Origin of the sequence: Pseudomonas sp. Marseille-Q0931, assembly GCF_940789645.1 — a bacterium.
Lineage (GTDB): Bacteria > Pseudomonadota > Gammaproteobacteria > Pseudomonadales > Pseudomonadaceae > Aquipseudomonas.
In genome coordinates this window covers 57672-112320 of record NZ_CALNWT010000006.1, presented here as the reverse complement: position 1 = coordinate 112320, position 54649 = coordinate 57672, and the positions used below count along the sequence as shown (strand labels likewise).

Here is a 54649-nt window from a genome sequence, read left to right as displayed (position 1 = left end):
AGCGGCAACATCAGGAACTGGGTGCTGGCACCAATCGTGTGCCTGAACCCGGAGCGGGAAGCGGTACTGCAGCAAACATCAAAGGCAGCGTGACACGCTCACGCGACAACTACCTTGAAAATCGCCGGAAAGGAGCTCTAGAATTCCTGAAAGCTAGATACGCGGATGAATTTTCTCGCCAGGGAAAGAAAATTGCCGTTGTAACTTTTACTAACAACGCAGCTGACGAAATCGTAGATCGGATTGAGCAAAATCCAATATTTGCCGTTTCGACAATTCATAGTTTTTGTTGGGCTGCTATTGCTGGTTTCAATGAGGACATACGCAAGTGGTATTTGGAAACCATCCCCTCAGAACTTGAAAAGATCCGCGACGAGGAAAAACGCGGGCGCGCTGGTAAAGCTTCTGATGCTCGAAAAAGGACTATTATCCGTCTTACGGAAAAAATGGAATGGTTAGCGGAACCGCGCTCATTCATTTACGACCCAAACGGCATCAACTCCTCCCAAAATGCGCTGTCGCACGCGGATGTATTGAAGATTTTCTCTAACTTTTTGATTTCCAAGCCGATGATGGCTGAGGTCATAATAAACAAGTTTCCTTTTATATTCATAGATGAAAGTCAGGATACTAATAAAGATGTAGTGAACGCATTCTTTGAGCTGCAAGGTGCTAAATCAGATAACGTTGTTATCGGCTTATTTGGAGATACTATGCAGCGCATCTTTGGTGGAGGAGAGCCCTTGCTGGGCAAGACTAAGCCAAGCGGTTGGACCACTTTTGACAAAGAAATGAACCATCGCTCAGCGCGGCGTATTGTTGGTTTGGGTAACCAAATCCGGAGCGAAGATGATAAGCGCAAACAGTATGCTCGCGATGGAGCGGTAGAAGGGTATATACGGTATTTCTTACTGCCGCACGGTGTTTCTGACAAAGACAAAGTTGAAGCGAGAATTCGTGAAGCTATGGCAGAAATCGCCAGCGATGCTGACTGGACAGATACTCAATCCAGAGAAACCGCTATCTTGCTTTTAGAGCACAAAATGGCTGGGCGTAGGCTTGGTTTTGATGATCTTTGGGAAAATCTTTCAAAATCAAGAAAGATTAAAGATCGAATATCTGAAGGTAGCAATACAGAGCTAAATTTTCTTTCCGACATTGTTTTTCCTATGGCTGAGGCAAGCGTAAATAAAAATCGAGCCAAGTTGATGTCTATATTAAGGGAAATGAAATCGCCGCTTTTGGAAGCTAGCTTTCTTGACGCGAACAAGGATGATCCACTCGCAATTGCCCGAGCTGCGGAGCATGAGTTTAGAGAAGTGATATCAAATGACAAGGTAAGCTTTCGCGCAGTTCTCGAGGTGCTTGCTAAGAATAAGCTGTTAAGAATCCCAGTGAAATTGCAGTCATTTGTAGCTCTACCCGGAGAAAGTAAGTCAGAGCAAACGGAAACCGCACTGGAGGTTGAAGCAGAACCTCTAGAGCAGGACGATGGTGAGATAGCTGCTTGGGCTGCAGCTTTGGAAACTAATTTTTATCAAATTCGAAACTATAAGAACTATATCGATGGGGGCTCAATTTTTCGAACCCATCAAGGCGTGAAGGGCAATGAGTTCGAGCGTGTTATGGTTGTTATGGATGATGATGAAGCAGGCGGATTCTTATTTTCTTACGAGCAGTACTTTGGCGCGAAAGAGCTTTCTCGTGACAGCCAAACAAAACGGGAAGCAGGCGAAGAAACTGGTTTGGACCGTACCCGGCGATTGTTCTATGTCACATCCACGCGTGCTAAGAACAGCCTCGCCCATGTAATTTATACTTCTGATGTTGCTAAGGTAAGGAAGAATCTTATTGAAAAAAGATTTGCGCGAGAAGGTGAAGTAATTGAGCTTTGAGGGGGGTTAAAAGACAGGCTACGATTATTGCGAAAAATGCGGAATTATTTATCGTATGCTCAACGGGCATGGGATAAAGGTCCGCTTCTGGCCGGTTAGCGACGGCCTGCCCTGGCCATCGCCATGTACCACACGATTAAACTTCGGTCTGCTCCGCCATCTCCAAGGCGTCGTCTACCTCGATCCCGAGGTATCGAACAGTGCTCTCCAGCTTCGTATGGCCGAGCAGCAGTTGAACTGCCCTTAGGTTCTTCGTCCTGCGATAAATCAGTGATGCTTTCGTACGCCTCATTGTGTGAGTGCCATACATGGCTGGATCAAGGCCTATGGCATGCACCCATGCTTTGACGATACGGGCGTATTGCCGTGTGGAAAGGTGGTCGGAAGCATGTGACCGGCTCGGGAAAAGGCAGTCCTCGCTGCGGAGTTTTGCCTGGTGTATCCAGGTTTCAAGAGCCGTCCGTGTTTGCTCCGTGATTTCAAACTGAACCGGTCGATGGGTTTTCTGCTGCATCACGATGGCTCGCGATGACACGTGCTCGCCATGAGCAACGTCGCGCACACGGAGCTTGGTCAAGTCGCAGGCTCGCAGTTTGCTGTCGATGGCTAAATCGAAGAGCGCCAGATCTCGGGTTCTCTCGGCGATTTGCAGTCTCACTCGGATCGCCCAGATATCTCTCAGGCGGAGCGGTGCCTTCTGTCCGACTAATTTTCCTTTGTTCCAGGGCTGATGGCTGTAGGTAGCAATGGTGTTCATGGAAGTGTCCTCCGCGTACGGGAGGACAAGGATGGTTAGCTCGGGTAAGGGACGCTAACCGGCCAGTAGCGGACAGCAGCCTAATAAATATGCCCTAGAGTTTTTCATTCACGTTTTCGCATGCGGCTAATAAATACCGCTTCACTAGTAGTAAAGGTGTTCTTCGCTTTCAGCCAGTCGGTGACCGGATTCCCTTCTCTATCTTCATTGCTGGTTATTCTTTGTGCGACATAAACTCCGAATGGAATCCACGCAGCGAGAACCCCAAGACCACCTGTGGTTCCTGCTAGTGCGGCGGGAATTAATGCCCCGGCCAAGCCCAGAATATCCCGCTTCTTTGCTTTTTTTTGGATGTATTCAAATTGCTTAACTCTCTCGTTGATATCAGCGATGTATTGATTGGTTGCATTAGTCTCAAAATTGCAGTCTCTTAATATTTTGTTAAGTCTTGATATCTCTTTAGCTTGAAATGCATCGAGTACCTCGTGAATCGGCGCCGCATTATCCAGAACTAGTAAGTCGCTTATGATAGTGTCGAGTTTCGTAATAGGGTCTATGAAGTTTTTGTTTGGAACCCCGGTTATAAAGCTGGCGGCGGCAGTTGCCATTGCTTCGATATTCGCGCCACCAGCATCTGTAGGGCAGAAGTTAGCATTCAGCGCTGCTGACCACTCAACAGAAAGCGTGCTGTACATCAGCAATGGATTAAGATTCTGGCCAGTTGCGGCAGATACCATTTCTGCAAGCAGCCTTGCTGAGCCGTGTTGCAAGCCTGCAACCGCTCCCAACGTTGAATAGTCTGCTTCTAGGGAGGACCAACTAGCACCAAAATGGTCGCGGGCGATCCTTAAGAATTTGCGCTCAAGATTTTCAGCGTCACCAATCATTAGGTCCAATAGTTTTCTTCTGGACTCATTGTCAATTGGTGGATACATCAAGGGATTTCTTCTCCTCGATTCTTGGATGGTTGCTACCGCGAGCTGCCTATGCATTACGGCATTGCTGGAACTTAGCTCTAAGTGCTCTGCCAATCCTTTTGGGTCATATTTATGTAGATCATGCGGAAGCACCAGCGTTACTCGTCGTCTTTCGATTAAAGTTCTCAAATCGCTGCTGGTGATTTTGAGATGCTTTAAGAAAGGCTCAAAGTCTCCTAATGGTGGGGCAATGTATATGTCGCTATAGGTTGTTAGGTAGTTTCGAATATTGCCTGGCGTGCCTAGCGAGCAGTCTATGAAGCACGCAGTGCCAGAATCTCTACGGACATCAGTTGCAGTAGGGGCATCGGTAAAAAGTGAGATGCGGGAATCAAACCACCTCTGCTCACTTTCATCATGGATATCTAGCACTGCGGTTGGCCAAGCTGTTCGCTCGCGATATGTGGCGGATTGAGCGGCGGTGACCAAGGTGTGTGTGTCGGCAGTCTTAAATTCGGTATCGATGTTAATTCCGAGGTTGGCAACGGCTATGTTTACTTCCGTAATTTGGTCAGGGTCTAAAGGTTTGGTTGATGTGAAAATTAACTTGTCAGGGAAATCCTGAATGTTGAATGCTGGAAAGTTTTTCGGCAGTTGTCGCTTGATTTCCAGATGGAATTGAACAGCGTTCAGTGGGGCACCATGTAATTGCGACAGTTGCTCTACTGTGCGGGCGGGTAGTCGAGTTGCACCCGGCGGTGGTGTCTCTGTCAAGTCTACTTGATAGGCAATTACTCTACAGTGCTCATCAAACCATTTTTTTAGAGGCGTTCCGCCTGAAGTGATAGCAGTCGCGATATCGCTACAAGCTATATAGTATCTGCCATTTTTCTCCCATAGCCCTTGCAAGTTAAAGTCGGGCTGGGTGAGTAAAAGTCTTTCATACGAAACTTGGGCATACCCTTTTGCAAATCCGAATTTCGTCACGTGATTCTCACTTTCTAGAATTAGCAATTATTTTTATAGGGCAATGATCGGTATTGCCAAGTGCGTTAGAATTATAGATTGCCTTCTAAATATTAGCAGTTAATCTTCCGCATGCAGACTGTTTTGGTCAGCATTCAAGCACGTCAAAACTTCAGGCGCCCCTGTCTCTAGTGGAAAAGAGGATAGATTTATTTACCGGCCCACACGTCCGCTACTGGCCGGTTTCGGTCTAGATGAGGGGAAGCTTCGAATCGCCTCCGCCAATCAGCTACTGCCGTTTTGTTGTAATCAAAGGGGAGACATCTTCTTTCTATGCAGAGACTTTCCGGGCGGCGTGGTGGTCGTCCGCCACGCTCCGGGCGACTATCCGGCCGGCAAGCAGAGCGATGTGTTCACGGCCGAGTTCAGGGTAACGCGCGTGCCCCGGTGCTCCAGCATAAAGAGACGTGTTCGTTCCAGGTCGCGACCGATGATCAGGCTGAGACAGACCACTTGTGGAGCGCGATCATCGACAATGGGGGCAGGTGAGCGCGTATGGCTGGTGCAGGGGCGAGTGGGGCGTTTCGTGGTAGATCACCCCGCATATCCTGACGGCTGCCATACCCAGCCCTGATCGAACGGCAGCAACGCGTGCGTTCGTGGCATGATGGCATGACGAAGATCGACATTGCCGCGATCGAGGCTTCGCTGAAGGCTTGATCTCCACCGCCTGAAAACTGATGCTTGCCTGTAGCCATATGCGTTTCTGGGGCTGCTGCGGCCTCTCCGCGTGACTTGCAGAGCTCCGTGCCGTCATCCTCCTCTGTTGCGACTCGGTCAAGCTGAATGGATCGTTGGTCAGGAGCTTCTATAAAACGCAGGCATAATCTTGTTATGATATAGCTGGGATCAAACTCGGCAGATGAAACTGTCGTATAGATTTACTTAAGAGTTTGTGTCGTATATTAAAAGCGTAGCCTCAATGCAGTGCCTTGCTTCGGATTGTCTCTGCGCCCGATTTTGGTAGTGTCTAGCTATCTTAATCCTTCGCAAGTAGTGCGGGATGTTGCAAGGTAGGCCATGCTTATATGGCAATTTGATTTTGTAAATATTTTAATTGGAAGCTAGTATTTATGATGATGGGCGAACAAGCGTCTCGGATTAATAGTGCTGCGGAGCATCGTCGCAAAAAGCTGCGCGGCAATGTGGGCAAGGCTGTTGTAGATTACGCAATGATCGAAGATGGCGACAAGGTTATGGCCTGCGTAAGTGGTGGCAAAGATTCATTCGTAATGCTTGACGCTTTGCTGCACTTGCAAAGAGTTGCGAAAATAAAATTCAGTGTTGTGGCGGTGAATCTTGATCAGAAGCAACCTGGCTTTCCAGAGCATATATTGCCAGAGTTTTTTGAGGCTAAAGGTATTGATTATTATATAATTGACAAGGATACTTATTCCGTTGTCAGGAGTAAGATTCCAGAAGGTAAGACTACTTGTTCTCTTTGCTCTAGGCTCAGAAGGGGCACGCTTTATAGTTTTGCCGAGGAAATTGGGGCTACTAAATTGGCACTCGGTCATCATATGGATGACATGGTTGAAACTTTGTTTCTAAACATGTTCTTCCAGGCGCAAATGAAAGGGATGCCTCCTAAGCTTCTTAGCGATGACAAGAGAAATATAGTTATCCGGCCGCTCGCCTACTGTCGTGAGAAGGATATAGCAAAGGTCGCTGCCGATAGCGCATATCCAATCATTCCGTGCAATCTCTGCGGCTCGCAAGAGAATTTGCAGAGGAAAAAAATCAAGTCGATGATTGCGGAGTGGGATTCGGTAAATCCTGGCTGCGTAGAAAACATCTTTCACAGCTTACAAAACGTAAGTCCATCCCAGTTAGCTGATCGTAGTCTCTTCAATTTTATAGATCTATCCATTGATAGGTCGGATGCCCGACCGCCCTACGAATTCGAAGCAGCCGAGGTTTCATCATCCAGCGTTGAAGGCCGGATTGATGTCGTTCGGATTTTGTAAAGGTTCAAGGTGATTTTTCGGGGGGGAAGAGGGTGTTTAGAGGTCAGGAAGACGCAAAATTTACTTTTTCGCATTTTTCTGTAAAGCCAGATTTCTATTTAATTCATTTAAAATCAACAGGTTGCGATTATTCTGATGCTGTCCAGTTATGTGTTCTTAAGCTATAAGGCAAGGACAGCTACACCATGCTCGACGTCCTGCTTTACCTGCAGAAGGTGGCGCCGATCAAGTTCGAGATCGTCGCGGTGAACATGGACCAGAAACAGCCCGGCTTCCCCGAGCACGTCCTGCCGGCCTATCTGGAGTCCGTCGGCGTCGCGTACCACATCATCGAGAAGGACACCTACTCGGTGGTCAAGGAGAAGATTCCCGAGGGCAAGACCACCTGCTCGCTGTGCTCGCGCCTGCGCCGTGGCACCCTGTACACCTATGCCGACGAGATCGGCGCGACCAAGATGGCGCTGGGGCACCATCGCGACGACATCCTGGAAACCTTCTTCCTCAACATGTTCTACGGCGGCACGCTCAAGGCCATGCCGCCCAAACTGCTGTCCGACGACGGCCGCAACGTGGTGATTCGCCCGCTGGCCTACTGCGCCGAGGCCGATATCGAGGCCTACAGCCAGCTCAAGGAATTCCCCATCATTCCGTGCAACCTCTGCGGCTCGCAGGAGAATCTGCAGCGCCAGGTGGTCAAGGAGATGCTGCAGGAGTGGGAGCGCAAGAGCCCAGGCCGCGTCGAGATCATGTTCCGCGCCTTGCAGAACGTGCACCCCTCGCAACTGGCCGACCGTAACCTGTTCGACTTCAAGAGCCTGAAGATCGACGACAGCGCCACGCCGCGCTTTCTCGATGTGATGAGCCTGTAAATCATCGCGGCTAAAGCCCCTCCCACGGTCGCGTCGCATGTGGGAGGGGCTTTAGCCGCGACGCTTGCCAGGCGCTAAAGGCCTGGAGTATGGTTCGGCCATCGCTTTGGAGAATTTCATGTCCGCCAGCCTCAACCTCCTGTCCACGCTGCAAGCCGGTGTCTCGCGCGCCGCGTTGGCGCGTGCGCAGTCGGTCGCGGCTGCAGCGTATTATTTTTTTGGGTATTGGTTTAGCCACAGGCGCGCCTGATACCCCACAGGCGGCCTGAGACACCTGGGTCGCCACCAGAGACGTTTTCCAGAAAACCCCCGGTCGGCAACCCGACCGGGGGTTTTGTTTTTTCCGGCCGAAAATGGCCACAGATCGAGGACTCACAGATGAACCGTTATTACCGCAACTACCGCTACGACTGGCGATTTAGCAGCGTCACCACCGCCCTGACACCTTTGCAACGAACACTCAGTTAGCGCCGCCGCGGTATAGACCGCGCCGGCCAAGGAACCGCCAGATCATGAATGCATCCGTCTCCGCTCAACTCGCTTGCCCCGTCACCACCATCGCCCGCCGCAGCGCCCAGCCGCTGCCCAGCCCCGCCGTACTGCGCCAGCGCCTGCCGCTATCCGCCGTACTTGCCGAACGTATCGCCGCCGACCGCGAGGCCATCCGCGCCGTACTCAATGGCCGCGATTCGCGCCTGCTGGTGGTGGTCGGCCCCTGTTCCCTGCATGACCGCGCCTCGGCGCTCGAGTACGCCGAACGCCTGGCCGCACTGGCGCCGCAGGTCGATGACCAACTGCTGCTGGTGATGCGCGCCTACGTGGAAAAACCGCGCACTACCGTAGGTTGGAAGGGGCTGCTGTACGACCCGCACCTGGATGGCAGCGGTGACATGGCTGAAGGCCTGCGCCAGTCACGACAGTTGATGCTGGACATCCTCGAGCGCGGCCTGCCGCTGGCCAGCGAGCTGCTGCAGCCGATGGCTGCCGGTTACTTCGATGATTTGCTTGGCTGGGCGGCCATCGGTGCACGTACCAGCGAGTCGCAGGTGCACCGCGAGATGGTCAGTGGCCTGGATCTGCCGGTTGGCTTCAAGAATGGCACCGATGGCAGCGTCGGCATCGCCTGCGACGCCATGCGCTCGGCGGCGCACCCGCACCAGCACTTCGGTATCGACGACCTCGGCCATCCGGCGCTGCTGCATACCGCGGGCAACCCGGACACCCATCTGGTGCTGCGCGGTGGCCACGGCGCGCCGAATCATGATGCTGCCAGCGTCGCGGCTGCGCGCGATGCCCTGCAGCGCCATGACATCGCGGCGCGGATCATGGTCGATTGCAGCCACGCCAACAGCGGCAAGGACCCGTTGCGCCAGCCAGCGGTGCTGGACAGCGTGATCGACCAGCGCCTGGCCGGCGACGCCAGCCTGCGTGGGGTAATGCTGGAGAGTCATCTGTTCGATGGTTGCCAGGCGCTGTCCGGCGAGCTGCGCTACGGCGTATCGATCACCGATGGCTGCCTGGGCTGGAGCGGCACCGAAGCCGCATTGCGCCAAGCCGCCGCGCGTTTGCGCGGGTAGGGCGGTTGCAACCCGCCAGTCCGGGATTGGCGGGTTTCACTCGGCCTGGGTTTTTACAGGACTTGCGGTGCTCGGTGTTGTGCATGCAGGCTTCGTCATCCGTTTCATGAAGGATCCGATTCATGCGTGATTACAAGTGGCTGCAAGAGTTCTGCCTCAACCGTTTCGGCTCCGCGCGTGCGCTGGAGGCCATGCTGCCGCAGCCGCGCAGCGATGCCGAGCTGCGTGCGCTCGCCGACGACCGCTACCTGTCGCTGATCAGCCTGCGCATCTTCCGCGCCGGGCTCAAGCACAGCCTGGTGGATGCGAGGTGGCCGGCGTTCGAGGAAGTGTTCTTCGGCTTCGACCCGGAGAAGGTGGTGCTGATGGGCGCCGAGCGCCTGGAGAACCTGATGCAGGATGCGCGGCTGATCCGCCACCTGGGCAAGCTCAAGAGCGTGCCGCGCAACGCCCAGTTCATCCTCGATGTACGCCGCGAGAAAGGCAGTTTTGGCGCGTTGATCGCCGACTGGCCGGTGAGCGATATCGTCGGTCTGTGGAGGTACCTCGCCAAGCAGGGTAATCAGCTCGGTGGCCTGTCGGTGCCGCGTTTGCTGCGCATGGCAGGCAAGGACACCTTCGTGCCCACCGATGACATGGTCGCCGCGCTCAAGGCTCAGGGCGTGATCGACAAGGCGCCGACCAGCCAGAAGGACTTGGCTGCGGTACAGGCTGCCTTCAACCAGTGGCAGGCCGAGAGTGGTCGACCGCTGTGTCAGCTATCGGTGATGCTGGCGCACACCGTCAATCACTGATGTCCAGGCCAGGCAGTGCTCGGAGCAGTCTGCAGGCGCGAATGAGCGGTGCTCCGCGTTATCCCGATCGATAGAGACTGCTGATCGCGAATAAGTTCGCTCCTACGCAGTGGTTCAGGGCTCGGCATCCAGCCATTCCCTGGGCACGTCCCGCTTCATCGCCAACTGGCACTGCTGGCTGTCCGGGTCGAACACGATCACCGCCTCGCCCTTGTCCAGGGCGCGGCGCACGCGCTGTACGCGGGTCTCCAGCGGTGTTTCGTCGCCGTTGTCGGTGCCGTCGCGGGTGACGAAATCTTCGATCAGGGCGGTAAGGGTATCGGCTTGCAGCAGGTGAGCGGGGATCAGCACAGCGAATCGACTCCAGTTGTTGGCGCCCATGATAGAGCCAGAGGGCGCCGCGCTGCGAGTAGGTTCAGGCGCGGTTGCTGGGGCGTTGCAGAAAGCGCTCCAGCGTGCTGTAGAGCAGCCCGCTATCCAGCGGCTTACCGAGGAAGTCGTCCATGCCGGCATCCAGGCCGTGCTGACGGTGTTCCTCGAGGATGTGTGCAGTCAGGGCGATGACCGGCACCGCAGCGAGTTGCCGGCTGCGCTCCAGGCGACGGATCTGCCGGGTGGCTTCGAAGCCGTCCATGACCGGCATCTCGCAGTCCATCAGGATCAAGTGCACGGCAGCCGGGTCACGCTCGTATTCATCGACTGCAGCCTGACCGTTGGTGACCAGGCGCACGCCGTAGCCGCGTTTCTTCAGGAAGCCCTGAACCACCAGCTGGTTCACCGGGTTGTCTTCTGCCACCAGGATGCAGGGGGCGTTACTGCTGTCGCTGCGTATGTCTCTGACCAACTGATGTACCTGTGCTTTGGGTTCTTCATACAACCCGGTGAGGGCTTGACGCAGTGCGTTGATCGCCACCGGCTGGGCCAGGTGTTGCAGACGCAGACCCTGGCTCGCCGGCAGCTGCGGACAGGCCTCCGGTGGGCAGATCAGCATCACGCGCTGCTGTGCCTGCAGTTTTGGCCTGATCGAATCGAGCCAGTGATTGATGCCGCCCGGCCAGGGCGCCATCAGCACCAACAGCGGCGGCGCGGTGAAATCCTCCAGGTAGTCCTGCAGCCGTTCCGGCGTCTGACAACGCTCGGTGCGCATACCCCAGCGGCCGAGCAGGCGGCTCATGGCATCCAGGCCCAGGCCATCGAGCGAGGCGAGCAGGGCGGTACGGCCCGCCAGCAGGCGGTTGAGCTCGTCGGGGGCGTCCTGCTCACTCAGCAAGGGGATGTCGAAAGCAAAGCGGGTGCCCTGGCCGAGCGTGCTCTGCACCTCGATGCGCCCGCCCATCATCTCCACCAGTTCCTTGCTGATGGCCAGCCCCAGGCCGCTGCCGCCATAGCGGCGCGTGGTGCTGGAGTCGCCCTGGGCGAAGGACTCGAACAACTGCGCCAGGGCCTGCTCGCTGATGCCGATGCCACTGTCGCTGACGGCGAATACCAGATGCGGGTTGCCATGGCTGTCGCTGCGGCGGCTGACGCTGACTGCCACATGGCCTTCTGCGGTGAACTTCAGGGCGTTGCTGAGCAGGTTCATCAGAACTTGCTTGAGCCGCGTCGGGTCACCCTGGATGCGCCGCGGTACGCCATTCTCCAGGCTGACATAGAGGCGCAGGCGCTTGTCCAGCGCCTGGCCTGTGAACAGGCTGAGCGTCTCGGAAATCATATCTTCCAGGTCGAACTCGATCTGCTCCAGGCTGAGCTTGCCCGATTCGATGCGGGCGTAATCGAGGATGTCGTTGATCACCGCCATCAGCGAACTGCCGGAGCTGGAAATGGTGTCGACATAGAAGCGTTGGCTGCGATCCATCGGTGTTTCGCGCAGCAGCTGCAGCATGCCCAGCACGCCATTGAGCGGGGTGCGGATTTCGTGGCTCATCTTGGCCAGGAAGCGGCTCTTGGCCTGGCTTTCGAAGGCTGCCTGCTCGGCCGCACGGCGAGATTGGAAGCCTTCTTCCTTGAGCAGGTTGATGCGGTCGGCCAGGCCGATGGACAGGGTGATCAGCTCGATGGTTACGCCGATCTTCACCACCGTGGCGCCGAACACGCCGAGCACTTCCAGCCCCAGCGAGCCGGTGGTGGCCTGGATGAAGGCGAACAGCAGGATGGCCCAGGCCAGTGTGTAGTAGGAACCGTAGCGCACGCCGCGGCGCCAGACGTAGATGCCGGTCAGCAGGAGGATCAGCGAGACCAGGGAAACGGTGACGCTGGCCAGGATGTTCCACGCCGCGAAGCCAATCAGCGGCACCGACAGCAGGCAGCCGGCGCAGATCAGCATCAGCAGGCGCAGGCAGGTGTCCAGGCGGGGGAAGTACTGCCGGGCGTGAAGGAAATGGCGGCTGAACTGCACGGCCGTGAGGCAGTGCACGTACATCAGGATATAGATGCTCACCGACTGCAAGGCCACGTGCTCGGGCAGCAGCTTGAACAGCATGCCGTCGAAGCAGGCGGCGAGCAGGCCGACGTTGAGGTTGTACGCCAGATACCAGAGATAGGCCGATTCGCGCAGCGAAAGATAGAGGAACAGGTTGTAGCAGAACATGGCGAACAGCACGCCGTAGAACGCGCCGTTGAAGCCCATCAGATTTTCCTGCGCCGCGGCGCTGGCACCGTAGGTGGCGAAGAACAGTGGCACGAACACCGTGCTGGTGGTTTCCACGCGAACCAGCAGCGTGTTGACGCCAGGTTCGAGCTGCAGGGGGAACCAGAAGTTACGGACCTGCACCGGCCGCTGAGAGAAGGCGAAGGTGTCGCCGCTTTCCTGTTGTTGCTGTTTGCCGTCCGGGGTGACCAGGTGAACCTGCAGGTGATCGAGCAGCGGATAATTGACTTCCAGGTAGCCGCCCACGTCATGTTGCAAGGCATTGACCAGGCGAATCTTGAACCACCAGACCGAAGCATTCTTGCCGAGATTGGCATGTTCGCCGCTGACTTTACGAAAGTCGTCATCATCCAGGGCCAGCACCTGCTCGACTTCGAGTGTGCCATCCACGTCTTCGTAATAACCGCTGTAAGGGCCCAGAGACAGGCGCAGGTCGTCGCTATCCAGCGGCGCAGGCGTGAGGGCCCAGGCTGGGCAGGCAAGCCACAACAGCAGCAAAGCCAGGTAAAGGCGAGGCATCCGTGAACCTCTGAAGGTGTTTGCAAATCGCGCTGCTTGCCAACGCCTTCTCAATAGGCCATGCAGCATGGCCGGAGTCATTTTTAAACGTCACGTGACGACGTTTGTAAGGGTAGCTGACCGATAGGCTGGCGATAAAAAGGGGAGCTGATGCTCCCCTGTCGTCCTTTTATGTCACTTTGCCTTTATGCGCGTAAGGCTTCAAGCGTCGCGATCATGTTGTCCAACCAGGGTGTCCACGGGAGGAACACGGGTATCGCTTTCCATCTGCGCATCGTGCTCCAGCTGATGGCTGAAACGTTCCAGCGAACCTTGCGCCGGCTGCGCGTCGCTGGCAAATACCGGCGGGCTCATCATATACGCGGTGAGCAGGCGGCTGAGGGCCTTGAGGCTGTCGATATGGGTGCGCTCGTAGCCGTGGGTGGCGTCGCAGCCGAAGGCCAGCAGAGCGGTGCGAATGTCATGACCGGCGGCGACGGCCGACTGCGCATCGCTGTGGTAGTAACGGAACAGGTCGCGGCGCACCGGCACATCCTGTTCGGCGGCCAGGCGCAGCAGTTGGCGCGACAGGTGATAGTCGTAGGGGCCGCCGGAATCCTGCATGGCCACGCTGACCGCGTGCTCGCTGGATTGCTGGCCCGGCGCGACCGGAGCGATGTCGATGCCGACGAATTCGCTGACGTCCCAGGGCAGCGCGGCTGCGGCGCCGGAGCCGACTTCCTCGGTGATGGTGAACAGCGGATGGCAATCGATCATCGGTTGCAGGCCGTGGTCGCGAATCGCCTTGAGCGAAGTCAGCAGCGCGGCGACGCCGGCCTTGTCGTCCAGGTGGCGGGCGCTGATATGGCCGCTTTCGGAAAACTCCGGTAGCGGGTCGAAGGCGACGAAATCGCCCACCGAGATGCCCAGTGAGTCGCAATCGGCGCGGGTGGCGCAGTAGGCATCCAGACGCAGCTCGATGTGATCCCAGCTTATCGGCATGGTGTCGACGGCGGTGTTGAAGGCGTGCCCGGAGGCCATCAGCGGCAGTACGCTGCCGCGGATCACGCCGTTGTCGGTGAACAGGCTGACTCGACTGCCCTCGGCGAAGCGGCTCGACCAGCAGCCCACCGGGGCCAGGCCGAGACGGCCGTTGTCCTTGATCTCGCGGACGATGGCGCCAATGGTGTCGAGGTGCGCGGAGACCGCGCGGTCGAAGCGTTCGTACTCGCTCTGGCGCCCGCGCAGGGTGGCACGGATGGTGCCGCGGCGGGTTAGCTCGAAGGGGATCTCCAGCTCTTCGAGGTGTTCAGCGACGTAGCGCACGATGGTGTCGGTGAAACCGGTGGGGCTGGGAATGGCGAGCATCTCCAGCAGCACCTTCTGCAGGTAGTCCAGGTCGGGTTCGGGTAGTTGTTGCATGCAAGCTCCTCGCGTTCGGATTGCCCCTCTCCCGTGTGCGGGAGAGGGCCGGGGGGAGAGTGTTCAGCTCGTTGCCTGGCTGAGCGGGAACAGCAGGTCGACGAAGCGCTCGGCCGTCGGCTGCGGTTCGTGGTTGGCCAGGCCGGCCCGTTCGTTGGCCTCGATGAACACGTAGTCGGGCTGATCGGCTGCAGGCACCAGCAGGTCGAGGCCGACCACCGGGATTTCCAGGGCGCGGGCAGCCTTGATCGCCGCGTCGCGCAGTGCCGGATGAAGAATCGCGGTGACGTCTTCCAGGGTGCCGCCGGTATGCAGGTTGGCGGTCTTGCGCACCGCCAGGCGCTGGCCGGCTGGCAGCACGCTGTCGTAGTCGAGGCCGGCACCGTGCAGGGTACGCAGGGTTTCGGCGTCCTTGGGAATGCGGCTTTCGCCGCCGGTGGCGGCCTGGCGGCGGCGGCTCTGGGCATCGATCAGCTCGCCGATGCTGTGGCGGCTATCGCCGATGATTTCCGCCGGGCGTCGGATAGCGGCAGCCACCACTTCGTAGCCGATTACCAGGATGCGCAGATCGTGGCCCTGGTGATAGCTCTCCAGCAGCACGCGCTGGTCGAACACGCGGGCGCGCTCGATGGCTTCCTGCACTTCAGCCGGCGTGCGCAGGTCGACTGCCACGCCCTGGCCCTGTTCGCCGTCCACCGGTTTGACCACCACCGAGCCATGTTCGGCGAGGAAGGTGGCATTGTCCTCGGCGTTTGCGGCCAGGCGTTGCGCCGGAACGCTGAGGCCGGCACGCGACAGGGCGCGGTGGGTCAGGCGCTTGTCCTGGCACAGCGTCATGCTCACGGCGCTGGTGAGGTCGCACAGCGACTCCCGGCAACGGATGCGTCGGCCACCATGGCTGAGGGTGAACAGCCCGGCTTCGGCGTCGTCCACCTGCACCTCGATACCGCGACGCAGCGCTTCGTCGACGATGATGCGCGCGTAGGGGTTGAGTTCGGCTTGCGGGCCGGGGCCGAGAAACAGCGGCTGGTTGATGCCGTTCTTGCGCTTGAGGCTGAAGGTCTGCAGCTCGCGAAAGCCCAGCTTGGCGTAGAGCTTCTTGGCCTGCTTGTTGTCGTGCAGCACCGACAGGTCAAGGTAGCTCAGGCCACGGCTCATGCCGTGTTCGATCAGGTGGCGCACCAGCACTTCGCCGACGCCCGGGCGGCTGCACTGCGGATCGACCGCCAGGCACCAGAGGCTGCTGCCGTTTTCCGGGTCATGGAAGGCGCGCTGATGGTTGAGGCCCATGACGCTGCCGATTACCGCGCCGCTGTCTTCGTCCTCGGCCAGCCAGTAGGTCGGGCCGCCGTCGTTGTAAGGCGTGAGTTTGGCCGGATCGATCGGCAGCATGCCGCGGGTCTGGTACAGGCAGTTGATCGCCTGCCAGTCCGCTTCGTTCTGCGCACGGCGAATGCGAAAGCCGCGGAAGCTGCGGCGCGCCGGACGGTAGTCGGTGAACCACAGGCGCAGCGTGTCGGAAGGGTCGAGAAACAGTTGCTGCGGCGCGTGGGCCAGCACCTGGTGCGGTGCGGCGACATACAGGGCGATATCGCGCTCGCCGGGTTGCTCGGCGAGCAGCGCCTCGGCCAGCACGGTGGGGTCCGGGTAAGTGTGGCCGATCAGCAGACGACCCCAGCCGCAATGGATGGCCTGCGGCTGGCTTGGCTGGCTGGCGTGATCTTCGGCCAGGCGCGCTTGCAGACGTTCGTAGGAGGGCGTCTGGCCGCGCAGCAGGCGTTGGTTGAAGGCAGTGGAGCGCATGGAATAGTCCCTGTCCGTGTTCACTACGTCCGGTCTGAGCCGGATCGTCATTGAGTCGCGACAAATCCCGGCTTTACCGGGCTACGACCATTGATCCTGCAAGAGCGGCCTAAAGGCCGCTCCGTCTCAGTTACAGACCCTGCTCGCTCAGCCACAGGTTGAGCGCCGCCAACTGCCACAGCTTGGAGCCGCGCAGGGGGGTGAGCTGGCTCTCTGGGTTAGTCAACAACTGATCGAGCATGTTCGGGTTGAACAGGCCGCGATCCTGGCTGGGGTCGAGCAGCAGGTCGCGCACCCAGCCGAGGGTGGCGCCTTCCAGGTGCTTGAGACCCGGTACCGGGAAGTAACCCTTTGGCCGGTCGATCACCTCGCTAGGGATGACCTTGCGCGCCGCTTCCTTGAGCACGTACTTGCCGCCTTCAGGCAGCTTGAACTGCGCCGGGATGCGCGCCGACAGCTCGGCCACGCGGTAATCGAGGAACGGCGTGCGCGCCTCCAGGCCCCAGGCCATGGTCATGTTGTCCACGCGCTTGACCGGGTCGTCGACCAGCATCACTGTGCTGTCCAGGCGCAGCGCCTTGTCCACCGCGGCGTCGGCGCCCGGCATGGCGAAGTGCTCGCGCACGAACTCGCCGGCCATGTCGCCGGTCAGCCAGGCGGGCTGCACGCAGGCCGCGTACTCGTCGTGCTCGCGGTCGAAGAAGGCTGCGCGGTAGGCGGCGAAGGCATCCTTGGCGCCATCGACCTGCGGGTACCAGTGGTAGCCGGCGAACAGTTCGTCGGCGCCCTGGCCGCTCTGGACCACCTTGCAGTGCTTGGCCACTTCACGCGAGAGCAGGTAAAAGGCGATGCAGTCGTGGCTAACCATCGGCTCGCTCATGGCGCGGAAGGCCTGCGGCAGTTGATCGAGAATCTCGTGCTCGCCGATGCGCAACTGATGGTGACGAGTGGCGAAGCGCTGGGCGATCAGGTCCGAATACTGGAACTCGTCGCCACGCTCGCCGCCGGCATCCTGAAAACCGATGGAGAAGGTCAGCAGATTCTCCACCCCGGCTTCGCGCAGCAGGCCGACCAGCATGCTTGAGTCGACGCCACCGGAGAGCAGCACGCCGACGTCCACGGCGGCACGCTGACGAATGGCCACGGCTTCGCGCATGGTTTCCAGCGTCAGGTCGCGCCATTCTTCCAGGCCGTACGCCGCTTCATCGCCTTGCGGGCCGAACTGCAGTGTCCACCAGGTCTTCTGCTCGATCTTGTTGTCGGCATCGATACGCATCCAGGTGGCCGGCGGCAGCTTCTCCACGCCCGCGAGGATGGTGCGCGGTGCGGGCACCACGGCATGGAAATTCAGGTAATGGTTGAGCGCGATCGGATCGAGCGTTCTGGCGATGTCGCCACCCTGCAGCAGGGCCGGCAGCGACGAGGCGAAACGCAGGCGCTCACCAGTGCGCGACAGGTACAGCGGTTTGACGCCGAGACGGTCGCGGGCGATGAACAGGCTCTGCTTGTCGCGCTCCCAGACGGCGAAGGCGAACATGCCGTTGAGCTTGGGTAGCAAGGCTTCGCCCCAGGCGTGATAGCCCTTGAGCAGTACTTCGGTGTCTCCGCCGGAGAAGAAACGATAACCCAGCGCTTCCAGTTCGCTGCGCAGCTCGGGGTAGTTGTAGATAGCGCCGTTGAACACCATCGACAGGCCGAGATCGCTGTCGATCATCGGCTGGCCCGAGGCTTCGGCCAGATCCATGATCTTCAGGCGGCGGTGACCGAGGGCGATGGGGCCCTGACTATGAAAGCCGTGGGCGTCAGGGCCGCGAGGGGCGAGGTGGTGGGTGATGCGCTCGACTGCCGCCAGGTCCGCGGGGCGTCGATCAAAACGTAGTTCTCCAGCTATTCCGCACATAATTCCTTACCGGTGTTGCCGTTGGGGAGTGGCTCGTGGCCGAGCCTTTTACACCAAAACAAGAAAATGCTTTCATGTCAAAGTGTTGGTGGTTAAGGATTGGTGTTTATGAGTGTTAAAAAAGTTCCTGCTGAAATAGATCTGTCATCTGTCATGGCCTTTGAAATGCCACTGTTCCAAGCGCTGCGGCGCCTGCAGCAGGCAGGGGAAGTGCATGCCAAGCGTCTGGCCCGTTTTGGTGGGCTGACGCCCATGCAGTTGATGATCCTGCAGGTACTGGCCAGCGAGACGCGCATGACCGCCAGCGTGCTCAGCAGTAGAGTCAGCCTGACGGCCGCGACCCTTTCCGGTTTGCTCGATCGCCTCGAAGAGCACGGTTTATTGCAGCGCCAGCGCGACGACCAGGATCGTCGACGGCAATGGCTGCTGATCAGCGATGCTGGCCGCGAGCTGATCCAGCAGGCGCCGACGCTGATGCCGCCGGAGTTCAATCAGCGTTTCGCCGTGCTCACCGACTGGGAGCGCCACAGTCTGACGGCGGCGTTGTTGAGGGCCGCCGAGCTGTGCGGCGAAATGGACTGAGTCCGACGCGCTTTTTTCAGAAAAAATTCAAGCAGGGTGTTGACTTAGCTTCGCCACCTGCATAAAGTGCGCGCCTCGCTAAGGCACATGGGTGGTTAGCTCAGCCGGGAGAGCATCTGCCTTACAAGCAGAGGGTCGGCGGTTCGATCCCGTCACCACCCACCATAGCGAATTCGGACGTAAGTCCGGCCGACGCGCAGCGGTAGTTCAGTCGGTTAGAATACCGGCCTGTCACGCCGGGGGTCGCGGGTTCGAGTCCCGTCCGCTGCGCCATTATTTGCCAGATCGACATTTGTCGGTTCGAGATGGAAAGCCCGCCAAGGGCGCCATCGGATGCTACAGAGTTTCAAGAGTTCTTTGGACGCAAGTCCAACCGACACGCAGCGGTAGTTCAGTCGGTTAGAATACCGGCCTGTCACGCCGGGGGTCGCGGGTTCGAGTCCCGTCCGCTGCGCCATATACGAAACCCGTCGATCGCAAGATCGACGGGTTTTTTATTGCCTGTCATTCGGGCGATGGCCCTGCGGCTTTTCGTCATCTTGTTTTCACGCGGGCAACGTAGCTTGCTATCGGACAGATGACACGAGTCGGGAGAACGACAGATGGACGATTATCAGGAAGAGTTGCTCGAGCGCGATGCCTTCGATCAGGACGTGACGGACGTAGACGACGCCACCGAACTCTATGCGTCGCCACTGGCGCGGCGTTGTGCGCGGCGATAGTCGCCCGGTGTTTGCCCAAGCCAGCGTTTGAAGGCGCGTTGGAACGCCTCGGCCGAGGCGAAGCCGAGCAGGTAGGCGATCTCGCCGAAAGCCAGCTCGGTGTCACGGATATAGGCCGTGGCCAGATCACGACGCGTGTCGTTGAGGATGGCGCGAAATTGTGTGCTTTCCTCCGCCAGCTTGCGCCGCAGCGTCCAGCTCGGCAGATGCAGGCTGCGTGCGACTTCATCCAAATCCGGTTCGTGGCCGTGCAGCAATGGCCCCAGTAGCTGGATCACCCGTTCACGCAGGCTGCGTGTGCGGGTCAGCTGATCCAGTTCGCGTTCACATAACTCCACGAGATGCCGCCAGGTGCCTGGGCAGTGCTGCGGATTGCGCTGTGCCAGGATTTCGTTGCCCAGGCGCAGGCGGTTGGCGCCGGCGCTGAACTCCACCGGGCAGCCGAACAGCGCCTCGTAGCGCTCACCATAGTCCGGCGCTGGAAATTCGATCTCGACCTTTTCCGGGATGACCGGGCGACCGACCACCTGGCCCAGGTTGGTTTGCCAACCGGCCAGCACCGAATCCACCACGAAGCGGTTGTAGGCGTTGTACGGACTGATGGAATAGAACTGCAGCCAGGCGCCACGGGCGTCCTCGCGAAAGTCCGAGCGGCCGCGGTAGTTGGCGGCATACAGCGGTTCGAAGCGCGTCAGCGTGCGCGCCGCTTCACGCAGATCAGGTGCCTGTGCGGCGCAGACGCCGGCCAGGCCGACCTGGCTCATACGGCTATGGCGGCCCATGTCCAGGCCCAGTGCCGGGTTACCACACAGGGCGATGGCGCTATGGCCGAGACGCATGAAGCGCGGGATCGACAGGCGCGCGCGAGGCTCGCTCAGGCGTGCGGCATCCAGGCCGAACTGTGCCAGCAACGGCTCGGGGTCCTGGCCTTGGGCGCGCAGCGCATCGGCCAGCGCCAGGGTGAAACCGACGGAGAGGTCGCCGAGACGAACGCGTGAGGCCTTCATAACCACAGGTTGATCAGTTGGGCGCCGCGTTCTTGGCTACTCCGCTCGCTGCTGCCGTCACGCAAAGCCAGCGCCTGGGACTGGCCGCTGCGCTCCCAGAGTCTGCCACGCAGATGGACTTGCATCCCTGCGCGAATGCCGTGGGCTTGCAGTCGCTCGCCGAGCTTGGATTCGTCCGTCTGGCCGTTCAGGTCGCTGGGCATGGCCAGCATCTCGATGGCTTCGCCGTCCGCGGTCATCGCCTGCGGAAGCTGGCCGATATCGCCACCGAGTAACACGCCCAGACGTCCGGCGGGCGTATCCAGCACTTGCAGGGAATCTGCCTTACCGGTGCGGAGCGCGCCGGCATCGAAGGTGTGCCGTTGTGGCTGGCCCAGCGGGTTGCCGGCCCGGTCGAATACCAGGCTGACGTTGTAGAGCGGCCCGCGCCCGACTTCGAGGCGACCCAGTTCCACTCGGGGTTCGGGCAGGACGATGGAGCCGGCCACCAAGGTGATCTGGTAGTCGCGGGCCAGGTCGCCGAACAGTTGCTGGTAGTCGTGCGCCATCGATTTCGCCTTGGTCCGCAGCAGGGCGTCTTCGACGCGCGCGTCGCTTCCGGCATCCAGTAGCGCACCGAGGTAATCCAGCGGATTGGTCGCTGCCAGCCAGTGCATGGCCTCACGGCGTTCGGCGGCGCGATGGAGCTCTTGCTTCTCGCCGACGGCGAGCAGCCAGGTACCGATATGTTCGGGCAGCACGACGACGGTGCGCTGGTTGAGCAGGCCCTGGTCACGGGCGTGGTCCAGGTAGGCAGCCAGTTTCAGACGCAGGCGAGCGAGGCTCTGGTAGTCGGCGGCGAACAGTTCCGGCTGGATGCCCAGCAGGTTACCGCGCGGGCCGGGTTGGCCGATATCTAGCACGACCTGGCTGCGCAGGTCGGACAGGTAATGGCCGCTGGGGCGTTGTTCGATCCAGTGGGCATAGCTGCCGAGACCGGCCAGCAGCGCGAGCGAGAGCAATAGGGTGATCAGTAGGCGCATTTCGAGGTGTTCGGCTTCGTTGCGGTGCAGGTTAGGTCGGTCGAGCCACGCTGCCAAGCAGGATTGCTATTTTTGATCATTATCTTGTCAGTTTCGATCATTGAGCCTGGCTGGCAGCCTCTTTATCGTCTGGCTGCATAACCGACCGCGTGCCCATGAGACCGCGGCAATCCGTGAACTGCACCGCGATGTGGAGATATCCATGACTGCTCGTTACCCGCACCTGCTGGCCCCGCTCGACCTCGGGTTCACCACGCTGAAGAACCGCACGCTGATGGGCTCCATGCACACTGGCCTGGAAGAGAAGCCGGGCGGCTTCGAGCGCATGGCGGCCTACTTCGCCGAGCGTGCCCGTGGCGGCGTCGGCCTGATGGTCACCGGCGGCATCGGCCCGAACGAGGAGGGCGGCGTGTACGCCGGCGCGGCCAAGCTGAGCACGGTCGAGGAGGCGGAGAAGCACAAGATCGTCACCCAGGCCGTGCACGAGGCCGGCGGCAAGATCTGCATGCAGATCCTGCATGCCGGGCGCTATGCCTACAGCCCGAAATCCGTGGCGCCGAGCGCCATCCAGGCGCCGATCAACCCGTTCAAGCCGCATGAGCTGGACGAGGAGGGCATCGAGAAGCAGATCGCCGACTTCGTCAATTGCGCGGCGCTGGCCCAGCAGGCCGGCTACGACGGCGTCGAGGTGATGGGCTCGGAAGGCTACTTCATCAACCAGTTCCTGGTGGCTCACACCAACCACCGTACCGACCGCTGGGGCGGCAGCTACGAGAACCGTATGCGCCTGCCGGTGGCGATCGTCCGCCGCGTGCGCGAGGCGGTCGGTCCGAACTTCATCATCATCTATCGCCTGTCGATGCTCGACCTGGTCGAGGGCGGCAGCACCTGGGATGAGATCGTGCTGTTGGCCAAGGCCATCGAGCAGGCTGGCGCCACCCTGATCAACACCGGTATCGGCTGGCACGAGGCGCGTATCCCGACCATCGCCACCAAGGTGCCGCGCGCGGCCTTCACCAAGGTCACTGCCAAGCTCAGAGGCGAAGTCGGCATCCCGCTGATCACCACCAACCGCATCAACACCCCGGAAGTGGCCGAGCAGGTGCTGGCTGAAGGCGATGCCGACATGGTGTCCATGGCGCGCCCCTTCCTCGCCGACCCGGACTTCGTCAACAAGGCTGCCGAAGGCCGCGCGGACGAGATCAACACCTGCATCGGCTGCAACCAGGCCTGCCTTGATCATACCTTCGGCGGCAAACTGACCAGTTGCCTGGTCAACCCGCGCGCCTGCCATGAGACCGAGTTGAACTACATTCCCACTGCCGCAGTGAAGAAGATCGCCGTGGTCGGCGCCGGCCCGGCCGGCCTCGCTGCTTCCACCGTCGCGGCCGAGCGTGGCCACAGCGTGACCCTGTTCGATTCGGCCAGCGAAATCGGCGGCCAGTTCAATGTGGCCAAGCGTGTACCGGGCAAGGAAGAGTTCTTTGAAACCCTGCGCTACTTCAAGCGCAAGCTGGAGACCACTGGTGTCGATTTGCGCCTGAACACCCGCGTGTCGGTGGAGGACCTGGTCAAGGGCGGCTTCGACGAGATCATCCTGGCCACCGGTATCGCCCCGCGCACCCCGGAGATTCCGGGGATCGAGCATGCAAAGGTGATTGGATACCTGGACGCGATTCTCGAGCGCAAGCCGGTCGGCCAGAAGGTCGCGGTGATCGGCGCTGGCGGTATCGGCTTCGACGTCTCCGAGTTCATCACTCACCAGGGCAAGGCCACCAGCCTCGACCGTAACGAGTTCTGGAAGGAATGGGGTATCGATACCGCGCTCGAAGCACGTGGTGGCGTGGCAGGCATTCAGGCGCATCCGCACCCGGCGGCGCGTGAGGTGTTCCTGCTGCAGCGCAAGAAGACCAAGGTCGGCGATGGCCTGGGCAAGACCACCGGCTGGATTCACCGCACCGGCCTGAAGAACAAGAACGTGCAAATGCTCAACTCGGTCGAGTACCTCAAGGTCGATGACGCCGGCCTGCATATCCGCATCGCTGGTGGCGATGAGCAGGTGCTGCCGGTCGACACCGTGATCGTCTGCGCCGGCCAGGACCCGCTGCGTGAGCTGCAGGAAGGGTTGCAGAGCGCCGGTCAGAGCGTACATCTGGTCGGCGGGGCTGATGTCGCTGCCGAGCTCGATGCCAAGCGGGCGATCAACCAGGGTTCGCGCCTGGCGGTCGAACTCTGATCGACGCAGCGCCCCCTTAGTGCGGGTAATACTGTTCACTTAATAAACGGTCGAGCGCGATCAGTCCCCTCGCCCCTTTGGGGGAGAGGGCTAGGGAAAGGGGAAACTGGCAGTTTTGCGGTGTTTTCAGCCCTCTCCCCCGGCCCCTCTCCACTAGGCGTGCCCCGAATAAATGGGAGACGGGAGCCAAACGCGTGCAGCCCTAAGTGAAAGCATTACGCCCAGTGCGGGGCGCTGGCTATCTGGCCGACAACAACAAGGAGAAGCCGATGTCTCTCAATGCCCAGCTACAACCTGCCGTCGCAGCCGGCCTCGCACGCTGGCATCAGTTCATTGCCGCCAAGGACCTCAGCGCCTTGCCCGAACTGCTGCACCCACAGGCGGTGTTCCGCTCGCCCATGGCGCATACCCCTTATCCAGGTGCGCAGGCGGTGAATCTGATCCTCAATACGGTGCTCACGGTGTTCGAGGACTTTGCCTATCACCGTGAGCTGGCGACGGCCGACGGCCTCAATGTGGTGCTGGAATTTTCCGCTCGGGTAGGCGAGCGCGAGTTGAAAGGCATCGACATGATCCGTTTCGACGAGTCGGGACGGATCGTCGAATTCGAAGTCATGGTGCGTCCGATGAGCGGGCTGCAGGCGCTCGGCGCGGAAATGGCGCAGCGTCTGGCGCCGTTTCTCGCTGCCGCCAAGGGCTGAGATCACGCAGCCCGCCGCAGGGGCGGGCGCGTTCTCGCTATTTGAGTACGCCGACTTCGCGATAGTAGCGCTCCGCGCCGGGATGCAGCGGAATCGGCAGGCCATTGATCGCCCGCTCAAGCCTGATGGCCTTGGCGGCCGGGTGGGCGTCGGCCAGGCGGTCGAGGTTTTCGAACAGTAGCCGGGTCATCTGATAGGCCATGTCATCGGAAACGCTGGTCTGGCTCACCAGAACGTTGGTGATGGTCGCCGTCGTCACGTCGTTGGCCTGGCCCTGATAGGTGCCGGCGGGAATGATGCCTGACTGATAGGCGCCGCTGCCGATGCGCGACACCACCTGTTCCGGAATGGCGACGAAGGTGATCGGCACGCGCTCGGCCAATTCGTGAATCGCCGCCATGCCCAGGCCGGCCGACTGCAGGGTGGCATCCAGCTGGCCTTTTTCGATCAGCTCGACCGACTCGGCGTAGGGCTTGAACTGCACCTGCCCCATGTCCGCGTAGCTCAGGCCGGCGGCCTTGAAGATCGCCCGGGCGTTGAGCTCTGTGCCCGAACGTGGCGCCCCGACGGAAATACGCTTGCCGCGCAGATCTTCCAGGCTGGTAATGCCCGATGCCTGGCTGGCGACGATCTGGATGTAGTTCGGGTAGACCCCGGCGATGGCGCGTAGGCGGTCACGCGGCGCCCTGAAGCCGGCTTCCTCGTCGCCTTTCCACGCATCGGCTACCGAGTCGCCGAGGGCGAAGGCCAACTGGCCACGGGCGATCTGCAACAGGTTGAGGTTCTCCACCGAGGCTTTGGTGGCGCGCACACTGGTGGTCGAGCCTTCTATGTTCTCGCTGTACAGCTCGGACAGGCTCATGCCCAGCGGGTAATACACGCCGCTGGTGCCGCCGGTGAGGATGTTGATCGAGGCTGGATTGGCGTGAGCGTTGGGGCTGTTGGCCAGGATCGCGGCAGCGACGAACAGGCCAACACGCTTGGTTAAGCGCATGGGGAATCTCCGTTAGTTATTGTTGTTTTCTGAGCGAGGGGCGCGTCAGTGCCGTGGGGCGTGTGCCACGGCGGGAAGGGCAATCACCCAGCGGGGCGAGGAGCAAGGAGTGGCAGGGAAAGAATGGCGGAACATGGCTGACCTCTTGTTTTTTTATCAGTCCGGCCGCGCGTCAGGGGCGCGGGCTCGGAGGGTGCCGAGCAGATCACGTGCCAGGTTGTCGCAACGCGGTTGCAGAGCGGATGAGGCCACTGATGCACGTCTCGATAGGCGGATATTTGCTCGTTGGATAGGCTTGATTGGCAATAATCCGCTGGTCGGCCAGTGTGGTCTGGCCGCTTTCGGCTGTGCGCTCCTGTCACATTTTGGTGTCAGTGGCGGCTATCCCGCCTGGCTCGCAGAATGAGTGCCAACCCAGTCACATTGCTCCGGGTGGGTTTTCCCCTAGACTTGCCTGACCGATCAGGACGGTATATTCCCCGTGGGTTCAGAGGGTCTTCGATGAGCATGCAGAACAAGCCGCAGATGGTGGAAGCCGTGATGTTCTTCAGTGAACGCGGTATCTGCAAACAGATGATGTTCCCTGAATTCGAAGCCTTGCTCGACGGCGTGGTGAACATGCCCGAGTTCGCCGACGAAGAGATGCGCGCGGTGTTCGTGGCGATCAACCCACGTCTGCTGGTGCGGTCGGCGGTATTCTTCCTGCTGGATTTCGACGAGGACGGCCGCCCCGACAAGGGCTGGAACATTCCTCTGCAGCATCTGGCCGAGCGCGCCGGCCGTGGCCCGGATCTCGGTGCCGGGCCGATTCGCCTGGCTTGTCGCAGCCAGTGCCCGGTGTCCTGGCATCAGATGCACCTATGGGACCCCAGCCTGGCGCCGGGGCAGAACGATCTGGTGTTGCTGCGTGATGCGGTCAAGCGCAATCAGCTCGGGCTTCTGGTCGAGGACGACAGTACCCAGGCGGTGGTTGCCGAACGTCTGCAGGTGGCCTCCGAAGACAAGTGGTATGCCCCGGACCCGGCCAAGGAGGTGGCCGACCAATTGGCGCAGAAGATGGATCAGGAACACCGCGCCAAGACTGCGCAACTGATTCAGCAGCAGCGTCTGCGCATCACCAGCCTGACCCAGCAGCATGAGGAAGAGCTGGCCAAACTCAAGTTGGCCAGCGAGGAGCAGAGCAAGCAACTGCAGGCACAGCTGCATGGCCTGCACCAGGCGCTGCGCCAGCAGGAGGCGCTCAACGCCAATCTCAAGGCGCAACTGGCGGCTCAGGCCGAAAGCTACCAGAGCAGCCGCGAGGAAATGACGCAGCAGCTGCGTGCCCTGGAGCGCCACGGGCGTACCGAGGGCGATATTCTGCGCGCGCAGTTCGACGGCGAGGTGCGCGCCAAGGTCGCCGCGGCCGTGGCCGAATACAAGGAGCAGATCGCCGTGCGTGACGTCGAACTGGCCTATCGCAACGAGCTGGATGCGCAACTGCAGGCAGAGATCGAGCGCCTCAAGCGTGAGCGCGATGCCTTCGCCAGCCAGGGCGGTGATCAGGTGCTGGAGCGGCTGGCCAAGCTCGGCGTGGTGTTCGTGGTGTACCATCCCGGTGCTGGGCACCTGACCATTGCGCTGCAGGATGTTGCCCGTTATCAGGACAACCCCATGGCCTACGCCGCCGGCAAATGCTTCGTTTCCGAAGAACAGTACCGCCAATGGCTGGCGCATTATCAACAGCCCAGCTGCGATGCGACCTTGCCCAGTGGTGAGCGCTGCGCCATCCCCATCGACCGTATCGACACGCCCAGTCGTTTCACCTTGGGTGATTCGAACTGCTGTACGCGGCACAAGGCGAGCAGTCGTCTGCGTACCGTCAGCTGATTTTGCCGATACACATTCCCCACTGGCGCCCACAGGCGCCGTTGCACCCCGTGAAGCTGCCCTGGCTCGAGGCGGCCGGCGTCGAGCTGGCCTGCCTGCGCCTCGATCTGGTCGACCCGCTGGTGTCAGGCAACAAATGGTTCAAGCTCGCGCCTTATCTCGAACAGGCGGCGGGCGCAGGCGCGCAGGGGGTGATCAGCCTCGGTGGTGCACACTCCAATCACCTGCATGCGCTGGCCGCTGCGGGGCAGCGTTTTGGCTTCGCCACCGTCGGTTTGCTGCGTGGTGAAGCGCAGCGGACGCCGACCGTCGATGACCTGCAACGCATGGGTATGGAGCTGCACTGGCTGGGTTATGGCGGCTATCGCGCGCGCCATCAGCCGGATTTCTGGGCGCCCTGGCTGGAACGCTACAGCGGTTTTCAGACGATAGGCGAAGGTGGCCTGGGTTTGCCCGGTGCCCGAGGTTGCAGCACGCTGGTGGAGATGGCCGAAATACAGCTGAGCACAATCGGCTGGGACGATTTCGATGCCTGGTGGCTGGCCGCCGGGACCGGCACCACGCTAGCCGGAGTGGTGCTGGGAGAGAGGCGACGCACCGTGTTCGGTGCACTGGCCGTGCCGGGGGACCATGGCGTCGCTGCCCAGGTCGCCACGCTGCTGGAGGAGGCCGGTGAGGCGCAGCGGCGCTACCAGTTGGTCGATGCCTCGCGCGGCGGTTTTGCCCGGCTCGACGAGCCGCTGCGCCAGTTCATCCTGCACACCGAAGGTGCCAGTGATCTGCCGCTGGAGCCGGTGTATACCGGCAAGGCGCTGATGGCGCTGCGCGATTTCTGCGAGCGTGGTCAACTTGCGCGCGGCAGTCGGCTGATCTTCATTCATACTGGCGGCTTGCAGGGGCGTCGAGCGCTGATGGGCGCAGACGCCGACTACACTCAGGTCTGACCAGCGGAGCCTGGAAACCCACATGAGCGAACCCCTTACCCCCGAACAGCTACGCAGCCTGACGCCGCTCAATGTGCTCTCCGAGCAGCAATGGCGCGAGTTGCGTAGCCAGTTGGTGCCGCAACCCCTGCTGGCCGGGCAGTTGCTGTTTCGCCAGGGGGACCAGGCGCGCCTGACCTGCTATCTGCTGGCCGGCGAGCTGCAGTTGCAGGACGCCGAGGGGCGTACGCAGACGGTTCAGGCCGGCAGCGAGATCAGCTGTCATCCGTTGTCCCCGGGCTTGCCGCGCCTGCAGGAGGCGCGCGCCGTGACCGACCTCAGCGTGCTGATGATCGACAGCGCTACTCTGGATCGCCTGTTGACCTGGCGTCTGGCGCATCAGGACCTGCTGCTGGCGCTGCAACAAAGTGGCGCCGACATCGAATGGCTGGAGCGGCTGTTGGAAAACCCGCTGTTTGCCAAGGTGCCGCCGACCAACGTGCAGAACATGCTGGCTCGCCTGCAAAGAATCGAGCTTGCGGCCGGCAGCCAGGTTCTTGAAGAGGGTGCCAGCGGTGATTGCTGTTATTTCCTGGAAAGTGGTCGCGCCGAGGTGATTCGAAGTGCCGGCAGCGATCGTCAGGTGCTGGCTGAACTGGAAGTGGGCGCCTGTTTCGGCGAGGAAGCGCTGCTGGCCGACCGGCCACGCAATGCCACGGTGACCATGGTCGAGGCCGGCAGTGTGCTGCGTCTGGATCGCCAGGATTTCTTCGCCCTGCTCAAGGCGCCCGTGGTGGCCGAGGTATCGCTGGGTGAGGCGGCCAGGTTGCTGGCGCAGGGCGCGCAGTGGCTCGACGTGCGCCTGTTGGAAGAATACGAGAAGGCGCATGCGCCCCAGTCCCTGCACATGCCGTTGCAGCTGCTGCGCCTGAAGGCGCGTCTGCTGGATCGATCACGTACCTATCTGTGCTACTGCGACAGCGGCAAACGCAGCAGCAGTGCGGTGTTTCTCCTTTCGCAACTGGGTTACAGCGTTTACGCCTTGCGTGAAGGGCTGGATGGTCTGCCGGCGGTGCAACGCGATGCACTGCTCTGCGAAAGCGGTGCTGGGTATCTGGCGCGTTCCGGCGGGCGTACCGAGCGCAGTCGTTGAGCAGCGCTGGCTCTGGGGCAAGCGTAGCCCGGATGAAAGCCGGGGATTGCAGGCGCATGCGTCCCGGATCGCATCCGGGCTACGAGGGCGTCGGCCATTGATCGCTGACCAGAAAGATCCGCTCGACTTCTCGCCAGTCTCCCGCCCGATCCTCTTCCAGGCGTACCAATAATTGCGCCTGGGCCTCGTGCCGTAACAGGCTCAGCCATTGCTGGAACATTGCTACGGACCAGACCTCGTCAGTCTTCAGCAGCGCCGGGGCCAGCCAGGTCAGCCTTGGCAGCGGTTGCCAGCGGGCATCCGGCCTCGCCGCGGCGAAGGCGTCCCAGTCGCGCCGATGCAGCCAGCCGCCCCGACAATGTCCAGGCATCGCGCCGCGAGGCGCTGGGCAACTGCCGGGCCAGGGATAGAACAGATAGCCGCCAAGCCAGAAGGCCGGGCGGGCCTCGCTCACTTGCAGCTCGTTCAGCGGTCCCCTGGCTTCGCGCCGCGACGACAGGGGCAATTGGTGATGCGCCAGATGGCTCAGTTTCAGGTCGAGTCGATCATGGCTGCCAGGCCCGAGCCAATCGGCGGCATCACTGCTGGCGGTACCCAGATAGAACTTCACCGCCAGCTCCAGATGATGTTCGCCTTCCTCGTCGCGCAACAGCAGATCCAGCTCGCCGAGGGTGCGACCGCCGTGGCGGATCGGCACATTGGCGGCAATCACTTCGACGTCCGTTGCGGCATGCAGGGTGAACTGCCATAGGCGCTCGTAATAAAGGCCCAAACGCCGTAGCGGTTTTACCGCCAGCCAGGCGTGCAGGGCGCCGGCATCGCGGTCCTGTTGCACAAGCCAGTCTGCCAGGCGCTGCGGCTGCCGACTCCAGACACTGGCTTGCAGGGGATGACGCTGGACTTTCGTGGTCTCACCCAGCAGAGGCGGTGAGAGCAGTGCCCAGGCCAGGTCGCGTACCGCTGGGGTGCGCAGGCCGGGCAGCAGGTCATGCAGCGTGACGGAAACATTCATGGCCCGAGCATAGCGCAGTCGCAGGGCTGGTTTGCTGCGGTGCGGGCCTTTGGCCGATAATCACCCATCGTTTATCTGTCTGGCGGGAGTCCCATGGAGCAATTTCGCAATGTCGGCATCATCGGGCGCCTGGGGAGCACGCGGGTTCTGGATACCGTGCGCCGCCTCAAGCGCTTTCTGATTGACCGCCACCTGCATGTGATTCTCGAGGACACCATCGCCGATTTGCTGCCGGGGCATGGCCTGCAGACGTCTTCGCGCAAGATGCTCGGCGAGGTTTGCGACCTGGTGATCGTCGTCGGTGGCGACGGCAGCATGCTCGGTGCGGCGCGTGCCTTGGCGCGGCACAAGGTCCCGGTGCTGGGGATCAACCGCGGCAGCCTGGGCTTTCTCACCGACATCCGCCCCGACGAGCTGGAATTGAAGGTAGCCCAGGTGCTCGAAGGCCAGTACCTGACCGAGAACCGCTTCCTGCTCGAAGCCGAGGTGCGCCGCCAGGGCGAAGCCATCGGCCAGGGCGATGCGCTCAACGATGTCGTGCTGCATCCCGGCAAATCGACGCGGATGATCGAGTTCGAGCTGTATATCGATGGCCAGTTCGTCTGCAGCCAGAAGGCCGACGGCCTGATCGTCGCCACGCCTACCGGCTCGACCGCTTATGCGTTGTCCGCTGGCGGGCCGATCATGCATCCCAAGCTCGATGCCATCGTGGTGGTGCCGATGTACCCGCACACCCTGTCCAGCCGGCCCATCGTGGTCGACGGCAACAGCGAGCTGAAGGTGGTGGTGTCGCCGGACATGACCATCTATCCGCAGGTGTCCTGCGACGGCCAGAACCATTTCACCTGCGCGCCGGGCGACACCCTGCATGTGGCCAAGAAGGCGCAGAAGCTGCGCCTGATCCATCCGCTGGATCACAACTACTACGAGGTCTGCCGCACCAAGCTCGGTTGGGGCAGCCGCCTGGGAGGACAGGACTGAATGTCCCTCGACCCCCATCGTGGCTATGACCTGATCGGTGATATCCACGGTTGTGCGCGCACACTGGAACGCCTGCTCGAACGCCTGGGTTACAGCCGGCAGAGCGGCGTGTGGCGCCACCCAACGCGTATGGCGATCTTCCTCGGTGATCTGGTCGACCGCGGCCCTGGTATTCGCCAAGCCCTGCACCTTGTGCACGACATGGTGCGTGCCGGCCAGGCGCTGTGCATCATGGGCAATCACGAGTTCAACGCCCTGGGCTGGAGCACGCCGGCGCCACCGGGCAGTGGTCGCCAGTACGTGCGTGAACACAGCCCGCGCCACCAGCGCCTGATGCGCGAGACATTGGCTCAGTTCGAGGATCATCCGCAGGAATGGCGCGAATTTCTCCAGTGGTTCTACGAGATGCCGCTGTTCCTCGATGCCGGGCATTTTCGCGTCGTGCATGCCTGCTGGGACGCCGAGCTGATCGCGCCGCTCCAGGCACAGTTCCCCGATGGCTGTATCGACGAGCACTTCCTGCAGGCCTCGGCCGTGCCCGGCAGTTTCGCCAACATGGCGCTCGATCGTCTGCTGCGCGGCACCGATATGCGCCTGCCGCATGGCCTGACGCTGACCAGCGGTGATGGTTTCACCCGTTCCTATTTCCGCACCAAGTTCTGGGAGGAGGACCCACAGACCTACGGCGATATCGTCTTCCAGCCCGATGCCTTGCCGGAACTGGCGGCGCAAACACCCCTGACCGAACTGCAGAAGGATGCGCTGCTCAGGTATGGAGCGCACGAGCCGCTGCTGTTCGTCGGCCACTACTGGCGGCGTGGCAAGCCGGCACCGATTCGAGCGAACCTGGCCTGCCTGGACTACAGCGCGGTGGTCGGAGGTCGTCTGGTGGCTTACCGCCTGGATCAGGAAACGCGTCTGGATGCGGGTAAATTCGTCTGGGTCGATGTCGACCCGCAGGAGGCGCCGCGATGACGGCCGTGGTCGTACTGCGTTTGCCGCTGGACGCTGATTTGAGCGGTTTCGTCGCGTTGCTGCAGCGCCTGCGCGTGCCGCACCGGGTGGCGGAAGAGGGCGGACAGCAGGTGCTCTGGGTGCCGGGGCAGGAGCTCGCCGAACAGGTGCGCGAACTTTACGCACGTCACCCGCAGGGCGATGCGGCGGCGCAAATGCCGCCCAGCCCGCTACCGGCGCGCGAGGGTTTCCTTGCCCAGTTGCGGCGTAGCCCGGTGACGGCCCTGGTGCTGCTGAGCACCTTTATCGTGTTCGCCGTGACGCTGGCGGGCGAGAATTTTTCCACCATTCGCTGGCTGAGCTTCGTCGACTTTCGTATCGACGGCGAGCACATCTATCTCACCTATCTGGACGCCACGCTCGACAGCGGTCAGTGGTGGCGATTGATCTCACCGATGCTGATCCACTTCGGCTGGCTGCACCTGGCGATGAACAGCCTGTGGTACTGGGAGCTGGGCCGGCGCATCGAGTTTCGCCAGGGCGCGATCGGCCTGCTTGGCCTGACCCTGCTGTTCGGCCTGGCCTCGAATTTCGCTCAATACTGGTGGGCCGGGCCTTCGCTGTTCGGTGGCCTGTCCGGCGTGCTTTACGGCCTGCTCGGGCATTGCTGGATCTACCAGCGCCTGGCGCCGAATCCGGCGTATCGCCTGCCGCCCGGCGTGCTGGTGATGATGCTGGCCTGGCTGGCGATCTGCATGACCGGCATCTTCGAGCTGCTGCAATTCGGCGCCATTGCCAACGCCGCGCATGTTGGCGGCCTGCTCGCCGGCTGCGTGACCGGGCTGCTTGGCGGTATGCTGGCCAGACGCTGATATGAACGCCTGTTTCGCTGTAGGCGGGGTAGCCCGCCGCAGCAGTGTTTTTGCGGGTTTCACCCGCCCTACGATTGACCTGGAGACCCGTATGTCATCCTTTCTCGATGCGATTGAAAACATCACCCCGGAAATCTACGAGAGCCTCAAGCTGGCCGTGGAGATCGGCAAATGGCCCGATGGCCGCAAGCTGACCCAGGAGCAGAAGGAACTGAGCCTGCAGGCAATGATCGCCTGGGAAATGCAGAACCTGCCCGAGGAAGAGCGCACCGGCTATATGGGTGAGCAAGCGTGCAAGTCCAAGTCCGAGCCGGTCCCCAACCTGCTGTTCAGCTCATCGGAAACCCTTCACTGATGACTGAGCTTGGACGAGGCTCGCTGAGCAAGATGAAGGCGCACCTGGATGCGCCGGTGCAATACGCCTTCCGTCTTGGCGACGAAGAAGTACCGGTCAACCCGCTGGTGGGCAAGCACCTGCGCCTGGAGTATCTCGGCGCCATCCATTGCAGCCATTGCGGGCGCAGAACCAAGACCAGCTTCAGCCAGGGCTACTGCTACCCCTGCATGCAGAAGCTGGCGCAGTGCGACATCTGCATCATGAGCCCGGAGAAATGTCACTACGACGCCGGCACCTGCCGCGAGCCGAACTGGGGCGAGCAGTTCTGCATGACCGACCATATCGTCTACCTGGCCAACTCCAGTGGCGTGAAGGTGGGTATCACCCGCGCCACTCAGGTGCCGACGCGCTGGATCGACCAGGGCGCGACTCAAGCGCTGCCCATTCTGCGTGTGGCGACTCGGCAGCAGTCAGGCTTCGTCGAAGATCTATTGCGTAGCCAGGTGGCGGACAAGACCAACTGGCGCGCATTGCTCAAGGGCGATGCCGCCCCGGTCGACCTGCTGGCGATTCGTGAGCAGTTGTTCGATAGCTGCGGCGCGGGCATCAGCGAGCTGCAGCAGCGCTTCGGCCTGCAGGCCATTCAGCCGCTGTCCGCCGCCGAGGTGCTGGAAATTCGTTACCCCATCGAGGCCTACCCGGCCAAGATCACCAGCTTCAATCTGGACAAGCAGCCCCTGGCCGAGGGTACCCTGCTCGGTATCAAGGGCCAGTACCTGATGTTCGACACCGGCGTGATCAATATCCGCAAGTACACTGCCTACCAGTTGGCCATCCACGAGATCGCCGCCTGACCCCCGATTGCCACCGGCGCCCGAGGCGCCGCAGACGAGAGGCCAAGAGCCATGCGCACCGAACAATCCAAGACTATTTACCTGAAGGACTATCAGGTTCCCGATTACCTGATCGACGAGACCCACCTGACCTTCGAGCTGTTCGAGGATCACAGTCTGGTGCACGCGCAGCTCGTCATGCGCCGCAATCCCGAGGCGGGTGCCGGCCTGCCCAGGCTGGTGCTCGATGGCCAGCAGCTTGAGCTGTTGCATCTCAAGCTGGATGACCGCGAACTGGGCGCGGCCGATTACACCCTGACCGACAGCCACCTGACCCTGCAGCCGACCCAGGAGCGCTTCGTGGTCGACAGCAGCGTGCGCATCCACCCGGAGAGCAACACCGCGCTGGAAGGCCTGTACAAGTCCGGCAAGATGTTCTGCACCCAGTGCGAGGCCGAGGGGTTCCGCAAGATCACCTTCTACCTCGACCGCCCGGACGTGATGAGCACATTCACCACCACGGTCAGCGCCGAGCAGCATGCCTACCCGGTGCTCTTGTCCAACGGCAACCCGATTGCCAGTGGCAGCGAAGAGGGCGGCCGGCACTGGGCAACCTGGGAAGACCCGTTCAAGAAGCCGGCCTACCTGTTCGCCCTGGTCGCCGGTGACCTCTGGTGTGTGGAAGACAGCTTCACCACCATGAGCAAGCGTGAAGTGGCGCTGCGTATCTACGTCGAGCCGGAGAACATCGACAAGGTGCAGCACGCCATGGACAGCCTCAAGCGCTCGATGAAGTGGGACGAGGAGGTCTACGGCCGCGAGTACGACCTGGACATCTTCATGATCGTTGCGGTCAACGACTTCAACATGGGCGCCATGGAGAACAAGGGCCTCAACATCTTCAATTCCAGTTGCGTGCTGGCCAAGGCCGAGACGGCCACTGACGCCGCCCATCAGCGCGTCGAGGCGGTGGTGGCGCACGAGTACTTCCACAACTGGTCGGGCAACCGCGTGACCTGCCGCGACTGGTTCCAGTTGTCGCTCAAGGAAGGCTTCACCGTATTCCGCGACAGCGAGTTCTCCGCCGATACCCACTCGCGCACCGTCAAACGCATCGAAGACGTGGCCTACCTGCGTACCCACCAGTTCGCCGAGGACGCCGGCCCCATGGCCCACCCGGTGCGCCCGGATGCGTACATGGAAATCTCCAACTTCTACACCCTGACCATCTACGAGAAGGGTTCGGAAGTGCTGCGCATGATCCACACCCTGCTCGGCCCGGAACTGTTCCGCAAGGGCTCGGACCTGTACTTCGAGCGTCACGACGGCCAGGCCGTGACCTGCGACGATTTCGTCAAGGCCATGGAGGATGCCAGCGGTATCGACCTGACCCAGTTCAAGCGCTGGTACACCCAGGCCGGCACGCCGCGTCTGGAGGTCAGTGAGGCTTATGACGCCGCCGCGCAGACCTACAGCCTGACCTTCCGCCAGAGCTGCCCGGCTACGCCGGGGCAGAGCGAGAAGTTGCCGTTCGTGATTCCAGTTGCGCTTGGCCTGCTCGATGCCCAAGGCGTTGAGCTACCGCTGCGTCTGCAGGGCGAAAGCGCCGCGCAGGGCACCAGCCGCGTATTGTCGGTGACTGAAGCCGAGCAGACCTTCACCTTTGGGGGCATTGTCGAGAAGCCGCTGCCGTCGCTGCTGCGTGGCTTCAGCGCGCCGGTCAAGCTGAGCTTCCCCTACAGCCGTGATCAGCTGATGTTCCTCATGCAGCACGACAGCGATGGATTCAATCGTTGGGAAGCGGGGCAGCAGCTTTCTGTGCAGGTACTGCAGGAACTGATTGGCCAGCACCAGCGTGGCGAAGCCCTGGTGCTGGATCAGCGCCTGGTCACCGCGCTGCGTACCCTGCTTGAAGACGAGTCGCTGGATCAGGCCATGGTCGCCGAGATGCTCTCGCTGCCGGGCGAGGCCTACCTGACCGAGATCAGCGAGGTCGCAGATGTCGAGGCCATCCACGCCGCGCGCGAATTCGCCCGCAAGGAGCTGGCTTCCGCGCTGTTCGCCCCGCTGTGGGCGCGCTACCAAGCCAATCGTGAAGTCTCCAAGGCCACCCCTTACGTGGCCGAGGCCGCGCACTTCGCTCGCCGCAGCCTGCAGAACATCGCGTTGTCCTATCTGATGCTCAGCGAGAAGCCCGAGGTGCTGGCGGCCTGCGTCGACCAGTTCGACAGCGCCGACAACATGACCGAGCGCCTGGCGGCGCTGGCGGTGCTGGTCAACTCCCCGTTCGAGGTTGAGCGCAGCCAAGCGCTGGCGTCCTTCGCCGAGTTCTTCAAGGACAACGCGCTGGTCATGGATCAGTGGTTCAGCGTGCAGGCTGGTTGCCCGCTGCCGGGTGGTCTGGAGCGTGTGCATGCACTGATGCAGCACGAAGCCTTCACCCTGAAGAACCCGAACAAGGTGCGTGCCCTGATCGGTGCCTTCGCTAACCAGAACCTGATCAACTTTCACCGCGCGGACGGGGCGGGCTACCGCTTTCTTGCCGACCAGGTCATCACCCTAAATGCCCTTAACCCGCAGATCGCTTCGCGCCTGCTGGCGCCGCTGACCCGTTGGCGCAAATACGGTGCGGTGCGGCAGGCACTGATGAAGGCCGAACTGGAGCGCATCCTTGCCTCCGGTGAGCTGTCCAGCGATGTCTATGAAGTGGTGAGTAAAAGCCTGGCGTAAGACGGTTTTGGCTTTACAGGAAGTGTTACCGGCCTATGGCTGGTAACACTTTTTTGTTACCCAACGAAATATGCGGGCCGCTGGTTATGTGTTTGTACACTTAAATTCGAGTGTCGGTGCTTGACAATGAGACGTTATTTTTAGCCGCTAACCCATGCATAGCAGGGGGGGATTGGCATAAAGCGTCGGATCGTAGGACAAAGTGCGCCACTTTTTCTCGTCTTTTGGTCAGTGACTGATCAGTCACGAAAAGAAACCACCCAGCGGCTCTCCCACGGCTGTTTGCGCTGATACAACTGTTTGAATTGGCACCATGGTTGCAGTACTGAGCAGGACTTGACCGCGTGCAAGCTCTCGCTGGTCGTTGGAACATGTCGCTACAAAATAAAAACACAAGCCGTCGTCAGTACGGCAATTCGCGACCCGGCTACGGGATCGCCTAAAAGAATGATCTGTCCACGGAGTGAGTCTCGATGGAAATTAAGTCCCGCAAGCCCGTTCTACGTTTTGCCCCGGCCAAGGCCGGCTTTGCGTTCGCTGGCGTTCTGCCGTTGCTGGTCGCCGCCCAGGCTCATGCGGTGGAGTTCAGCTTCGCCGATAACGAAATCACCGGCTCCCTCGATACCACCATCTCCTACGGTCAACTGTGGCGCGTACAAGGCCAGGACAAGACCAACAACGATATCAACATCAACGACGGCAACCGTAATTTCGATACCGGCCTGGTTTCCGAAGTGTTCAAAATTACCTCGGATCTCGAGGCGTCTTACCGTAACTACGGCGTCTTTATCCGTGGTACTGCGTTCTATGACACCCAGATCATGGATAAGCGCAACGACTACTATGACGCCAACACGCCGGCTCAGCCCAGCCAAAGCTATCCGCGGGATAACAGCTTCACTCGCGAAACCCGCCACAAGGCAGGTCGCGATGCGCAGATTCTTGACGCCTACGTCTATGGCAACTGGGACGTGGCCAACATGCCTGTCTCTGGTCGTTTCGGTAAGCAGGTATTCAACTGGGGTGAAGGTTTGTACTACCGTGGTGGGGTGAACACCACCAACCCGGTCGATGCTGCCAAGTTCCGCCTTCCAGGCTCCGAAGTGAAAGAAGTATTGGTGCCGGTCGAGGCTTTGAGCTTCAACATCGGTTTGACCGATAACTTGTCGATGGAAGCGTTCTACCAGTTCAACTGGAAAGAGTCTGCTATCGATCCGGTCGGTACCTATTTCTCGGAGACCGACTTGTTCGCTGATGGCGGCCATACCGCTTATAACGAAAGTGGTGCGCTAGCTGGGGCCCTGACACCGAACCCGCTGCTCGGTGGTCTTTCGCTTTATCAAGCCTCCGTATTGAACCCTGCTTATGGGCTGAATGGGAGTTCATTTGCCACGTCTGACGCTTTCAAGGTCGCCTCTATCAAGAGCGACCTTAACGCCAAGAATGATGGGCAATTTGGCGTTGCATTCCGCTATATCGCCGAAGAGCTCAACTCGACAGAGTTTGGCTTCTACTTCGTGAATTACCACGCGAAAGAGCCATCCATCTATGCTCAGCTCGATGACTCTTACGCTGGGCTAACGCCTGTACAGTTTGGTGCGCTGGTCGGTAGCACTCCGGTACAAGGGGCGGCCGGCGGTGATGCTGCACTTGCGCAGCAAATTGCCGGTGGCTTGGTCTCGGTTGACGTAGCTAATCAGATCCAGGCAAGCCGTCAGTACGCTGAAGACATTCGAATGATGGGTCTGAGCTTCAACACCACCGTGGGCAATGCGTCGGTATTCGGCGAATTTTCCTATCGTCCCAACCTGCCAATCGGTATCGCGACTACCAACGACCTTCTTGGGCAGGTACTTGAGCAAGCACCGCAGATCGCTCTGGGACAGCAGGTTCAGGTCGGTGGCCAAACGGTAAGTTTGGGCAACCGTCGTTTGAGCAACTACGAGCGCGTAGAAGCGTTCAATACCTCCTTGGGCACCATCTATAACTTCGGCCCGAGGCTCGGATTCGACTCCTTGTTTGGTGTGGCGGAGCTCGGCTCCGAACACATTCGCGGCAGCAGCCTCAAGTACACGGACTTCCAGGGGAACGTGCGTTATTACTCTGGTCGTGCAAATGGATCCTACATCTCCGGCTACGATCGCGACGATCAGATCAACAAGAACGCCTATGGCTACACTCTGGTGCTCTCCGGCACCTGGAACGACGTTTACGCCGGCGTAAATCTGTCGCCCTTCGCCGTGTTCAAGCACGACTTCGAAGGCAACTCGCACCAGACCGGCAACTTCATCGAAGGTCGTAAGGCGTACACCGTCGGTATGCGCGCTAGCTACCTGAACAGCCTGGAAGCCGAGATTCAGTACACCGAGTTCTATGGCGCTGGCCAGAACAACGTTGCGCGTGATCGCGACAACATCGGTCTGAACGTCAAGTACTCCTTCTAATAACCAAAATCGGAAAGAACGCCGGGCGCTTGCGGGCGCCCGTCACGACTCTTCATGGAGAATTACCCATGCTGAACAAGCACAGGCTGATGGCCGTAGCCGTTGCGCTGGCATTTTCCGCCAGCTCCGCGCTGGCTGCCGTTTCCCCGCAGGAAGCCGCCAAGCTCGGCGATACCCTGACCCCCTTCGGCGCCGAAAAAGCCGGCAACGCTGCCGGCACCATTCCGGCCTGGACCGGCGGCATCACCCAGGCGCCGGCTGGCTACACCCGTTCGGGCCAGCACCACGTCAACCCGTTCCCGGAAGACAAGCCGCTGTTCACCATCACCGCGGCCAACCTGAGCCAGTACGAGGCCAACCTGACTCCGGGTCAGATCGCCATGTTCAAGGCCTATCCGGAAACCTATCAGATGCCGGTGTACCAGACCCGCCGCTCCGGCTCCGCGCCGCAGTGGGTCTATGACAACACCATCAAGAACGCCACCAGCGCCAAGCTGGCCGATGGCGGCAACGGTTTCACCAACGCCTATGGCGGTATTCCGTTCCCGATTCCGCAGAGCGGCGTCGAAGCTCTGTGGAACCACATCGCCCGCTACCGCGGCACCTACATCGTGCGTCGCGCCTCGGAAGTGGCGGTGCAGCGCAACGGCTCCTACTCGCTGGTCACCTCGCAGCAGGAAGCGCTGTTCAAGTACTACCTGCAGAACGGCTCCTTCGCCGACCTGAACAACATCATGTTCTATTACCTGTCGTTCACCACCAGCCCGGCTCGTCTGGCCGGTGGCGCGACCCTGGTTCACGAGACCCTGGATCAGGTCAAGGAGCCGCGTCAGGCCTGGGGCTACAACGCCGGCCAACGCCGCGTGCGTCGTGCGCCGAACCTGGCTTACGACACGCCGATCGCTGCTGCTGACGGCCTGCGTACCGCCGATGACACCGACATGTTCAACGGTGCTCCGGATCGCTACGACTGGAAGCTGGTGGGCAAGAAGGAAATCTACATCCCGTACAACAACTACCAGGTCACCAGCCCTGACGTTAAGTACAAGGATCTGCTGCAGGTCGGTCACCTCAACCCGGCACTGACCCGCAACGAGCTGCACCGCGTATGGGTGGTCGAAGGCACGCTGAAGTCCGGCGCCCGCCACATCTACTCCAAGCGCACTCTGTTCCTCGACGAGGACAGCTGGCAGGCCGCGGTAGTGGATCAGTACGACGGCCGTGGTGAGCTGTGGCGCGTTTCCATCGCCTATCTGAAGAACTACTACGACCTGCCGACCACCTGGTCCGCACTCGATGTGTTCCACGACCTGCAGGCGCGTCGTTACCACGTGCAGAATCTGGACAACGAAGAGAACAACACCATCGACTTCACCCAGGCGGTTCCAGACGACGGTTATTTCAAACCGGCTGCCCTGCGTCGCCGCGGCACTCGATAATAGTTGTGTAGCTTCAAGCGAAGGCCGCTACAGTAGTAGCGGCCTTTTCGTATCAATATGGCGAATAGGCTTCTATCACGCGGGTTCGGCCTTAACAAAACATAACGTCGCGCCAATTGTCAGGGCTTTCCGAAGCTCGCTAGGATGGGCGGGATCAGTAGTACCGCCTATAACAAGAAAGGGGGAAGGTATATGAGTGAGCCCGTCATGCGGCGCACCCAGTCCGGTCTGGCGCCCAATCCGGTGCGCAAGTCGGCGCTCCGTGTCCATTCGCCGCTGGCTAAAGCGCTCTCGCTGTGCAGTGTGCTTTCCGTTCTGGCTTTCGGCGCCGCGCCCTTGCAGGCCGAGACCACGGCTGCAACTGACGCCGGCTTCGCCATCGAGTCGCCCAAAGCCGTGCACAGTCTGCTGCTCGATGTCGCCAACACCGGCGAACGCCTGGTAGCCGTTGGTGACCGTGGCCACATTCTTTACTCCAACGACCAGGGGCAAAGCTGGCAGCAGGCCAAGGTGCCGACCCGGCAGATGCTGACCTCCCTGTTCTTCGTCGATGCCAAGCATGGCTGGGTGGTCGGCCACGATTCGCAGATTCTCGCCACGACCGATGGCGGGCTGACCTGGACCAGCCAGTTCGAAGACCTCGAGCGCGAAGCGCCGCTGCTGGATATCTGGTTCAAGGACCTGCAGACCGGTTATGCCGTAGGAGCCTACGGCGCGCTGCTGGAAACCACCGACGGTGGCCAGAACTGGGAAGACGTCAGCGACCGTCTCGACAACGAAGACGCCTATCACCTCAACGCCATCACCGCGGTGAAGGGCGCCGGGCTGTTCGTTGTCGGCGAGCTGGGTGGCATGTTCCGTTCGCGCGACTGGGGCGAAACCTGGGAGACCGTCGAAGACAAACCCTACGAGGGCTCGCTGTTCGGCGCGCTGGGCACCGACGAAGCCGGCACGCTGCTGGTTTACGGCCTGCGCGGCCACCTGTTCCGCTCCACCGATTTCGGTGACAGCTGGCAGCAGATCTCCCTCAACACACCGAACAATGGTCCGCTGGAATTCGGTCTCGCCGATGGCACGCTGCTCGGCGATGGTAGCGTCGCGGTGGTGGGGCATGGCGGTACGGTGCTGCGCAGCACGGATCACGGCCAGACGTTCAGCCTGATCAATCGTCCCGACCGCCTTTCGCTGGCCGGGGTAACTGCACTGGATAACGGCAACCTGATCCTGGTGGGGCAGGGCGGCGTTCACCTCGCCGCTTCGACCGGCGCCGATCTGGGCCAACAATAACAAGCCGGGAGCCTTTGCATGACCAAGCATCAACAACAGCCCGCGTCCTTCCTCGAGCGGCTGATTTTCAACAATCGCCCGGCGGTGATCCTGATCTGCCTGCTGATCAGCATCTTCCTGTTCTATCAGGCTGCGCAGGTACGCCCGCAGACCAGCTTCGAGAAGATGATCCCGCTGGGCCATCCGTACATCCAGAAGATGCTCGAACACCGTAACGACCTGGCCAACCTGGGCAACACGGTGCGTATCTCGGTGGAAGCCACCGATGGCGACATTTTCAGCAAGGATTACATGGAAACGCTGCGGCAGATCCATGACGAGGCCTTCTACATCCCCGGCGTCGACCGCTCCGGTCTGAAGTCGTTGTGGAGCCCCAGCGTGCGCTGGACCGAAGTGACCGAGGAAGGCTTCGCCGGTGGCGAGGTGATCCCGCAGACCTACGACGGTTCCACCGACAGCCTCGAGGATCTGCGTAGCAACATCCTCAAGTCCGGGCAGATCGGTCGTCTGGTGGCGAATAACTTCAAGTCCACCATCGTCGATATCCCGCTGCTGGAGTCCTATCCGGACCCGAACGACCAGAGCAAGCTGATCAAACTGGACTATCAGAAGTTCTCCCACGAGCTGGAAGAGAAGATTCGCGACAAGTACGAAGCGCAGAATCCCAATGTCCAGGTGCACATCATCGGCTTCGCCAAGAAGGTCGGTGACCTGATCGACGGCCTGGTGGGCGTGGCACTGTTCTTCGCCGTGGCCATCGGCATCACCTTCGTGCTGCTGCTGTGGTTCACCCATTGCTTCAAGAGCACCCTGGCAGTGGTCATCACCACGCTGATCGCGGTGATCTGGCAGCTGGGCCTGCTGCATACCCTGGGCTTCGGCCTCGACCCCTACTCGATGCTGGTGCCGTTCCTGGTATTTGCCATCGGTATTTCCCACGGTGTGCAGAAGATCAACGGCATCGCCATGGCGTCCGGCGAGGCGACTGACGCCTTGTCTGCTGCGCGCATGGCGTTCCGTCAGCTGTTCATTCCCGGGCTGGTGGCGCTGCTGTCCGATGCGGTCGGCTTCGTGACCCTGCTGCTGATCGATATCGGCGTGATTCGCGAACTGGCCATCGGCGCGTCGATGGGCGTTGCGGTGATCATCCTGACCAACCTGATCCTGCTGCCGGTGATGATTTCCTACATCGGTATCAGCCAGAAGGCGGTTAAGATCAGCCGCGAAGAGGCTGCCAAGGACCACCCGTTCTGGCGTGCCATTTCCAATTGCGCCCATCCGATGGTCGCGCCCATTTCCGTCGTGGTTGCCGTGGTGGCGCTGGCTTGCGGTGTCTGGTACGGGCAGAACCTGAAGATCGGCGACCTCGATCAGGGTGCGCCGGAACTGCACCCGGACTCGCGTTACAACCTGGATAACGACTTCGTCATCCGCAACTACTCGACCAGCTCCGACGTGCTGGTGGTGATGATCAAGACGCCCACCGAGGGCTGCTCCACCTACGAAGCGCTGTCCGCCATGGATGAGCTGATGTGGAAGATGGAGAACACCGCAGGCGTGCAGTCGGCCATCTCCATGGTCACCGTGTCCAAGCAGGTGATCAAGGGCATGAACGAGGGCAACCTGAAATGGGAAACCCTGTCGCGCAACCAGGACGTGCTGAACAACTCCATCGCCCGTGCTGAAGGCCTGTACAACGCAGACTGCTCGGTTGCGCCGGTGCTGATCTTCCTTGAGGACCACAAGGCCGAAACCCTGTCGCGCGCCGTGGCCGCTGCCGAAGAGTTCGCCGCGCAGCACAGCACCGACGAGCTGCAGGTGGTACTGGCAGCGGGTAACGCCGGTATCGAGGCTGCCACCAACGAGGTGATCGCGGCGTCCGAGACCACCATGCTGATCGCGGTCTACGCGGCGGTGAGCATCATGTGCCTGCTGACCTTCCGTTCGCTGGCGGCGACCCTCTGCGTGATCCTGCCGCTGGTGCTGACTTCGGTGCTGGGCAACGCGCTGATGGCCTTCATGGGCATCGGCGTGAAGGTCGCCACCCTGCCGGTGATCGCCCTGGGTGTGGGGATCGGTGTCGACTACGGCATCTACATCTACAGCCGTCTGGAGACCTACCTGCGTCAGGGCATGCCGCTGCAGGAAGCCTACTACGAGACCCTGAAGTCCACCGGTAAGGCGGTGCTGTTCACCGGCGTCTGCCTGGCCATCGGCGTGGCGACCTGGATCTTCTCGGCGATCAAGTTCCAGGCCGACATGGGCCTGATGCTGACCTTCATGTTCCTGTGGAACATGATCGGCGCAATCTGGCTGCTGCCGGCACTGGCCCGCTTCCTGATCAACCCAGAGAAGCTGCGCGCCAAGGAGTGATGCCTGTGGCGTAGAACGAAAACCGCGGCCCTCGGGCCGCGGTTTTTGTTTTAAGGCTTTGCAGTGACAAGACGGTCTCGCTCAAAGGCTGCATAGCCTGCCCGAGCCAACTGGTAGCCCGGATGAAACCCGGGCCTTCGCCGGCAATTATGCCGACAAGGCCAGGGTCAGGCTGCGTGAGTGAGTTCACGGCTATCGACCAGGCGAATGCTCGATTGCCGGCCAGGGCGCCTCCCTGAGGGGCACAGCACCGTGATCGATCGTTCCCACGCTCTGCGTGGAGGTGCAGCCCAGGACGCTTCGCGTCCGCTACGGTCTGTATGACATCCCGTGCTGCCAAGCACGACGCGCAGCGTGCCAAAAACAGGTGCCCACGCAGAGCGTGGTTACTATCTCCATAGATCCATGCGGCCTACTACGTACCTGTAGGAGCGGATTTATCCGCGATCCTTGCCAGCCCATACGAGTCACTCGCACCGGCAAGCGCTTGAAACAATCGACAAGACTGCACGCGCTTACCCGCTAGCGCGGGTACAGCGGCGGCAGTGCACTGTTGTCCTGCGGCGCAGCGCTTGGTTCCTGCGTGGCAGGCAGGTTGCGAATCGCTTTCCACAGCTCCTCGCCTTGCCACTTCTGGCCCGTTTCGCTGTACAGCGCGCCATTGAGGCCGTCCAGTGCGTCCGACAGCGGCACGTAGCGCGCCGCCATGTCGGCGAGCGTCTCCGGTTGCTGTCGCGCCCAGGCATCGAGGGCATGGCGGGTCGCCTGGGCGTCGCCAGCCTGACAGGCACGCTTGAGGTCGTCGAGCAGCGTGCGCGGGCTCGGGCCGGCCTGCGCTGCGCGCTGGATCGCCGGTTGCCGGCGCGCGTGCCACCACAGGCCGAAGCCGAGCAGGGTGGTCAGGCCCAGCAGGGCGCAGGCCAGTTGCCAGGGCCAGAGTTCCGGCCCCTCGATCACCTGCGTCGTCACCATCGGCGTGTTGGGTTGCTCGTCGTTCTGCAACTGCGGGTTCTCCGCAACCTGCAGGGTACGGGCAGAAAGTGTGGTGCGTTCCAGCGTGTCGGTCTGGGTGTTCCACCACAACACTTCCAGCGGTGGCAGGTCGAAACTGCCGGCACGGCTGGGCACCAGCGCTTCGCGTTCTTCGCGGGTGCCGATGATGCCGTTCTCGCTTTTCTGATCGTCTATCTGCGGCTGATCCGGATAACGCCGCAGGCCGTCGACCTGCGTCGCTGGCAGCGGCGGCAGCTGGGCGCTGGACAGGCCGTCGACCTTGAGGATCAGGCGGCGGGTCAGCGAGTCGCCGACCTGGCTCTGCTCTGGCTGCGGGTTCCAGGTTTCCGCCAGGCCCAGGGCCCGCGCCGGTAGCCAGGGCGCGTCGGCGGGATAGTCGGCGGGCTTGGGTTTGACCTGCAGGGGGATGTCCGGCGATTTGACCCGCGTGACCTTGCCGGAGCGCGGCCCGAAGGGCAGGAAGTCATTATTGCGCGAGCGGTCGACCAGCGTGGCGCTGAAGGTCTGCCCGGGGATCAGCAGTTGGCCACTGCGTTGTGGATAGATGGCGTACTGCAGTTCGATCACGCCGTGCAGCACGCCACCGATGCTCTTCTCGTAGGTGCGCGGCTCGCCCAGTTGTTCGGCGCGTGCGTCCTCGATGCGCAGAGGCGTCAGGTTGCTGTCGTCATACATCGAAACCGAGTGATAGATGCGCAGGGTCAGCACCGCCTGAGCCTGTACGTAGACGTTTGGCTGATCGAGGCTGGCATCGATGAACACCGGCGCCAGCTTGTCGCCATCGCCAGCGCTGACGGCCTCCTCGACATTCAGCGTGATGGGCAGGGTTTCGGCATCCTCCAGGCGAATCGCCGGGATGATCACCTCGCCGCTGTGGCGCGGTTGCAGGGTGAGGATCCAGCGGGTGCTGGCACGTGGCGTATCGCCAATGCTGCTCAGGCGGTTGACCTGGCGGCTGCCGAGTACCTCGAAATCCTTGTCCAGCGGGCTCAGGTCGGGGCGACCGAAGCGGGTCGGGTCGGTGGACTCCAGCGTCAGCACCACGGTCTCGCCTTCGCTCAGGCGGGCGCGATCGACGCTGGCGAAAAAGCCTTCGGCACAAGCCTGCCCGGCGAGCAGTAGAAGAAGCAGGGAGAGCAGATGCTTCATCGGTTGGAGTCCTGACGCTGTTGCTGTTCATACCAGAATTTGCGCCGCAGCAGCTCGGCCGGGTCGTCCGGGATTTGCCGCAGCCATTGTTCCAGCGCTTGTCGACGTTCGGCCGCGGTGCCCAGGTCGATTTCCGCCCGGGGTTGCGCAACGGGCTCGGCGGCGTCCAGGGTTTCATTGTCGTTGCCTGGCTGGGCGTCGTCTTCGCCGGCACCGTTAGCGCTGCCCGGCGTTTCGCTGCTTTCACTGTTCTCGCCGATGCTGCCCGCTTGGGCCGGCTGCGCGGTAGCGCCCTCGGCGGGCTGGCCGGCCGAAGATTCATTCGCCTGCAGCTGCTCGTCGGCAGGCTCCTGTTGCTCGTCCGCATCGCCATTGCCGCTCTGCTGCTGATTGTCGCGTTGGCGCAGGGCTTCTTCCACCAGTGCCTTATTGTACTGCGCGGCGGCCAGCTCCGGCTGGCGCTCCAGCGCCTGCTCGTAGGCATCCAGCGCTGCCTCCAGCTCGCCGGCCTTGGCCAGGGCGTTTCCGCGGTTGTAATGGTCGGCAGCGCTGTCGCCCTTGGCGAAACGCTCTGCAGCGGCTGAGTAATCTGCAGCCTCGTAGAGCGCCTTGCCTTGCCACTGTGGATCGACGAAGCGTTGCGCGGCCTCGGCCGGACGTTGAGCCTGCAGCAGGCGCTGGCCCTGTTGATCGGGACGCAGCCAGAGGTCGTCGGACTCGAAAGCCTGGCTGCTTTGCGGTGGCAGCATCAGCAACAGCGGCAGGCAGAACAGCCAGCCGCGGCGCCCGGCGCAGGCGGCCAGCAACAGCAGCGGCAGCAATAGCCAGTAGCCCTGGTCGATACGGCTGTCGAGCCGTGTCGGCTCCCCGGCGGCGCGCATGGCCTGCGGGCCGTCGAGTAGGCCCAGGCGGCGTAGGTCTTCGTCGTCCAGGCGGATCGGCGCATAGCGGCCACCATGAGCCTCGGCGGCTTCCCGCAGGCCACGTGCATCGAGGCGCGGGATCAGGATGGCGCCGCGCGAGTCCTTGAGAAAGCTGCCGTCCTCCTGCATCACCGGAGCGCCTTCACGGCTGCCCACGCCGAGCACCAGCAGCGGTACCGAGCGCTTTGCCAGCGTTTGCTGAATGCTGCTGCGTTCCTCGTCATCCAGGGCGCTGGTGATCAGCAGCAGGCGACCCTGACCCAGTTGTGCCTGGTCGAGCAGTTGCAGTGCGCGCACCACTGCAAGGTCGGCGCGACGGCCCGGCTCGGGCATCAGCGAGGGTTTCAGCGCCTCGAGCAGGTTGCGGCTGGTGGCCAGGTCATCGGACAACGGCACCAGGCTGTGCGCACTGCCGGCATAGACGATGATCGCCGTCTGCGCATCGCGGCGCGCCTCGAGCAGATCGAGCAGCTTGCGCCGGGTCTGTTCCAGGCGATTGGGGCGGCCGTCGGTGGCGAGCATTTGCGGGGTCAGTTCGAGCAGAATCACCAACGGATCGGCGGGCTTCTGGTTGCTTTGCTCGACGCGCTGCCAGCTGGGGCCGAGCAGCGCCAGCACCGCCAGCAGCCAGGCCAGGCCGAGTGCCAGCCAGGGCAATTTGCTGGAGCGACCACTGCCGCCCTTGAGCAGCGCCTGATGGAACGCCGCCGGCAACAACAGTTGCCAGCGCCCGCTCTGGCGCTCGCGATGCCACAGGCGCCAGAGCAACCAGGCCAGCACGGGTACGGCCAGCAGCCACAATGGGCGCAGCCATTCCGGCCAGAGCATGCTCATGTCCGTCTCCTTAGCCGCAGCAGCAAGTCAGGCCAGAGCACCTGGCCGACCAGCAGCAGCGAGCCCAGCAGCGCCAGCGTCAGTGGCCAGGCGTAAAGCGCCTGGGCAGGGCGGGCGAGGGTGGGTTGCTGGGCGACCGGCTCGAGGCGGTCGAGGGTCAGCTCGATCTGCTGCAGCTCGGCCTGATTGCGTGCGCGGAAATACTCGCCGCCGGTGGTGTCGCTGATCGCACGCAGGCTGGTCTCATCCAGGTCCAGCGCGCTGAAGCCGAAGCTGCCGTACGCGCCGCTTTGTTGTGGATCGGCGCCGATGCCGATGGTGTAGATGCGCACACCTTCATCGGCGGCGAGTTGCGCGGCGACCAGCGGATCGATTTCGCCGCCGTTGTTCGCGCCGTCGGTGATCAGCACCAGCACCCGGCTTTGCGCCGGACGTTGGCGCAGGCGCTTGACTGCCAGGCCGATGGCGTCGCCGATGGCGGTGTTCTTGCCGGCGATGCCGATCAGGGCCTCGTCCAGCCAGGTGCGCACCGTATGACGGTCGAAGGTCAGCGGTGCTTGCAGATAGGCCTGGCTGCCAAACAGGATCAGGCCGACGCGGTCCCCACGGCGACCTTCGATAAAGTCGCCGAGCAAGCGTTTGACCAGATCCAGGCGGCTGATCGGCTCGTCGTCCCACTGCATGTCGGCGTAATCCATGGAGCCGGAGACATCGACCGCGAGCAGCAAATCACGGCCGCTGGCTGGCAGCGGCAGCGGCTCGCCGACCCATTGCGGCCGCGCCGCGGCGCACAACAGCAGGCACCAGAGCAGCACCAGCGGCGCTTGCTGGCGCCAACTGGGCAAGGCCGCACGGGCGCGGCGACCGCTGAGTGCCTGCAGTTCGTCCAAAAAACCGACCCGCAGCGCCGCATCACCACTGTCGGCTGCGGGCAGCAGCAGACGCAGCAGCCAGGGCAGTGGCGCGAGCAGAAAGACCCAGGGCCAGGCGAACTCAAACATGCTTGCGAATCCAGGTGGCGACGGCCTGATCGAGTTCTACGATGGCTTTGTCGCTCAGCGTGCATTGCGGCCTGTAGCTGCCGTCGACGAGGATCATCCAGCGGGTGAGGCCGGCAGCCGGGCAGCGGTTGTCGAGAAACGCCAGCCAGGCGCGGCTGCTCAGGGTGTGGCTGGCGCTGTCCGGGTAGCGTTCGCGGCACAGGCGCTTGAGCAGGGCATTGAGCTGCTGCAGCCAGGGGCCGGCAGGTGCTCCGTCGTAGGGTTTGCGCAAGCTGGCCAGCTCGTCGAGTGCCGCCTGGCGCAGTGGCTCTAGCGCCTGCTGTGTCGTCATCTTGGGCGGACGACGTCGCCAGTTGCGCAGCGCGCGCCAGAGTCCCCAGACCAGCAGCGGCAGCAGCACGGCAAGCAACCACCAGCCCGGCGCAGGCGGCCACCAGGGCACTGGCGGCGGGTCGATCAGCGGTTGCAACTGGTCGATGGGGTTCATAGGGATCTTCTCGGATGCAGGCTGCTGAGCTGTTCCTGCAACTGCTCGACCAATTCGAACTGTGTGCTCAGCGGTAGCAGCGGCACGCCGAGCTTCTGCGACAAGCGCTGCCAGCGCGCCTCGCGAGCTTGGGACTGAGCCCGATAAGCCTGGCGCAGGTCGCCGTTATGACTGTCGAGTTCCAGCTGCGCGCCGTTTTGGGTGAAGCGCAGTAAACCTGCGGCTGGCAGAGCATGATCGAGCGGGTCGGACAACGGCAGCAGCAACAGATCGGTGTGGCGGGCGAGCAGCGTCAGCTGCTGTTCGGCGTTGTCGCTCAAGGCACGCTCATCGCACAGTACGATCACCAGGCTGCCCGGGCGCAGCACTTCGCGGGCGCGACGCAGGGCCAGGCCGAAGTTGTCGCGGCTCGTACTTGCCTGGCTCTCTGGCCCCAGCGCCTGGTTGGCGCGGGCCAGCAGGTTGAGCAGTTGCAGCAGGCTCTGCTTGCTGCGCCGCGGTTTGACCTCGTGATGCTCGTTGTCGGCGAATACCAGACCGCCGATGCGGTCGTTGTGGCCCAGTGCGGCCCAGCCGATCAGCGCCGCGGCGCGTGCGGCCAGCACCGACTTGAAGCACAGGCCGGAGCCGAAGAACAGGCGTTGGCTCTGCTCGCTGATGATGAAGATGGGGCGCTCGCGCTCCTCATGGAACAGCTTGGTGTGCGGCTCCTGGGTGCGCGCGGTGACGCGCCAGTCGATGGTGCGCACGTCGTCGCCCGGTTGGTAGACGCGCACTTGGTCGAAGTCCACGCCGCGCCCACGCAGCTTGGAGTGATGCAGGCCGGTCAGCGGGCTGCGCCGCGCCGGAGTGGAGAACAGCGGCACTTCATGCACCTTGTGGCGCATGTCGATGAGCTCGCCGAGGACGATATGGATGCCGGGTGTCGGGGTTGAGCTGGACATGCTTCAGTCCGTAGCCCGGATGCAAACCGGGGAAGACACGCGAGCGGTCCCGGATTGCATCCGGGCTACGCAAGACAAGCGCGGAGCGCGCGGCTGCATCAAGCCACCGCCACCACGTCGAGGATGCGCTGGATCACGCGATCCTGGTCGACGCCCGAGGCTTCGGCTTCGAAGGACAGGATGACGCGGTGGCGCAGCACGTCGAACAGCACCGCCTGGATGTCCTCGGGGCTGACGAAGTCGCGTCCGGCCAGCCAGGCATGGGCGCGTGCGCAGCGGTCGAGGGCGATGGAACCGCGCGGGCTGGCGCCATAGGCGATCCAGTCGGCCAGCTCGGCGTCGAACTTGGCCGGGGTGCGGCTGGCCATCACCAGTTGCACCAGGTACTCCTCCACCGCATCGGCCATGTACAGGCCGAGAATTTCCTTACGTGCGGCGAACACCGCCTGCTGGCTGACCCGGTGCTCGGGTTTGGCCTCGCCATTGAGCGCATCGCCACGGGCCTGGGCGAGAATCTTGCGCTCCACGGCCGCATCGGGAAAACCGATCTTCACGTGCATCAGGAAGCGGTCGAGCTGGGCCTCGGGCAGCGGGTAGGTGCCTTCCTGCTCGATGGGGTTCTGCGTGGCCATGACCAGAAACAGCGGCGACAGGTCGTAGGTCGAGCGGCCGACCGAAACCTGGCGCTCGGCCATGGCTTCGAGCAGCGCCGACTGCACCTTGGCCGGGGCACGGTTGATCTCGTCGGCCAGCACCAGGTTGTGGAAGATCGGACCCTGCTGGAACACGAAGCTCCCGGTTTCCGGACGGTAGATCTCGGTGCCGGTGATGTCCGCAGGCAGCAGGTCCGGGGTGAACTGGATGCGATGGAACTCGCCTTCGATGCCTTCGGCCAGCTCCTTGATCGCCTTGGTCTTGGCCAGGCCGGGGGCGCCTTCGACCAGCAGGTGGCCGTCGGCGAGCAGGGCGATCAGCAGGCGCTCGATGAGCTTGTCCTGGCCGAGAATCTGGGTAGAGAGAAATTGGCGTAACGCGACCAGCGCTTCACGGTGTTCCATCGTCGGGCTCTTCTGGCGGATGAGCGGGCTTTCGAAGCCGCGCGTGCAGACCGCCGACTTTAATGCATTTGCCGCTTCAGCCGCTATCTGCCGCGCGGGTCATGAACGCTCTGGCAACAGAAATGCGAGGCAGGTCGCCAGCGCTGAAATGCCCCGCCGTCGTCCATGGCGGGGCAGGCCCGACCTTATTGCCACTGCGCCAGTAACCGGCGCTGGGCAAGCTGTGCATTGTCCTGCGTGGTGGGCGTCAGGTGCAGCGTCTGGCCCGGTAGGCATTGAGCCAGCCGCGCCACGGCCTGCGGCGTCAGTGCGCCCAGGCGCGGGTAGCCGCCAATGGTCTGGCGGTCGTTGAGCAGGATGATGGGCTGGCCATCCGGCGGCACCTGCACTGCGCCCAAAGGGATGCCCTCGGAAATCATCGAGCCACGCTGGCACTGCAGCTGCGGACCGTTGAGACGGATACCCATGCGGTCGGCTCGCTGGTCGATCAGCCACTCGCTGTTGAAGGCATCGAACAGGCTCTGCCCGCGAAAATCGCCGATCTGTGCGCCCAGCACCAGCTGCAGGCGGGGCGTGGTCTGGTACTCGGGAATGAACTCGGCGGGCATCTGCCGCGTTGCATCGGCATTGCCACCCCAGCCCAGAGCATCGCCGACAGCAATGGCGCGGCCATCGCCGTGCAGACCCCCCAGGCCTTCACGCAGCATGCTCGCGCAACTGCCAAGCACCACTGGCGCCTGGAATCCACCCGGCGCAGCCAGGTAGGCACGCGCGCCCTGGCGCGGCTGGGCGAAGCTCAGGCGCTGGCCCTTGCGCACCTCGAAGCTGCGCCAGGGAGATAGCGGCTGATCGTCCAGCCGTGCGCCAAGGTCGGCGCCGGTCAGCGCCAGGGTCGCGTCACGGCTGCATTCGAACTCGGCATTGCCCAGGGTGATCTCCACCACAGCGGCAGTCAGCGGGTTACCCAGCAGCCAGTTGGCCCAGCGATGGGCGATCCAGTCCAGGGCGCCGCACTGGGTCACACCAAGATGACGCACACCGAAGCGGCCACCATCCTGCAGTTGAATGAAAGGGCTGCTGCGCAATACGCGCAGGCCGGCATCGATAGCACTCATTGGCTGGCCTCCAGCGGGCTATCGTCGCCGCCGAGGCGGATGAATTCGGCGCGGTCGATGGGCACGAAGCGCACCCGGTCACCCGGTTGCAGCAGGCTGTAGCCTTCGATATCGCTGCCGAACAGGCGGCAGGGCGTGCGGCCGATCAGGTTCCAGCCGCCGGGCGATACCACCGGGTACGCGGCCGTCTGCCGTTCGGCGATGCCGACGCTGCCGGCGGCGATGCGCTTGCGCGGCGTGCTCAGGCGTGGCGCGGCGAGGATGTCCTCGACCAGGCCCATGAAGGCGAAGCCGGGGGCGAAGCCCAGGGCGAATACCTGATAGGCATGGCCGCTGTGTCGGGCGATCACTTCGGCTTCGCTCAGCCCGCTGCGGCGCGCCAGCAGTTGCAGCTCCGGGCCGACGCTGCGGTCGTACCAGGTGGGCAACTGGTGCTCGCGACCGCCGTGCAGATCGGCAGGCTGCAAGTCATATAGCGCCCCGGCGATCTTCGCTCGCGCCTGCTCGCTGTCTAGCTGGCACAGGTCGTACTGCAGCAGCAGCGTGGTGTAGGAGGGCACCAGGTCGATCAGCGCGTTGCCGAACGCCTCCTGCAGGCGTGCACGCGCGGCCAGCATCCACGGCATGTTGGCTTCATCGATATGGTCGAACAGGCGCAGGATCAGGCTGTCGATGCCGGCGACCTCCAGCCGTGCGTTGGGCGACCTCATGCCTGTGCCAGGCCGTCGAAGGCCTGCCGGATACGTTGCACGGCGGCGACCGAGCTGGCGTTGTCGCCATGCACGCACAAGGTCTGCGCGTTCAGGTGCAGTGCGCTGCCGTCGCTGGCCTGCAGAGCCTCGCCACGTGCCAGGGTGACCGCCTGGCTGACGATCACTTCGCTGTCGTGATGCACGGCCCCCGGCAGGCTGCGGCTGACCAGAAAACCTGCGGCATCGTAAGCGCGGTCGGCGAAGGCTTCGAACCACAGGGTCAGGCCGAATTCGTCGCCCAGCGCCTGCGCCGCGCTGTTATCGCGGGTGCACATCAGCATCAGCGGCAGCTGGCGGTTGTATTTCGCGACTGCACTCATCACCGCGCGCAGGGTGGCGGGCTTGCGCATCATGTCCTGGTACAGCGCGCCGTGTGGCTTGACGTAGCTGACAACGGTGCCCTGGCTGCGGCAGAGGCCTTCCAGCGCGCCGATCTGGTAGAGCATCAGGTCTTCGACTTCCTGCGGTGTGCAGTCCATCGAACGGCGGCCGAAACCGACCAGGTCCTGATAGGCCGTGTGCGCACCGATGCGTACGTCGTGAGCCACGGCCAGGGCCACGGTCTTGCGCATCACGCTGGGGTCGGAGGCGTGGAAGCCGCAGGCGATGTTGGCGCAGTCGATATAGGGCATGACCTCGGCGTCCAGGCCCATGGTCCAGGCGCCGAAGCTTTCACCGATGTCGCAATTCAAAAGCAGGCTGTTCAAGTGAGCATCCTAATCATGAGGTGCATGGATAGGGTCCGACAGCTTTGAGCTGTTCTGGCAGTGGCTTCATTTTTCCGACGCCGCCTGGGGGCGTCCAACTAATAAAAACATCCGCCGGAGAT

Annotated in this window: 40 protein-coding genes, 3 tRNA genes and 2 pseudogenes; 25 read left to right on the top strand and 20 right to left on the bottom strand. The window is 61.8% G+C overall.

Annotated elements, in window-relative coordinates; all coding sequences use genetic code 11:
- On the top strand, window positions 1–1895 hold a 1895-nt coding region (locus P3C50_RS12595; RefSeq protein WP_343252199.1), incomplete at its 5' end, for a UvrD-helicase domain-containing protein.
- Between the two features lie 136 nt (window positions 1896–2031).
- Here the strand turns inward: P3C50_RS12595 and P3C50_RS12590 are convergent.
- Both P3C50_RS12590 and P3C50_RS12585 read right to left on the bottom strand, forming a co-directional pair.
- Window positions 2032–2652 carry a tyrosine-type recombinase/integrase gene (locus P3C50_RS12590; RefSeq protein WP_275546267.1) on the bottom strand — a complete coding sequence of 207 codons (621 nt, stop codon included), beginning with the start codon at window positions 2650–2652 and terminating at the stop codon, window positions 2032–2034.
- 104 nt (window positions 2653–2756) lie between these two features.
- Window positions 2757–4556 (bottom strand): hypothetical protein, encoded by a 1800-nt coding sequence (locus P3C50_RS12585; RefSeq protein WP_275546266.1) that lies wholly within the window; start codon window positions 4554–4556, stop codon window positions 2757–2759.
- A gap of 301 nt (window positions 4557–4857) precedes the next feature.
- Between P3C50_RS12585 and P3C50_RS12580 the strand changes: the two are divergent.
- From P3C50_RS12580 to P3C50_RS12560, 5 genes and pseudogenes are all read left to right on the top strand, one after another.
- Window positions 4858–5255: pseudogene (locus P3C50_RS12580) on the top strand (VOC family protein).
- A gap of 413 nt (window positions 5256–5668) precedes the next feature.
- A complete protein-coding gene (gene ttcA, locus P3C50_RS12575; RefSeq protein ID WP_275546265.1) occupies window positions 5669–6562 on the top strand; it encodes a tRNA 2-thiocytidine(32) synthetase TtcA in 894 nt (297 codons plus the stop codon).
- Window positions 6563–6729: 167 nt separating this feature from the next.
- Window positions 6730–7431 (top strand): annotated as a pseudogene (gene ttcA, locus P3C50_RS12570) (tRNA 2-thiocytidine(32) synthetase TtcA); the annotation flags it as partial.
- Window positions 7432–7943: 512 nt separating this feature from the next.
- Window positions 7944–9008, top strand: a complete 1065-nt coding sequence (locus tag P3C50_RS12565) for a 3-deoxy-7-phosphoheptulonate synthase (RefSeq protein ID WP_275546264.1) — start codon at window positions 7944–7946, stop codon at window positions 9006–9008.
- A 122-nt stretch (window positions 9009–9130) separates the two neighbouring features.
- A complete protein-coding gene (locus P3C50_RS12560; protein ID WP_275546263.1) occupies window positions 9131–9802 on the top strand; it encodes a DNA-3-methyladenine glycosylase I in 672 nt (223 codons plus the stop codon).
- Between the two features lie 114 nt (window positions 9803–9916).
- On the opposite strand, the gene P3C50_RS12555 is transcribed toward P3C50_RS12560, so the two are convergent.
- From P3C50_RS12555 to P3C50_RS12535, 5 genes are all read right to left on the bottom strand, one after another.
- Window positions 9917–10153, bottom strand: a complete 237-nt coding sequence (locus P3C50_RS12555; RefSeq protein ID WP_197857970.1) for a YheU family protein — start codon at window positions 10151–10153, stop codon at window positions 9917–9919.
- A gap of 64 nt (window positions 10154–10217) precedes the next feature.
- Window positions 10218–12968 (bottom strand): hybrid sensor histidine kinase/response regulator, encoded by a 2751-nt coding sequence (locus P3C50_RS12550; protein WP_275546262.1) that lies wholly within the window; start codon window positions 12966–12968, stop codon window positions 10218–10220.
- Between the two features lie 201 nt (window positions 12969–13169).
- Complete coding sequence (locus tag P3C50_RS12545) at window positions 13170–14369, bottom strand: osmoprotectant NAGGN system M42 family peptidase (protein ID WP_197857918.1); 1200 nt, start codon at window positions 14367–14369, stop codon at window positions 13170–13172.
- 63 nt (window positions 14370–14432) lie between these two features.
- Window positions 14433–16172 carry an N-acetylglutaminylglutamine synthetase gene (gene ngg, locus P3C50_RS12540; protein WP_275546261.1) on the bottom strand — a complete coding sequence of 580 codons (1740 nt, stop codon included), beginning with the start codon at window positions 16170–16172 and terminating at the stop codon, window positions 14433–14435.
- Between the two features lie 130 nt (window positions 16173–16302).
- Window positions 16303–18072, bottom strand: coding sequence for an N-acetylglutaminylglutamine amidotransferase (locus P3C50_RS12535; protein ID WP_275546260.1), 1770 nt, complete (start codon window positions 18070–18072; stop codon window positions 16303–16305).
- Between the two features lie 108 nt (window positions 18073–18180).
- Here P3C50_RS12535 and P3C50_RS12530 point away from each other — a divergent pair, with 108 nt between their 5' ends.
- The 4 genes from P3C50_RS12530 (at window position 18181) to P3C50_RS12515 (ending at window position 19111) form a co-directional block, all read left to right on the top strand.
- A complete protein-coding gene (locus P3C50_RS12530) occupies window positions 18181–18654 on the top strand; it encodes a MarR family winged helix-turn-helix transcriptional regulator (protein WP_197857921.1) in 474 nt (157 codons plus the stop codon).
- 89 nt (window positions 18655–18743) lie between these two features.
- Window positions 18744–18819 (top strand) — tRNA-Val (locus P3C50_RS12525).
- A gap of 31 nt (window positions 18820–18850) precedes the next feature.
- Window positions 18851–18927: transfer RNA gene (locus P3C50_RS12520), tRNA-Asp, on the top strand.
- A 107-nt stretch (window positions 18928–19034) separates the two neighbouring features.
- Window positions 19035–19111, top strand: a tRNA-Asp gene (locus P3C50_RS12515).
- A gap of 225 nt (window positions 19112–19336) precedes the next feature.
- Here P3C50_RS12515 and P3C50_RS12510 read toward each other — a convergent pair.
- Window positions 19337–20383, bottom strand: coding sequence for an AraC family transcriptional regulator (locus P3C50_RS12510; protein WP_275546259.1), 1047 nt, complete (start codon window positions 20381–20383; stop codon window positions 19337–19339).
- Window positions 20380–21405 (bottom strand): carbon-nitrogen hydrolase family protein, encoded by a 1026-nt coding sequence (locus tag P3C50_RS12505; RefSeq protein ID WP_275546269.1) that lies wholly within the window; start codon window positions 21403–21405, stop codon window positions 20380–20382. Before P3C50_RS12505 ends, P3C50_RS12510 begins: the two co-directional genes overlap by 4 nt.
- Window positions 21406–21607: 202 nt before the next feature.
- Between P3C50_RS12505 and P3C50_RS12500 the strand changes: the two genes are divergently transcribed.
- The gene (locus tag P3C50_RS12500; RefSeq protein WP_275546258.1) at window positions 21608–23641 is read left to right on the top strand and encodes an NADPH-dependent 2,4-dienoyl-CoA reductase; all 2034 of its coding nucleotides are present in this window, start codon (window positions 21608–21610) and stop codon (window positions 23639–23641) included.
- A gap of 269 nt (window positions 23642–23910) precedes the next feature.
- A complete protein-coding gene (locus tag P3C50_RS12495) occupies window positions 23911–24342 on the top strand; it encodes a nuclear transport factor 2 family protein (protein ID WP_275546257.1) in 432 nt (143 codons plus the stop codon).
- A 37-nt stretch (window positions 24343–24379) separates the two neighbouring features.
- Here P3C50_RS12495 and P3C50_RS12490 read toward each other — a convergent pair whose 3' ends face one another.
- The gene (locus P3C50_RS12490) at window positions 24380–25336 is read right to left on the bottom strand and encodes a TAXI family TRAP transporter solute-binding subunit (protein ID WP_275546256.1); all 957 of its coding nucleotides are present in this window, start codon (window positions 25334–25336) and stop codon (window positions 24380–24382) included.
- A 501-nt stretch (window positions 25337–25837) separates the two neighbouring features.
- Here P3C50_RS12490 and P3C50_RS12485 point away from each other — a divergent pair.
- From P3C50_RS12485 to P3C50_RS12475, 3 genes are read left to right on the top strand one after another with little or no spacing between them, the layout of a single operon-like run.
- The gene (locus P3C50_RS12485) at window positions 25838–27205 is read left to right on the top strand and encodes a chromosome partitioning protein ParA (RefSeq protein WP_275546255.1); all 1368 of its coding nucleotides are present in this window, start codon (window positions 25838–25840) and stop codon (window positions 27203–27205) included.
- A 50-nt stretch (window positions 27206–27255) separates the two neighbouring features.
- A complete protein-coding gene (locus P3C50_RS12480; protein ID WP_275546254.1) occupies window positions 27256–28149 on the top strand; it encodes a 1-aminocyclopropane-1-carboxylate deaminase/D-cysteine desulfhydrase in 894 nt (297 codons plus the stop codon).
- Window positions 28150–28171: 22 nt separating this feature from the next.
- The gene (locus P3C50_RS12475; RefSeq protein ID WP_275546253.1) at window positions 28172–29281 is read left to right on the top strand and encodes a cyclic nucleotide-binding domain-containing protein; all 1110 of its coding nucleotides are present in this window, start codon (window positions 28172–28174) and stop codon (window positions 29279–29281) included.
- A gap of 79 nt (window positions 29282–29360) precedes the next feature.
- On the opposite strand, the gene P3C50_RS12470 is transcribed toward P3C50_RS12475, so the two are convergent.
- Window positions 29361–30293, bottom strand: coding sequence for a DUF1853 family protein (locus tag P3C50_RS12470; RefSeq protein WP_275546252.1), 933 nt, complete (start codon window positions 30291–30293; stop codon window positions 29361–29363).
- Window positions 30294–30386: 93 nt separating this feature from the next.
- Between P3C50_RS12470 and P3C50_RS12465 the strand changes: the two genes are divergently transcribed.
- The 10 genes from P3C50_RS12465 to P3C50_RS12420 all read left to right on the top strand — a co-directional run bounded on the left by P3C50_RS12465 (window position 30387) and on the right by P3C50_RS12420 (window position 44543).
- Window positions 30387–31274, top strand: a complete 888-nt coding sequence (locus P3C50_RS12465; RefSeq protein WP_275546251.1) for an NAD(+) kinase — start codon at window positions 30387–30389, stop codon at window positions 31272–31274.
- Window positions 31275–32249, top strand: a complete 975-nt coding sequence (locus P3C50_RS12460; RefSeq protein ID WP_275546250.1) for a metallophosphoesterase — start codon at window positions 31275–31277, stop codon at window positions 32247–32249. It abuts the gene before it with no gap.
- Window positions 32246–33100, top strand: coding sequence for a rhomboid family intramembrane serine protease (locus tag P3C50_RS12455; RefSeq protein ID WP_275546249.1), 855 nt, complete (start codon window positions 32246–32248; stop codon window positions 33098–33100). The genes P3C50_RS12460 and P3C50_RS12455 overlap by 4 nt, the downstream gene beginning before the upstream one ends.
- Before the next feature lie 91 nt (window positions 33101–33191).
- Entirely contained in the window at window positions 33192–33455 is a 264-nt protein-coding gene (locus P3C50_RS12450; protein ID WP_275546248.1) for a YeaC family protein, read from the top strand.
- Window positions 33455–34291, top strand: a complete 837-nt coding sequence (locus P3C50_RS12445) for a DUF2797 domain-containing protein (protein WP_275546247.1) — start codon at window positions 33455–33457, stop codon at window positions 34289–34291. Before P3C50_RS12450 ends, P3C50_RS12445 begins: the two co-directional genes overlap by 1 nt.
- 51 nt (window positions 34292–34342) lie before the next feature.
- Window positions 34343–37000, top strand: a complete 2658-nt coding sequence (pepN, locus tag P3C50_RS12440) for an aminopeptidase N (protein ID WP_275546246.1) — start codon at window positions 34343–34345, stop codon at window positions 36998–37000.
- Window positions 37001–37473: 473 nt separating this feature from the next.
- The gene (locus tag P3C50_RS12435; protein WP_275546245.1) at window positions 37474–39444 is read left to right on the top strand and encodes a DUF1302 domain-containing protein; all 1971 of its coding nucleotides are present in this window, start codon (window positions 37474–37476) and stop codon (window positions 39442–39444) included.
- A gap of 68 nt (window positions 39445–39512) precedes the next feature.
- Window positions 39513–40883, top strand: a complete 1371-nt coding sequence (locus tag P3C50_RS12430; protein ID WP_275546244.1) for a DUF1329 domain-containing protein — start codon at window positions 39513–39515, stop codon at window positions 40881–40883.
- Between the two features lie 207 nt (window positions 40884–41090).
- Complete coding sequence (locus P3C50_RS12425) at window positions 41091–42170, top strand: WD40/YVTN/BNR-like repeat-containing protein (RefSeq protein WP_275546268.1); 1080 nt, start codon at window positions 41091–41093, stop codon at window positions 42168–42170.
- 18 nt (window positions 42171–42188) lie between these two features.
- On the top strand, window positions 42189–44543 hold the full coding sequence (locus P3C50_RS12420) for an efflux RND transporter permease subunit (protein ID WP_275546243.1): 2355 nt from the start codon (window positions 42189–42191) through the stop codon (window positions 44541–44543).
- A gap of 522 nt (window positions 44544–45065) precedes the next feature.
- Here P3C50_RS12420 and P3C50_RS12415 read toward each other — a convergent pair.
- From P3C50_RS12415 to P3C50_RS12375, 9 genes are all read right to left on the bottom strand, one after another.
- A complete protein-coding gene (locus P3C50_RS12415; RefSeq protein ID WP_275546242.1) occupies window positions 45066–46706 on the bottom strand; it encodes a BatD family protein in 1641 nt (546 codons plus the stop codon).
- Complete coding sequence (locus P3C50_RS12410) at window positions 46703–48463, bottom strand: VWA domain-containing protein (RefSeq protein ID WP_275546241.1); 1761 nt, start codon at window positions 48461–48463, stop codon at window positions 46703–46705. Before P3C50_RS12410 ends, P3C50_RS12415 begins: the two co-directional genes overlap by 4 nt.
- Complete coding sequence (locus P3C50_RS12405) at window positions 48460–49464, bottom strand: vWA domain-containing protein (RefSeq protein ID WP_275546240.1); 1005 nt, start codon at window positions 49462–49464, stop codon at window positions 48460–48462. The genes P3C50_RS12410 and P3C50_RS12405 overlap by 4 nt, the downstream gene beginning before the upstream one ends.
- Window positions 49457–49951 (bottom strand): DUF4381 domain-containing protein, encoded by a 495-nt coding sequence (locus tag P3C50_RS12400; RefSeq protein ID WP_275546239.1) that lies wholly within the window; start codon window positions 49949–49951, stop codon window positions 49457–49459. The genes P3C50_RS12405 and P3C50_RS12400 overlap by 8 nt, the downstream gene beginning before the upstream one ends.
- Window positions 49948–50895, bottom strand: a complete 948-nt coding sequence (locus P3C50_RS12395; protein WP_275546238.1) for a DUF58 domain-containing protein — start codon at window positions 50893–50895, stop codon at window positions 49948–49950. Before P3C50_RS12395 ends, P3C50_RS12400 begins: the two co-directional genes overlap by 4 nt.
- Window positions 50896–50993: 98 nt before the next feature.
- Window positions 50994–51953 (bottom strand): AAA family ATPase, encoded by a 960-nt coding sequence (locus P3C50_RS12390; protein ID WP_275546237.1) that lies wholly within the window; start codon window positions 51951–51953, stop codon window positions 50994–50996.
- Window positions 51954–52138: 185 nt separating this feature from the next.
- Window positions 52139–53068, bottom strand: coding sequence for a biotin-dependent carboxyltransferase family protein (locus P3C50_RS12385; RefSeq protein ID WP_275546236.1), 930 nt, complete (start codon window positions 53066–53068; stop codon window positions 52139–52141).
- Entirely contained in the window at window positions 53065–53778 is a 714-nt protein-coding gene (locus tag P3C50_RS12380; RefSeq protein WP_275546235.1) for a 5-oxoprolinase subunit B family protein, read from the bottom strand. The genes P3C50_RS12385 and P3C50_RS12380 overlap by 4 nt, the downstream gene beginning before the upstream one ends.
- The gene (locus tag P3C50_RS12375) at window positions 53775–54527 is read right to left on the bottom strand and encodes a 5-oxoprolinase subunit PxpA (protein WP_275546234.1); all 753 of its coding nucleotides are present in this window, start codon (window positions 54525–54527) and stop codon (window positions 53775–53777) included. The genes P3C50_RS12380 and P3C50_RS12375 overlap by 4 nt, the downstream gene beginning before the upstream one ends.
- Window positions 54528–54649: the final 122 nt, after the last annotated feature.

Bases quoted from the DNA above. Each gene is read 5' to 3' on its own strand.
- P3C50_RS12395 (WP_275546238.1), bottom strand. From the start codon at position 50,895: ATGTCCAGCTCAACCCCGACACCCGGCATCCATATCGTCCTCGGCGAG.
- P3C50_RS12435 (WP_275546245.1), top strand. From the start codon at position 37,474: ATGGAAATTAAGTCCCGCAAGCCCGTTCTACGTTTTGCCCCGGCCAAG.
- P3C50_RS12560 (WP_275546263.1), top strand. From the start codon at position 9,131: ATGCGTGATTACAAGTGGCTGCAAGAGTTCTGCCTCAACCGTTTCGGC.
- P3C50_RS12410 (WP_275546241.1), bottom strand. From the start codon at position 48,463: ATGAGCATGCTCTGGCCGGAATGGCTGCGCCCATTGTGGCTGCTGGCC.
- P3C50_RS12535 (WP_275546260.1), bottom strand. From the start codon at position 18,072: ATGTGCGGAATAGCTGGAGAACTACGTTTTGATCGACGCCCCGCGGAC.
- P3C50_RS12490 (WP_275546256.1), bottom strand. From the start codon at position 25,336: ATGCGCTTAACCAAGCGTGTTGGCCTGTTCGTCGCTGCCGCGATCCTG.
- P3C50_RS12450 (WP_275546248.1), top strand. From the start codon at position 33,192: ATGTCATCCTTTCTCGATGCGATTGAAAACATCACCCCGGAAATCTAC.
- P3C50_RS12495 (WP_275546257.1), top strand. From the start codon at position 23,911: ATGTCTCTCAATGCCCAGCTACAACCTGCCGTCGCAGCCGGCCTCGCA.
- P3C50_RS12500 (WP_275546258.1), top strand. From the start codon at position 21,608: ATGACTGCTCGTTACCCGCACCTGCTGGCCCCGCTCGACCTCGGGTTC.
- P3C50_RS12550 (WP_275546262.1), bottom strand. From the start codon at position 12,968: ATGCCTCGCCTTTACCTGGCTTTGCTGCTGTTGTGGCTTGCCTGCCCA.
- P3C50_RS12505 (WP_275546269.1), bottom strand. From the start codon at position 21,405: ATGCGCCTACTGATCACCCTATTGCTCTCGCTCGCGCTGCTGGCCGGT.
- P3C50_RS12530 (WP_197857921.1), top strand. From the start codon at position 18,181: ATGAGTGTTAAAAAAGTTCCTGCTGAAATAGATCTGTCATCTGTCATG.
- P3C50_RS12430 (WP_275546244.1), top strand. From the start codon at position 39,513: ATGCTGAACAAGCACAGGCTGATGGCCGTAGCCGTTGCGCTGGCATTT.
- P3C50_RS12510 (WP_275546259.1), bottom strand. From the start codon at position 20,383: ATGAAGGCCTCACGCGTTCGTCTCGGCGACCTCTCCGTCGGTTTCACC.
- P3C50_RS12485 (WP_275546255.1), top strand. From the start codon at position 25,838: ATGAGCATGCAGAACAAGCCGCAGATGGTGGAAGCCGTGATGTTCTTC.
- ttcA (WP_275546265.1), top strand. From the start codon at position 5,669: ATGATGATGGGCGAACAAGCGTCTCGGATTAATAGTGCTGCGGAGCAT.
- P3C50_RS12470 (WP_275546252.1), bottom strand. From the start codon at position 30,293: ATGAATGTTTCCGTCACGCTGCATGACCTGCTGCCCGGCCTGCGCACC.
- P3C50_RS12445 (WP_275546247.1), top strand. From the start codon at position 33,455: ATGACTGAGCTTGGACGAGGCTCGCTGAGCAAGATGAAGGCGCACCTG.
- ngg (WP_275546261.1), bottom strand. From the start codon at position 16,172: ATGCGCTCCACTGCCTTCAACCAACGCCTGCTGCGCGGCCAGACGCCC.
- P3C50_RS12415 (WP_275546242.1), bottom strand. From the start codon at position 46,706: ATGAAGCATCTGCTCTCCCTGCTTCTTCTACTGCTCGCCGGGCAGGCT.
- P3C50_RS12390 (WP_275546237.1), bottom strand. From the start codon at position 51,953: ATGGAACACCGTGAAGCGCTGGTCGCGTTACGCCAATTTCTCTCTACC.
- pepN (WP_275546246.1), top strand. From the start codon at position 34,343: ATGCGCACCGAACAATCCAAGACTATTTACCTGAAGGACTATCAGGTT.
- P3C50_RS12385 (WP_275546236.1), bottom strand. From the start codon at position 53,068: ATGAGTGCTATCGATGCCGGCCTGCGCGTATTGCGCAGCAGCCCTTTC.
- P3C50_RS12425 (WP_275546268.1), top strand. From the start codon at position 41,091: ATGCGGCGCACCCAGTCCGGTCTGGCGCCCAATCCGGTGCGCAAGTCG.
- P3C50_RS12465 (WP_275546251.1), top strand. From the start codon at position 30,387: ATGGAGCAATTTCGCAATGTCGGCATCATCGGGCGCCTGGGGAGCACG.
- P3C50_RS12565 (WP_275546264.1), top strand. From the start codon at position 7,944: ATGAATGCATCCGTCTCCGCTCAACTCGCTTGCCCCGTCACCACCATC.
- P3C50_RS12405 (WP_275546240.1), bottom strand. From the start codon at position 49,464: ATGTTTGAGTTCGCCTGGCCCTGGGTCTTTCTGCTCGCGCCACTGCCC.
- P3C50_RS12455 (WP_275546249.1), top strand. From the start codon at position 32,246: ATGACGGCCGTGGTCGTACTGCGTTTGCCGCTGGACGCTGATTTGAGC.
- P3C50_RS12590 (WP_275546267.1), bottom strand. From the start codon at position 2,652: ATGAACACCATTGCTACCTACAGCCATCAGCCCTGGAACAAAGGAAAA.
- P3C50_RS12475 (WP_275546253.1), top strand. From the start codon at position 28,172: ATGAGCGAACCCCTTACCCCCGAACAGCTACGCAGCCTGACGCCGCTC.
- P3C50_RS12380 (WP_275546235.1), bottom strand. From the start codon at position 53,778: ATGAGGTCGCCCAACGCACGGCTGGAGGTCGCCGGCATCGACAGCCTG.
- P3C50_RS12420 (WP_275546243.1), top strand. From the start codon at position 42,189: ATGACCAAGCATCAACAACAGCCCGCGTCCTTCCTCGAGCGGCTGATT.
- P3C50_RS12460 (WP_275546250.1), top strand. From the start codon at position 31,275: ATGTCCCTCGACCCCCATCGTGGCTATGACCTGATCGGTGATATCCAC.
- P3C50_RS12400 (WP_275546239.1), bottom strand. From the start codon at position 49,951: ATGAACCCCATCGACCAGTTGCAACCGCTGATCGACCCGCCGCCAGTG.
- P3C50_RS12545 (WP_197857918.1), bottom strand. From the start codon at position 14,369: ATGCAACAACTACCCGAACCCGACCTGGACTACCTGCAGAAGGTGCTG.